The sequence below is a fragment of the Pseudomonas sp. genome, assembly GCF_017744435.1.
Lineage (GTDB): Bacteria > Pseudomonadota > Gammaproteobacteria > Pseudomonadales > Pseudomonadaceae > Aquipseudomonas.
Genome location: NZ_JAGIBG010000023.1, coordinates 1 through 57,671, shown reverse-complemented (window position 1 = coordinate 57,671; position 57,671 = coordinate 1). Strand labels below are relative to the sequence as shown.

The window sequence follows — 57,671 nt, the reverse complement described above, 5'->3', positions numbered from 1 at the left end:
CCGAGGCCTCGTTGCGGCTGCCACCGGCAATCGGGTAACGGTGCGCCATGACCTGCTCCCACGGCTTGGCGATCTGCTGCGCCCAGGCCTTGGCGATCTGCTGCCCGGCCGGGTCGCGCAGGGTCGCCCAGGCGTACTGGATCGGCAGGCTGAACAGCCCCTGCAGCGAGCGCGACAGGCCGTCCTGGCTGGTGTCGACGCTGCTTTCCACGTAGTTGCGCACGGTGGTGACTTCGCTCGGCTGGCCTTCCAGGGTTTCGCTGATCAGCTGCTTGCTGCTCTTGCCCACATCCTGCGAGCGCTGGATGTTGTTCATGCGTACCTTGAGCTTGCGCAGCGCGGCCAGGTAACGGTCCATGATGGTGCTGTCGGCGCCTTCGGCGTTGTTCTCGGCGAACACCCGCGCTACAGGTTCGAAGCGCTTGGCCAGGCTGCCGTCATCGACCGCTGGCAGGGCCGGAGCGACGTCAACGGGGAGGGCGTCTTTGCTGTCGAGCAGGCCGCTGACCTTGCTCCAGAAGCCGTCCTCGCGGGCGGCACCCGAGGCCGGGATGGCATGCTTGACCGGCAGGTCCCACTGGGTGTTGTCGTTGACCGCCGCCAGCAGGTTCTTCACCGGCGAGTTCTGCACGTCGCTGAGCAGGCCCAGTTGCTGGGTGGCGGAGGCCAGGTCGGCGAAGTGACGCACGCCGACGCTGCTGACCATCTTGTACCAGGCCTGGGTGTAGTCGCGCTTGTAGCGGGTCATGAACTCGCGGACGAAGTTGGCCTTCTGTACGATGGCATCGCCGCCTTCGCCGTCCAGTACCCAGTCCGACTCGTTGCGCAGGTTGCCCGACACCAGCTTGATCAGCTCGGGCTTGACGAAGGTCTCCCAGCCCTGGCGGGTGTAGATCGCCGGTACGCCGGCGGAGCCGTACAGCAATGCGCGGCCCGGTTGCGGCACCAGGTCGTTGAGGCTCAGCGCCGGGAACTGGCGGCTCGATTCGAGCTGCAGGCGCAGGTATTCGCGATCGACCAGGGAGCTGGAGATCATGAACGACTTGAGGTTCTCCCGGGTTTCGTTGATCAGTTGCTCGTTGCGTGGCAATGACGGTGCCTGGCCCTGTTCCAGCAGCTGCACGTAGAGCGGGGCGTTCTCGTCGATCACGCCGGCATCGGCCAAGGTGCCTTCACCGGCGGCGCTGGCCCAGGCCTGGGGCAGGTTGGCGGCAACGAAGGCGGCGTCCGGATGGGCCTGGGGTTCGGTCAGCAGCAGGTACAGCTTGAGGGTGTTGTAGGCATCGATGATCGACGCCACTTGTTGCTCGTCGAGGCGCCCGAGCATTTCCTCGGACAACGACAGGCCGCCGGTGGTGGCCGACAGGTCGGCGGCATCGCTGGCGGTGGCCAGGTTGACTTTGGCGGCATAGCCACCCATGCGGGTATTACTCAACGCGGCCTGGGCCTTGGCGGCAACAGCCGGAGCCAATGGCTTGCCATTGCGCTTTTTCTGCGGTGCCGGGGTAAATTCCAGTTCCTGATTGATACCGCTGGCGAAGGTGTTGAACGCGCGCATCTGCACTTGCAGGCTGCGGGCGATCGGCTCCAGCGCCTGGCTACGCAGTTGCGCCAGGTAAGCGGTGCGGGTCACCTGGTGGATCGCCTCACCGTGGTACAGGCCGGCACTCAGTTGCAGGGGTACGCCCTGCAGGCGATGGGCCTCGACGGCGGCCATCTGCTCGCGCAGCACTTCCAGGCCCTTGCCCGCGGCCAGCAGCTGCTCGCGGTCTTCTGCCTGCTCGATCTGCGCCAGTTGCCCGCGCAGGCTTTCCAGCCACTGGCGGTTGTTGGCGAACGACAGCGCTTGCCAGCCAATGAACAGCACGCCAGTGGCAGCCGCCAGGGCCAGCAACAGTGGGCTGAAGCCGGCCTGGCGGCCCATGCGCGACTGGAACAGGGTCAGGTCACGGTCGGGGAAGATCACCCGGCGGAAGGTATCGGTGATGAAGTAGCTGCGGTTGCCCGCGGCCTTGCTGGCGCTTGCAGTACCGTCATCGTAGGCGGCCTTCAGGGCGAACTCGTCGGCGATGGCGTCTTCGTAGACCTGCCCCAGGTGCTGGTCGGTCTGCAGCGCGCTGGTGAAGTACAGACCGCGCAGCAGCAGCGGGGCGCCGCCGCGGTGGCCACGGGTGAAGTGTTCGAGGAACTGTTCGAGTACACCGCTGAGGGCAGCGAAGTACTGCGGGAAGTTCACCAGGGTGCTGTCGGCCTCCGAGCCGAGGGCGATCATCTGCGCATCGACGTGCTGGCGGACATGGCCCTGGAGGCTCTTCAGGCGCGTTTGCAGTACGGCATGCAGGCCATTGCTGCGGATTTCCGAAAGGCCGAAGGTCATGCCCAATGGCTGCTGGCGTTCGTGCAGATCAAGGCCGTCGAAGGCCTGGTTGAAGCCCGGAAGCTGGTCGGTCTTGCTCAGCATCAGATAGATCGGCGGGTTGGCGTCCAGGCAATCCGCGTACTCTTCCACCCGCGCCACCAATTGGGCGGCCAGGGCGTTGCGATCGTCACTGTTGGCGGCCAGCAACTCCGGCAGGCTGACCACCAGCACCAGGCCGTTGATCGCCGCCTTGCCACGCTGCTTGCGCAGCATGCGCAGGAAGGCGGAAAACTCGCTGGCCGACTGGTCGTTGCCCAGGTAGCGGCCGGCGGTGTCGATCATCACCGCTTCAGGGCTGAAGTACCAGTCGCAGTGCTGAGTGCCGCTTTCACTGTCGTTGGCCGTGGCGATGCTGGCCGAAAGGCCCGAATGGGTCAGCAGCGAGGTCTTGCCGGCAGCCGACATGCCAAGCACCAGGTACCACGGCAGGTCGGACAGCGCCGCCTTGCCGCCACCGCCGGCCGAGCGGTCGGTGCGCAGCATGGCGATGGCGTGCTTGAGGCGCTCGCGCAGTACTTGCTGGTCACGGAATTCGCCGGTGGCATTCCACGAGCGGTCGACCTCGATCTGCAGCATGTTCTCGAGGTTGTGTTCGGCGCGAATGCGCTGGTACTGGCGCAGCACGATCACCAGCAGGAAGCAGGCGCTGATGATCGCCAGCGCTTCGGGTACGTGATGACGCAGCCACGGCACCAACGGCGCGGCCAGCCAGCAGATCAACAGGCTCGCCAGCCACAGCAGCGGCAGGAGAATCCAGAAACTTTTCAACAGACGCAGTAATGTTTTCATGTCTTCCTGACTCGGCTACCTGAGGTGTGCTCAGGCACTGAACAGCTGGCGGATTTGTTCGGAAAGGGCGAGGACGTCCTTGTCCAGCAACCAGTCGAGCGTCAGGTACACGGCGACGCAGACCAGCGCGATCAGCGCCAGGTACACCCACAGCGGCACCTCGTGGCGCAGCATCTGCGACACCTGGTCGGGCAGCGCCCAATCCGGCGACAGGGCCTTGGGCGCCTTGCGGTAGCGGGCGATGTCCTGGCCCAGGGTGTTGGCCAGGTAGCGCAGCTGGTCCTTCTGGCCAAGGCCGAACTTGCCTTCGAAGCCCAGGGCCAGGCACAGGTGATACACCTCGAGCACGTCGATGTTCTGCTTGAGGTCGGCACGCAGCGCGTCGACCTTCTCGTAGAAGCCTTCACCGGCCAGGTGCACGCCGAAGTAGCGGAACTGCAGCGGCTGCAGCTCGAAGTGCCGGCGCAGTTCGTTGTCACCCGAGCGCAGCACGCTTTCGTCGAGGAACGCACACAGCGCGTACTGGGTATCCTTGACTTGCTCGACGCTGTAGTTGGCGGCGCGGGCATCGCGTTCCAGGTTGCCGAAGAAGCGCTCGACGCTGGCTTCGAAGGCCTGCACCGAAGTGGGTTGGCGGCCACGGCGCACGATCAGCGCCATGCTGATGAAGTCCTGGACCAGGTCCTTGAGCGTCGGTTTGTCGCTGGCGGCCGCGACGGCGCCCTGTTGCAGTACGGCTTCGGTCATTTGAGCACCGCCATCAGTTCAAGCTTGAGGTTGGTAAAGGCGCTGGGCGCGTAGAAGCAGACGGTCTGGGCGTTCATCATTCGCTCATACACATGGCCGTGCGGCTCGATGGCGAAGTACTGGTTGTCCAGGCGCACCGGGATCGCGTTGGGCAGCCGTGCGGCGTGGTTGAGGGTGACGCCGGGCATGGCGCTGTTGACCACCACTTCGATGTCTTCCGGCGAACCGACCTTGAATGCCCGAGGCACCAGTTCCAGCAGGCTGGCACCGGGCATGTCGGCCTGCACCGAGACATAGAAGTCGGCCTCGGCCAGGCGCGGGTCGCGCAGCTGGCCCTGCCAGTACGATGGCTTGGTCTGGGTGAGGTTGATGACGATGCACTGGTTGGGCACCACGTTGTCGAGCATCACCCGGATCATTTCGTCGAGCTTGACCAGCGAGGCCGCCGGGTCGCGGTGGTCGTACTCCGGGACGTCGCTGAGCTGGCTGTCGAGGGTGAAGGTCAGCAGCCCGCCGGCCAGGTCGGCGAGGAACAGGTACAGGCGCTCTGGGTGCAGGCGCGGGTGGGCCAGCAGGTGGGCCAGCTGCGGGTGAGCGCGGTTGACCGTGTTCAGCAGCCAGAACAGGGTGACGTCGCTGGAACCGAACTCGGCGATCTGGTCGGCACGCTCGCGGCGCCGGCCGGACAGCGCCTTGCTCTTGGCCTGCAGGGCGCCGAGCAAGCGCTTGCCGATGCCGGCCAGGGTCTCGTGGTTGCCCAGGTGCAGGGTCGGGTGGACGAAATGCGGGTCGAGGTTGAAGCCGCCCATGCTGTTGCGTGTCAGCTTGGCCAGCGGGCAGTGGCTGTAGCCGTCGAGGCTGTCGCCGTCGACCAGCAGCACCACGTTCAGGCGCAGGCTGGTGATTTCGTTTTCCAGCTCGCCTTCGTTGAGGTCGGGCAGGGTGTCGAACTGCTTGCGGAAACGCCGGGCGGCCTTGTGCGCCTGGCCGTCCTCGACGTAGTTGAGGCCGAACGGCTCGGGCAGCTTGAGCGCGGCATATACCTTCAGCTCGTTGGCCTTGAGCAGGTCCTTGAGGTCGCGTGCGGCCGGCAGCGGGTCGTGCTGCGGTGCGTCGTACAGGCTGCCGTCGGGGAACACCAGCTTCAGGCGCTTGAGCTGCAGCGAACCGTTGGCCAAGGCATCCTCGTCCACCTGCAGCGTCTGCACACCCCAATGGAACGGGGTGCCGCGCAGGGTCGCTTCGGCCAGCTGGTGCTGGTGGAACTCATCCTGGTACTGGAAGTGCTGGGGCAGCAGGAACATGCCTTCAGACCACATCACCCGGCTCTGCTTGCTCATTTGACGCTATCCACTAAAGAGTTGAGGGTTTTGTCCGCGGCGTTCTGTGCCGACTGGCCGGCCACATCGGTGGCCTTGTCGAGCACGGCGTCCTGCACCGTGTCGGCCAGGGACGGCGTGGCCTGCTCGGCCTTCTGCGCGGCCGCCAGCTGGTCGGCGGTCGGCGGTTTGTTGAGTACGTCGACACCGCGCATGGCGCTGATTTCGGTCTTGTCCACCAGCACCCGCAAGCCGTCGGAGGAGAACCAGATGCCATCCTTGCGCAGCGACTCGGCGTCGAAGGCGACCTTCCAGCGCGCGTCCTTTTCATCGCGGAAGAACGCCGCCACACCCACGTAGCGCGCGCTCTTGGCCAGCGGCCACTGGTCGATCTGGCCGATGCCCGGCAACAGGGTGATCTCGCGGGCTTCCACCAAGGTGTTGCCGAGAGCCTTTTCCGGGGAGTCCCAAAGAGTCTCGGCATCGGTCGCGGCGAAGCGCTCGAGGTCGGTCAGCTGGTACACGCGCATCACCACCGACAGCGGCTTGCCCTCGACATCGGGGTTGAGCTGGTTGCCGCCGTCGGAAGTCAGGATGACCTTCTCGCTGTCGGCCAGCATGTCGGCCGCCCAACTGTCATCCATGCGCTTGCCGATACGGTCGGTGACCCCGCAGCCGGCCAGCGCCAGCAGCAGGGCGGCGGTGGTCAGGCGCTTGAGGGCGGTGTGCTTGTGTTGCATGACGGCTAAACCTCCTTGTACGGGTCAGGCCAGGCGATAGGCGAAATCGCCATCGCTGCCCAGCTCGATCGCCAGGCGCTCGATCGGCGCGTCCTGGGCCATGCGCTCGAGCACGCGCTGGGCGAGTTCGGGCATCAGGGTCTGGGACAGGATGTTGTCGATGTTGCGCGCACCGCTGTCGACCTCGGTGCAGCGCGCGGCGATGGCCTTGATCAGCGCTTCGTCGTAGCTCAGTTCGGCCTGGTGGTTGCGGGCAAAGCGCTTGGCGATGCGTTGCAGCTTGAGGGCGACGATGCGCTCGAGGATCTGGTCCTGCACCGGGTAGAACGGCACGATGCTCAGGCGGCCGAGGAAGGCCGGCTTGAACACCTGGTTGAGCTCGTCGCGCAGGCCTTCGACGATGGCGTCCGGCGTTGGCAGCTCGCTGGCGTTCAGGCAGGTCTGCATGATGCGTTCGGTGCCGGTGTTGGAAGTGAGGATGATCACCGTGTTGCGGAAGTTGATCTCACGGCCTTCGCCGTCGTCCAGCACGCCCTTGTCGAACACCTGGAAGAACAGTTCGAGGACGTCGGGGTGGGCCTTTTCCACCTCGTCGAGCAGCACCACGCTGTATGGTTTGCGACGCACGGCTTCGGTCAGCACACCGCCTTCGCCGTAACCGACGTAGCCGGGAGGCGAGCCCTTGAGGCTCGACACGGTGTGCGCCTCCTGGTACTCGGACATGTTGATGGTGATCAGGTTGCGCTCGCCGCCGTACAGGGTGTCGGCCAGGGCCAGCGCGGTTTCGGTCTTGCCGACACCGCTCGGGCCGAGCAGCAGGAACACGCCGATCGGCTTGTTCGGGTCTTCCATGCGGGCGCGGGAAATCTTGATGCGCTTGCCGATCTCGTGCAGGGCGTGGTCCTGGCCCAGCACGCGCTCGCCGAGCAGGGCTGGCAGGCGCTGCACGGTGTCGATCTCGTCACGCAGCATCTTGCCCAGCGGGATGCCGGTCCAGCCGCTGATGACCTGGGCGATGGCGCCGCTGTCGACCAGCGCGTGCACCAGTGGCTGGTCACCTTGCACGCGGGCCAGCTCGGCGCGCAGGGCGTTGAGCTGGGCGGTATCGGCGTCGTTGGCGGCGTCCAGCGCCTTGAGTTGTTCGACCAGCGCCAGCTCTTGCTGCCACTGCTCGTTCAGTTGCTGTTCCTGTTGTTGCTCGGCCTGCAGGGCCGCCTGCAGCTCGCCGAGGCGGCGGACGTGGTCGTGGCCCTTGCCAGCTTCGTGGCCAAGCACGGCGATTTCGGCCTGCAGGTTGTCGATCTGCCGGCGGCAGTCTTCCAGGGCGCCGGGCTGCGACGATTGCGCCAGGGCGATGCGCGCGCAGGCGGTGTCGAGCACGCTGACGGCCTTGTCAGGCAGCTGGCGGCCGGTGATGTAGCGGTTGGACAGGCGCACCGCCTGCACCAGCGCTTCGTCCATCACCGCCACCTTGTGGTGCTCGCGCATCTTGCCGAGCAGGCCACGGAGCATGTGGATGGCCTTGTCTTCGTCAGGCTCTTCGACCTTGACCACCTGGAAGCGGCGGGCGAGGGCGGCGTCCTTCTCGAAGTACTTCTTGTACTCGGCCCAGGTGGTGGCGGCGATGGTGCGCAGCTCGCCACGGGCCAGGGCTGGCTTGAGCAGGTTGGCGGCATCGTTCTGCCCGGCCTGGCCGCCGGAGCCGATCAGGGTGTGGGCTTCGTCGATGAACAGGATGATCGGGTGCAGGCTGCGCTTGACCTCTTCGATCACGGCCTTGAGGCGGTTCTCGAATTCGCCCTTGACCCCGGCACCGGCCTGCAGCAGGCCCAGGTCGAGGGTGTGCAGGGCGACGTCCTTGAGCACTGCCGGCACATCGCCCTGGGCGATGCGCAGGGCCAGGCCTTCGACCACGGCAGTTTTGCCGACACCGGCTTCACCGGTGAGGATCGGGTTGTTCTGGCGGCGGCGGGTGAGGATGTCGACCATCTGCCGCACCTCGAACTCGCGGCCCAGCACCGGGTCGATGCGGCCTTCGCGGGCGCTCTGGGTGAGGTTGACGGTGTACTGGTCCAGCGCCGGGGTCTTGCCGCCGGCCTTGGCATTGCCGGCGACCGGTGCTGCCGGGCTGGCCAGGGCGCTGGCCTGTTTCGATTCGGCGCTGCCTTCGATCAGGGCGGCGAGGTTCAGGCGCAGGTCGTCGGCGTTGATCTTTTCCAGCTCTGGTGCCGAAGCGATCACCACGCGGCGCAGTTCGGCGTCATCGAGCAGGGCTTGCAGCAGGTGGCCGCTGCGCACCTGGCCAACGCCGTACTCGATCGAGGCCAGCAGCCAGGCCTGTTCGATCATGCGGGTGATGTGCGGCGACAGTGCCGGGGTGCGGGTGTTGCCTTTCTTGAAGGTGCCCAGGGCGGTGACCAGCTGCGCCTGCAGGCGCTCGGCGACTACGTCGTAGTGGCGCAGGATCGGCGCGAGGTCGCTGTCGCTGTTGTCGAGCAACTGCAACAGCAGGTGCTCCACCTCGACGTCATAGTGGTGCTCCGACAGGCACAGGGCCGCCGCGCTTTCAGTGGCCGTGCGGCTGGTTTCGTTGAGCTTGGCGAACAGAGACTTCAGGTTCACAAGGCGACCCCATCGTAAGGAATGTGGAAGACGGCGCAACGCGAAGGCTCCGCGTCGCGACCAGGGCGTTTGAGCCAACCCAGCCAGCCCAGCGCGACATTGCCGCTGCGGCCCAGCTGGGCGCGTGGTACCGCCTCGCGCTTGAGGCGCGGGGCAATTTCGAAATCCAGCTCGGCACCTATATAGAAGCGCACCAGTTCGACCAGCTTGCGGTAGCACGTGGTGCCCGGCTGGAAGCGCTGGTAATCGGCCAGGCTCAGCGGGCCCAGTTCGATGCGGATGCACGACTGGTAGTCCCAGACCCGGTTGCCGGCGACGGCACTGTGGCCCAGTTGCGCGTTCTTGCGCCCCAGCTGGGTACATTGCTCGGGCTCCAGGTTGAGCCAGCGCCCGGCGAACTGCTTGACCTTGATTGGCAGCGAGAAATAGAAGCCGAGCATCACTTCGAGGTTGAGCGCGTTGCGCGGCTTCTGGCTGAGCAGCCCGGCGAAGTAGCTGAACAGCTCGCGGCGCAGCGCCGACGGGTGCTCTTCGAACCTGAGCTTTTGCGCACGCGGGCCCAGGCCGACCAGGTTGAGCAGGTAGCCATCGAAGCCCGAAGTGCCATTGCGCTCGTGCTCGATATGGAATTTGTACTTCTGCCATGCCTCGTAGAACAGCGTGGTCATGCGGTGCGAGAAGATGTCGAGAAACGCATGGGCGGCATCGTCGCGGTATTGCACGTGGCGTTCGAGCAGCAGCTCGGTGTACGGGCGCGGCAGCACGCCCGACGGCCCGACCAGGCCCATGAAGGTGACTTGCACCTCCGACAGCGGCAGGCCGGCCGTGGAGACCTTGCCCTCGCGCTCGAAGTGCAGGTCGCTGACCTCGCTGGCTGGGAACGCCAGCGACAGCTGGGTGCGAAAACGCAGCGGGTCTTCGTGCGGCCGGGTCGCCAGGTCCATGCGCCCGGTACGGCTGTAGTGCAGGCGGAGCAGGCGCACCAATTGAAAGAATTCGAATCGGTGCGGCTCGGCTCGGGCCTGATCGATCAGACCAGGGGCTGATCGCCAGTGCGTGCTGGCCATTGGACGATTCTCTTTTCTCGTTGTTGGGAGCGCAGGCTCAGTCGGGTGAAGCTGTTCATCGAGCAGTACTGGCCGAAGAAGTGGTCCAGCACCATGCCGAACAGGAACACGCCGCTGCCGGTGAACTGGCTTTCGTCGAGGGTCAGGGTGATGCCCACGCCACGGACGAAATTCGGTCGCGGGTGGCCGATACGTGCGACCACCGGCTCGCTGCTGATCGCCTTGATGCCGTTGATCTGTTTGCGAATGGCCGAGACGTTGCGGTAGTTGTACAGCGACAGCAGTTCGAGCAGCACTTCGCGGCCCTGGCTGACCAGTGACAGGTGGTTCAGCGACAGGTGCGCGATCAGCCGCCAGATCAGGCCCTTGCCCAGCGGCACGCGCACGGTGGCGGTGGGCTTGCGCAGGCAGCGGATGTTCTTGATCACCGAGTTGGCCGGGATGTTGAACTCGCCGTGCTCGCCACCGAACGGCAGCATCAGCGGTACATCACGGTTGCTGCAGGTCAGGCCGATGCTCAGGGTGTCGCTGCTGCCGTCGATCAGTTCCAGGTCGCGGTCGACCACGCGGATGCTCATGGCCGTGGCATCGCCTTGGTTACGCCGGCGGGCGATCCAGAAGCTGGTGCGCGGGTCTTGCTCGCCACGTGGCTCGAAGAACGGCTGGCAGGTGGCGACCTGGTCGATGCCACCGAGCTTGCGCACCCGTCGCACACGGTCGATCGACACCACTTCGGCGGCATTGTGCAGACGGGTGTCGGGGGTGACCGGGTATTCGTGCTGGGTGTGGGTCAGCTTGATCGGCTCGGCCTGCTGGCGGAACAGATTGATGATCGGCGTGCAGTTGAGCTTGAAGTTGTTGCGCCCGATGTTCTGGGTCAGCCGCGCCAGGCGCTCGCTGAGGTCGTAGTCGGAAAAATAGAAGTTGATCTCGACCTGCTCGACCGCCTTGCCTTGGAGGATGCGGGCAAAGCCACTGAGGTCGAAGAACATGAATTTGTCTGGGAAGGTGAAGTACTCGTGCAGCAGGCGATAGCCCAGGAACGAGCGCTCGGAGTAGTCCACCAGGCCTTCGTCGCGGGCATAGCCGACCGCCTTCAGGGCATCGGCCGGCAGGGCGACCTCGCGGCTGCGGCCCTCGTCCTGGAAGCTCAGCGTGGCTTTGGCCAGGTTGTTGAACAGCAGCTCGTACAGCTGCAGCATCAGCGTCGCTTCACCGTCGAGGAAGAACCGCAGGCGGTCGACTTCCATCTGGCCGAACAGTGCATCACCGGAGGCTTGCAGGCGGATGCGCAGATGGGCCACCAGGTCGGCGCTGTGGCCGTTGAATGCCGAACGTTCCATCTCTGCGAACGAGGCCTGTTGCACGCTGATCGGCCACAGCTCCACCGGGTAGCAGCTGCGGAACTTGCACACCACGCCGTCCACGGCATTGGCCTGCATCTCGGTGTGGCGCGCCACGCGGTAGGCTTCGGTGACTTTTTCATGCTTGCCCAGGCTCAGCTCGACGATCGACATCGACGGCGTAGGGCGCAGGTAATGCGGGTACAGCACCTCAAGGAAGGATTCGACGATTTCCGGAAACTCGTCATCGAGCTTCTTGTGCACCCGCGCAGACAGGAACGAGAACGCCTCGATCAGGCGCTCGGTGTGCGGGTCTTCGCAGTTGTCGCCCTCGATCAGCAGTCGCGAAGCAATCTTCGGGTACTGCGCGGCAAACTCCTGGCCGAGGAAGCGCAGGTGCGACAGTTCCTTTTCGTAGTAGGGCAGCAGTTCGTCGAGCATCAGTTGAGGTTCTGCACTTTGTATTCCTGGGTGTTGACCTGCAGCACGGCGTCGAACGACACCTGGCGGCTGATGTCCTGCAGACGCAGCACGGCGTCCACGCGGAAGGTCAACATGCGGTGGCCGTTTTCCTGGGCCAGCAGTTGCACCCGCACCCGGCGAAAACGCCGGTCGCCGGTGCTGATCGCCCGCTCCAGCTGTTGCTGGATGAGCCGGCGATCATGGGGGTCGAGCACGCTGCGGCTGATGAAGTCGGGCATGCCGTATTCAAGGATGGAGCCACCGAGCTGGCTGAAACCCCCGAGCTCCTCCGCAACCAGGGACTGGCGAGTGTTCACCAGCACCTCGAGGTCGCGGACGATGCTGGCCTTGTACTCGGCCAGCGAACAGGTGCGCTGGGCGGCCGCTTCGGCCGACTGGTAAGGACGGTCGTCCAGCAGTCGGTCGAGCAGCGAGGGCAGCAGGCGGGCCTGGTTACTCATGTGTCATCCCTGTACACAGCGGCCGGTCAGCCGCGGGCGCCTTGCGGCAGTTCGGCGACCAGGCGCAGCGAGGCGGTCAGTTCGTCGAGCTGGTAGTGCGGACGCAGGTAGGTCACGGCCTTGTACACACCTGGCTTGCCGGGCACTTCGAACACTTCTGCACGAGCTTCGCGCAGCGGGAACTTGGCCTTGGCCTCCTGGCTGGCGGTGTCGTCGAGCAGCACGTAGCTGGCCAGCCACTGGTTGAGGAAACGTTCCACATCCATGCGCGAAGCGAAGCTGCCGATCTTGTCGCGCATGATCGCCTTCATGTAGTGGGCGATACGCGAGGTGGCGAAGATGTACTGCAGCTGCGCCGACAGGCGTGCGTTGGCGTTGGCGATGTCGGTGTTGTACTGCTTCTGCTTCTGCGCCGACTGGGTGCCGAAGAAGGCCGCGTAGTCAGTGCCCTTGCAGTGCACCAGGGGGATGAAGCCGAGGTCCGACAGCTCTTTTTCGCGACGGTCGGTGATGGCGATTTCGGTCGGGCACTTGAGGGCGATTTCGCCGTCGTCGGTCTTGAAGGTGTGGGTCGGCAGGCCTTCGACCAGGCCGCCACCTTCAACGCCGCGGATCGCCACGCACCAGCCGTAGCGGGAGAAGGCATCGGTGACGCGGGTGCCAAGGGCGTAGGCGGCGTTCATCCACAGGTACTTGTTGTGGTCGCGGCCGTCGACGCTTTCGACGAAGTTGAATTCCTCCACCGGCGTGGTATCCGGGCCGTATGGCAGGCGGCCGAGTACGTGGGGCAGGGTGAGGCCGACATAGCGAGAGTCTTCCGAGGCGCGGAACGACTTCCACTTGGCGTATTCGACGGTGTCGAAGATCTTCGCCAGGTCACGCGGGCCGGACATCTCGGTGAACGAGTCCCAGCCGAACAGCTCGGGCGAGGCCGCCGAAATGAACGGTGCGTGGGCCGCGGCGGCGACGTGCGAGATCTCTTCGAGCAGGTACATGTCTTCGGGGCTGCGCTTGAACTCGTAGTCGCCGATCAGCATGCCGAACGGGGCGCCACCGAAGGTGCCGTATTCTTCTTCGTAGACCTTCTTGAACAGCGCGCTCTGGTCGAATTCGCTGGCAGCCTTGAGGTCGCGCACCAGGTCTTTTTTCGAGGCGTTGAGCAGGTGGATCTTCAGCGTGGTGCTGGTCTCGGTCTGGTCGACCTGGTACTTCAGGCCGCGCCAGGAGGCTTCCAGCTGCTGGAATTCACGAGCGTGCATGATCTCGTTCATCTGCTCGGAGAGCATCGAATCGATTTCGGCGATGCGCGAGTCGAGCACGGCGATCAGGTCCTTGCTCGGGGTCATCTCGCCCTCGAGCACCTGGTTCACCAACTCGCCGATCAGGTCGCGGGTGCGGTTGCGCTCGGTGTCGGAGCGGGCCACGCGGCTTTGCGAGATGATGCTGTCGAGCAGCGATGGCTGCGGGGCGAAGTTTTCCACTTCGACCAGGTCGCCGGCCTGTTGCGGTGCGGTTTGCTTGTCAGTCATGTTCGGGCTCCTGCTCAGGCGCGATCGTCGCTGGACGGGTCTTTCACTTCGGCTTCACGGCCGAATTCCTTGCCCAGGGTCTTGAGCTTCTCGGTGTTCTGCAGCACGTCCATCAGCAGCTCTTCGAGCTTGTCGTTGCCGCCCATCTTGTTGCGCAGGTCGGCCAGCTTGTTGCGCACTTCCAGCAGCTTGCGCAGCGGCTCGACCTGCTTGACCACGTTTTGTGGCTCGAAGTCTTCGAGGCTGTTGAAGTTCAGCTCGACGCCGAGCTGGGTGCCGTTCTTGGCCAGGGTGTTGTCGACGCGGTAGGTCAGGCGCGGCTTGATGCCCTTGAGCACACCGTTGAAGTTGTCGCGGTCGATGAACACGAACTTGCGGTCCTTGAGCTTGGGCAGCGGCTCCAGCGGGTTGCCAGAGAAGTCGCCCAGCACGCCAACGACAAAGGGCAGCTCCTTTTTCTCGATGGCATCACCGATGTCCACGTCGTAGGTGATATGGACCCGAGGCGCGCGAACGCGGTCGAGTTTGTGCTGGGTGCTTTCCTTCTTCGCCATCGTGTTCTCCAGTGCGAGCAATTCGCTGCGAATCATTGCGCGGCCCGCCAGCGGGCCCTGCGCGTTACAGTCCTTCGATCGTCAGCAGCAGGCGCTGACGGATGTCGTCGTTCATTTCCAGGATGTTGTCGCGCCCAACCAGCTCTTCGAAGCTGGTGTTGCCGGCAATCTGCGTGCTGCTACGGATGACCGAATCGTCCGGAAGTTCCGAGCGTACCGGCGAGCTGATGACGCAGAACGGCAGGTCGCCAAAGCCCTTCAGGCGCTCGAAGCTCAGCCCGTAGCGCAGGCCTTCGAACAGCCGGCCCAGGCCCGGCGACTTGCTCAGGCAGTAGAACAGCACCAGGTAGTGCACCACGAAGCGGTACAGCTCGGCGCTGCTGCGGTTGGGGTCTTTGATGACGTTGCGAAACTGCGCCAGGTCGAAGGCGTGGAAGCCCACCACCCAGCGTGTCGGGCTGGTGATGCGAATGACCTGGCCGCTCTGCTCGAGGACCTTGTCGTATTCCAGCGGGAACAGTTCGGGGGTGGTGCTGATCAGGTTCAGCGGCACTTCCAGCTCGCTGACCAGCTGGAACGGCGCGGCCGAGCCGATGCGCTCGTAGAGTTCGATCAACGACTGGAAATGGCCCTGGGTTTCGCGCCCGCTGCTGCGCTGGGCGCCTTGCAGGTATTCGCCAAACAGGGTTTGCGGACGGATCAGCGGTGCCACGGTGGCAAGGTAATCCGCCGCCTGCGCCTTCAGCGCATCGGAGATCGCCCGCGTCTGGCTACGCAGCTTGATCAGTGCTTCGACATCGAATGTCTGTGTCATCGGTACATCGTCCATGAGCCTGCTTGATCGTCCTGAAACGCCAATGGCGTGGACCTGAAAATCGCGCCTCTCGGCTGCGGCAATTTGAGTGCTGGCACATGAATATCGTGTTGCCAGCAATGCCGAGTAGGGCACCCCGCTGCGGAAGAAGTTCCGGCGAGGGGCGCGATTTTTTCCCTGTTTTGTGATGTGACGCAATGATGGCGCCATGCCATTGGCGGTCGGTTTCGAGCGCGGGAAATGGGGCTTTGGCCCCTAAAGTCAGGGGGCTGAAGTGCTAAGAGAACGGTAAAAATTGGCGTTAAAAGTTTTTTTTAAAAAGTGAAGCGGGTCTCATTTTTCTTACGTCATGCCGTCGGCATTCGACTTCCATCGCGGCGAGTTTCAATGATGGCAATGCGACGGAATATGGCGTGCACGAAGCGGTTTCGTGCGGGCTCTTACAGCGGCTTTGCGCCCACCATGCGACCCTCGATTGCCCACTCCCACAACCACCCGAGCAAGGCATGCAATTCATCGGTGGCTTCGACTGACAGCGCGCCATCTTCATACAGCACGGCATCGCTGAGTGTGCCCATGCCGCGAGGCATTGCAAAAACGCTCAGGCGCACTTGTTCGGGATCGCTGTGCAGCCGCGAGCAGTAGCCCGTGAGCGTGTCGGCCCAGCTTGAGTGGCCGCCATCGCGCAGCAGCAATGTGGCTACTCGCGTCAGCACTGCGCAGACTTCCGTCAGATCCCAAGTGCACGGGTCAGCTGTGCCACGTTGGGCGCCAGGTTGCATCAGCAGCGCATGGTCCAGTTCGCGGCGGCGGCATCGAACGACCATGGGCAGCGCTGCTGATGATTCCTGCAACCAGGCCTCGTATCGCGCCTTGTCGATGCGGTAATACTCTTCGTAATCGACCATGGCATTGCTGACCGGGATGGACAGGTAGCACTGCTGGCTAGCCAGTTCTATCCCTAGCGAAAAACGGTGCGCTCGGCTGGTGTAGGTGTCATTGAATCTCATGTTGGGAAGCACCTTGGAGGCGGACTGCTAGCGGCCATCCACCTGGATGCAGATGTTCTTGGTGTCCACGTTTTTGCATGGCCAGTTATCGTTGATGTAGCTATCTGGTGTGAAGCACATGCGCTCGTCGTTTACCCAGAACATCTGCCATCCGGAGCCCGAAATACGCAGCTTGGGGCAAGACCAGTAGCCCTTGGCGGAGAGTGTGGCAGCGGTCAGCGCGATCACGACAGGTGCCAGGACCATGAGTGCGACCGTCAGTTGAATCGAGCGCAATTGCCACGTGTAGAGCCAGGACTTCTTCGGTGGGTCGAATTTCTGGCCGGTCCAGGCGGCGATCAAGCACCCCACGGCCATCATCGGCGTGAACGGCAATGCCGAGATCACGAAGAATGACATCAGGGGCGTTTCCACGACCGGTGCATGCCGGTAGATGCGACCGTAAAGCGGGACGATTTCTGTCCAGAGCACGTAGACGCCAAGTGCACCCACAGCCAGCAGGCAGAGGGCCAGGCCAATGCCCGCCAGTTTGAAAAGGACTGGGGATCTTACATGGAGTTCGGCATGATTCTTCACGATAGCCTCAGCGTTCCTTGCTGCATCGGTCTGGTCTTTACTGCCGCCTGCATGGGTCGTTGCCTGTGAGTAGCAGGTTCAGCAGGATGTTCGCATGGATGAGCGCAACCCACAGCAACGAATGAGCATGATCGACCTGAAAATTCAAGATCGGGATTTGCTTCTGAAGCACGAAGATATCTGGGTATTAGTTGTATCGATATATTTTGGGGTTGTTTTTAATCATTGACCATTCTCGGAATGGGCAGCGTAATGATGTCACCCCTACAATCCAGGGTATTCGGGTGGTCATTGATATCAATATGATATTGCTCGGCATCATGTAAGGTTGACAAGCCAGCGCGTTCCGGTGTTTTCTCTCCGGCTCTAGTCAGGCTGATTACGAACTGTGATGCAGTTGGCATTTTTCATTTTTTACCGGGAACTTCGCTGCACTGCTTTGGTCGCACCGCCTATTGCGTGATATCACCGCGCCCGCCTGAGCGGGCTGAGACAGGAATTTAGTGAGCATGGAGCTATGTATGTTGCCAGGTAACCACGCTGCCTTCATTGACCTTGCCCCAAACACACCATTGCCAGTTGTGCGGGGGACAGTGTGAACAGCATTTACCCCTGTACCGCAGCTGATCCAATGGGCGTCGGCCCTCAGGACGGGTTATTAGGTGACGGTGCCTTGCCTTGGCCCAGCGACGTTGCAGCTCGCGCGTTTCCATCCACGGTGGATATCGGCGGTTCGTATGCGATTGACTCTATCAGCGGCATGGAGTTTTTAATTGCCGAGCTCAGTAATCCGGAAAGTGACCTGAGCGAAACGGAGAGCGAAGAATATCTTGCGCTGCTCTGCTCTTTGCTCAGCGAAGCCAAATCTTCCGGTGCGGCGGGTGCGGAACAATTATTGGCCCTGAAACAGAAGGCCGAGTTGATCCCGGTCGTGGGCCCCTTGTTATTCTCCACCACGAACCTGCCTGGCACGCTTGCCAGCGTAGGGGGCATTGTTCACTCGGGCGCCCAGGCCACCAAGGTGGAGAACTTGCTGGACTTGACCGACGCCACTAAAAAACAATTGAAACGATGGGCCTCTTCACGTGGAAAGCCGGGAAGCGTTTCTCCACGCCGTGCATTTCGTGGGCGCATAAAGCTCGTCAGCAAAGGTGGTAATCTTTTTTTTGAAATTCCTGCTACAGCAAAAGCCAATGTTTATCGTGTGGCCGGAAAGGTCGTTGGCGATGTGATTCACCTTCCTGCATATGGGACTTCAAAAGAACTCAGCCGGTTGGCTCATGTCGATAATAATGGTTATGGGCAACGCGGCGTCGGAAAAGTACTGAACAAAGCAGGGCCCGCGCTGGCGTTTGGCCCACAGCTTTTCATGGATGCTCATGATGCAACCAGTGTCGAAGACTTCTTCAAACGATCTGCTTACAGTCAGCCGACGAACGCGGCGGCATTTGCGGCCGGTTGGGTCATTGGTACTTTCGTGGGTGGGCCCGCCATCGTCGTGCTTGCCGTGGGCTGGATTGCCGGTGTCGTGGTGCAGCTGGTCATGAGCGATGAAGAAACAGGGGCGGGCAGGGCCATTGGCAATTTCTTGACTGGAAAAGACTAGCGTATGTTGGCAATTGAGCTTGAGAGGTTTTTTGCAAAAATCCTGGCGGCAGGGTTCTTTTACTCTATGTTTGCGGCTTTTGCCGCTGGCATCATGCCACAGGTGTTTTTCGTGCCGGCGATCATTACCCTGCTGGTCTGTATCTATTGGTCTGTACTCTGTGCCTATCGCACCGAGCGGTTCACCACGTACGCTAGTTTTCGATTGTTCACTAATTTGTTTGTGACGCCGATGTTGGCATTTGTGCTGATACTGGTCGTGAGTTACAAGCGTGCAAAGCTGGACCCGGTTGCTGCTGTTGCGCTGAGTTGTGTGCCATTTGCCATTGTTGCAATCGCCTATGTCGTGCTGCGCCAGCGACCCGTCGAGCGGCAACTCCTCAAGGTGGTAGGAGGGCGCGTTGAGGTACTGGAAGAGGCGCCTTCACACAGCCCATGGATGGCAGGGGTGAGTGCAACTGCAGGCGGCTTGGTTTATTCGGTTTTTCGCCAATACGACTCCCTGTATATGGGGGTAATTGTTTTGGCGGTGTCAATATCAATCTATATGGTGTTTTACTGTCGCCATAGTATTTCCTCGCTTCGGGCGCTCAGGCAGCAGGAAGCAAGCGAAGGGTGCCAATACACCTTCATGGATATTGAGGGTGTACGGGCAAAGCGCGCAGATTCTCTGCTCGGTAGACTCTTCGCGATTAAGCACAGCCAATAAGGCTTGCCACGCATAAGCTTGGAGGACGATCATGCTAATGGAAAATTTCTCAATCTCATCCCTGTTGAATCCACAAAACAGGCGCTTGTTCAAACTTAACATTCACGCCACGTCGGGCGTGGAAAGTTTTGTGCTTGAAAATTTTTCAGGTAATGAAGGGCTGTCGCGGCTGTATCAGTTCGATCTTGCATTGTTGAGCGATACGGCCAATGTCAAGTTGAAGTCGCTAATCGGTCGTCCTGCCACGCTTGAAATCGAGCTTGCCGATGGCACTGTTCGTCATGTAAATGGCTACATCAACCGGTTCAGTTCCCAGGGCAGCGATGGAGGCTATGTCCGCTATGCTGCGATACTGAGCCCTTGGTTGTGGATGTTGACCTGTCGGTACGACTCACGCATCTTTCAGAGTAAAACCGTAGAGGATGTCGTCAGTGAAGTGTTCGCGGGTTTCGGTACATTGCCAAAGTATGAGTTTCGCCTTGGCAAGGCGCTCAAGCAGCACAGTTATATCACGCAGTATCGAGAGAGCGATTTCAACTTCGTCCAGCGGTTACTCGAAAACGAAGGGTTGTTTTATTATTTCGAGCATACGGCGGACTCGCACACACTGATCATCACTGATGATTCCAGCACGTTGCTACCGTTGCCCGAACAACCGCAGATTCGTTTCCACAGCGCTTCGGTGACCGAGACCGCAGATTCGATCATGCAGTGGCGCGCCACGCGTCAGCTTCAGTCCGGCAAAATCGCCGTACGGACCTTTGACTATCGTCAGCCTCGTAACTTTCTTCCGGTGACCATGCAGAGCCTTAACGAGCAAGGTGATGTAGAGCGTTTTGAAATCTATGATTTCCCCGGGCAATACACGCATGGCACCTACGAAGATGGCGAGTCCATGGTGCGCAATCGTGTTGAGGCGCTTGAGCTACTCGGTAAGACGTTTTATGGCGACAGCAATTGCCGCGCCATGAAGCCTGGTTATACCTTTGAGTTGACCCAGCACTACGAGCACGATCTGGGTGACGCTGAGAACCGGCAGTTTTTGTTGATCAGCGTTGAGCACCGCGGCAGCAATAATTACATGACCGGCGACCAAGCCGGTTACTTCAACAAATTTGTATGCGTCCGAAAAAAAATTCCTTACCGGCCTCAGTTGAGCACCCGCAAACCTTCAATCAATGGGCCACAAACCGCCATTGTTGTCGGCCCACCTGGTGAGGAAATTTACACGGATGAGCTGGGTCGGGTGAAATTGCAGTTCCATTGGGATCGGCAAGGCCAGTTCAACGACCAGAGCTCCTGCTGGGTACGCGTTGCCCAATCCGGTGCCAGCGGCGGCTTCGGCAGCATCCAGATCCCGCGTGTGGGCGACGAAGTGGTGGTGGTGTTCCTCGACGGCAACCCGGACCGCCCGCTGATCATGGGCAGCCTGTACAACAGCAGCAACACGCCGCCATGGTCGCTGCCGGCGAACAAGACCCAGAGTGGCTTCCTGACCCGATCGATGAAGGGCGACGGCGGTACCGCCAACTTCTTCCGCTTCGAGGACAAGGCCGGCGCCGAGCAGATCATCATGCATGCCGAGCGCAACATGGACACCGAGATCGAGCTGGATGAGACCCATGATGTGGGCAACAACCGTTCGATCACGGTGGGTGGCACCCACACCGAAACGGTCAAGAAAGACACCGTGGTGCAAGTGACCGACGGCTCCTACACCCTCCAGGTGGACAACCAGTTCATTCAGGTGGCGGCCAAGCAGCACATCATCCTGCAGGTCGGCGACAGCAGCATCACGCTGACCCCGGAAGGCATCGAAATCAAGGGAAAGGTCATCACCACCACCAGTACCGACATCACCAAGATCACGGGCGCCCCGGTGCGGATCAACGACTGAGGCCAGGCCCATGTACAAACCTTCGATCTACGACCGGATCTCCGCGCGGCGCGAAGCGCTGGAGGAGGAGGCACGCCTGGCCAAGCTGGTGGAAGCAGCCAAGGCGGCCGAGCCGGAACCAGAGCCAGAACCGGTCCCTGTGGCGCTGCAGGATGTGGCCAGCGGCTTCACCTTCGGCGGATTCAACCTCCAGTTCCCGGCCGGTTTTCGTTTTCGCGACATCCAGACCACCCTCGAGCATGAAGGCGAGCCAGTCTCCTTGAATATTCGCCGTCGCGACGTGCGTGCCCAGCAGTCCCTGGCGCAATTGTTCGAGGCCGCGATTCAGGCCTTGCGTGAGCAGAACCCGCAACTGCGGGTTATTCGCCAACGCGATTGCCATGTAGCGGGCAGCCCGGCCAAGGCGCTGGATTTCCACTTCAATGCCGGCCATGAGCCGCGCCACGGTCGGCTGGTCGGTACTCTGGTTCCCGTCGAAGGCAGCGACATGCCGCAGTGGCTGGACCTCGCCTGCGTGATCGACCCGACCAACCCTGGCCTGAGCCAGTGGCTGGCCGAGTTCGACCGCATGCTCGATGGTTTCGCGCTGCGCTGACCCCCATTCTTTTTGCTATCAGGAATTTTCATCGCATGGACTACGAGTTGCAGGAAGGCAGCATCGCACTGCCGACAGGTTTCGAGGACCGCACGGTCAACATGTTCGTCCTTGGTGCCAGTGTCCCGGCACCGTTGAGCATCACCATCTCGCGTGACACCTTGCTGCCCGACGAAGCACTGCAGGCCTATGTCGACCGCCAGATCAAGATGCTCACCTCGAAGCTGCGCGGCTACACCCGCATGGGCAACAAAGCCGTCTTGCTCTCGGCGACCGTGCCGGTCGCCGGCATCCAGATTGACGCCTACTACATGAACCAGGGCCGCCCGCTGTACCAGCGCCAGGCCGCCTTCATCATCAGCCCCGGGCGTGCGCTGATCTTCTCCACGACTGCACAAGCTGACTTCAGTGCCCAGCAGAACCAGGACTGGGACAACCTGCTGGCCAGTTTCACCCCGCGCAACCCGGTCGCGGCCAGCGCCGAGCCCGGCGAACAGGAGTAACCCTTCATGTTCGAAGCGGCCAGGTTTGGCGACGACATTTCGCACACCAGCGCGCTGGGCGGCTTCCTGATCGGAGCTGCCCTGGGCATCGCGCTAGTGGCCACGGTGGCCATCGCCACCTTCACCTGCGGGTTCGGCGTGGCCTTGCTGGCCGGCCTCGCGGCCGGTATCGGAGGCAGCTTGCTGACCGCCGCCGGAGAGGCGATAGGCAGTATGTTCTCGTCCCCCTCAGGGACGATAACCACTGCCTCACCCAACGTCTTCATCAACAGCCGCAAGGCCGCCCGCGTCGAAAAAAGCATCGGTGCCTGCGACAAGCACCCCGGGCCGGTGCAGATCGCCGAAGGCTCGACCAACGTCTTCATCAACAGCGTCGCCGCTGCGCGCAAGGGCGACAAACTGACCTGCGGTGCGACCATCTCCGGTGGTTCGGATAACGTCATCGTCGGTGGCGGTACCTATCGCTACCTGCCGGTCGACGACGAAATCCCGCAATGGCTGCGTACCACCGTGGATGTACTGATGGCCATCGCCGGTGCCGCCGGCGGTATCGCCCAGTTGATCAAGGCCGGTACCCAGGCCGGCATGAAAGCCATCATGCCTTGCGCCCTCAAGTTCACCGCAGGCTTCATCGCCGGTGAAGTCGCCAGTCGCTACGTGATCGAGCCCGTGGCACGCAAAGCCATCGGTGGCCTGATCGGCAATCCGGTCGACCTCACTACCGGCCGCAAGCTGATCCCCGATGAAATCGACTTCAGCCTGCCCGGCCTGATGCCGATCGAGTGGTCGCGCTTCTACGCCAGCGACCTTACCGTCGACAGCGTGCTCGGCCGCGGCTGGGTGCTGCCCTGGGAGCAGAGCCTGCGCCGCCAGGGCTCGTTCATCTACCTGACTGACAACCAGGGCCGCGAAGTCCCGTTCGTGACCCTGCAGCCGGGCGAGCGCATCTACAACCCGCACGAACAGGTGTACCTGGTGTGCACCGAGGGCGGCCACTACCTGCTGCAGACCCTCGACAACCTGTTCTTCTACTTCGGCGAGGTGCCAGACAGCAACACCGAAGTCCCGCTGCAACGCATCGAAAACGCCCTCGGCCACTTCCTGCACTTCACCCGCACCCCCGATGGCACCCTGACCGACATCAGCGCCACCGGCGGCACCCGCGTGCACCTGCACTACGACCACCCGCTGGGCCGGCTGACCGACATCAAGCGCGTGGTCGACAACCAGGCCGTCGAAACGCTGACCCAGTACCGCTACGACGAACACGGCCAGCTGACCACGGTCATCAACCGCAACGGCGATACCGTGCGCAGCTTCAGCTACGCCGAAGGCCTGATGGTGACCCACAGCAACGCCCTGGGCCTGGGCTGCCACTACCGCTGGGAAACCCAGGGCGATAAACCACGGGTGGTCGAGCACTGGACCAGCGATGGCGAGCACTACCATTTCCGCTACGACCTCGACGCCCGCACCAGCTGGGCCACCGACGTGCTCGGCCGCGAACTGGAAGTGCAGTACAACGCGGATCATCGCGTAGTCGCCAGCCGCGACTACGGTGGCGAGCGTTACGCCATCGACCTGGACGAGCAGGGCAACATGGTCGGTTTGAGCTTGCCAGAAGGCAATCGCCTGACCTTCAAGTACGACGAGTTCGCCCGCCTGCTCGAAGAAACCGATCCGCTGGGCCGCAAGATCCAGTACGAATACCACCACCTGACCACGCTGGTGACCCAGGTCAGCTACCCGGACGGCAGCACCTGGACGGCGCGTTACGACGACAAGGGCAACCTGCTCGCCGAGTTCGATGCCCTCGGCCAGATGACCGAATACCTCAACAGCGATGACGGCCTGCCGCACACCATCATCGATGCGACCTACAAGTCCAAGTACCTGTGGTGGAACACCCTGGCCCAGGTTGAGCGTTACCAGGACTGCTCCGGCAAGAGCACCTACTACCGCTATGACGAGCGTCAGCACCTGGTGGCGGTGACCGATGCGCTGAACCAGACCACTTCGTTGGAGCGCAAACCGGACGGGGAAGTGCTGCGTATCACCCATCCGGACGGCACCAAGGAAACCTTCACCTACAACGTCTACGGCCAGGTGCTCAGCCACACCGACGGCAAGGGCCAGACCATCCGCCTGATGCGCACCGCCCGTGGGCTGCCGAGCAGCCGCGAGGATGCCAAGGGCCAGCGTGTACGTTACGAGTACGACAAAGCCGTGCGCCTGACTGCATTGGTCAACGAGAACAATGCGACGTACAGCTTTGCCTACGACGCCTCGGATCGGCTGAGCGAAGAGGTGCGGGTGGATAACCTGACCCGACGCTTCAGCTACAACGTCGGTGGTCATCTCACCCGGCTGGATGAGATTGGCTACGGCGATAATGCCGAGCGCCCGGAGCGGCATACGCTGTTCGAGCGCGACAGCATTGGCCGCTTGATCGCCAAGCTCAATCGCGATGCGCAGCAGCAGTTCACCTACGACGACGGTGACCGGTTGCTGAGCATTGAGCGCCACCCGAGTGGTACCGGCAAGCAGCTTGGGGTAACCGAAGAAAAGCTGGAGTACGCCTACGACCTGCTGGGCCGGTTGACGCAGGAAATCACGCCCGATGGGACACTGGGCTACGAGTACGATCCGCTCAGCAACCTGACCACCTTGACCCTGCCAGATGGCCGCAAGGTCAACCACCTGTATTACGGCAGCGGGCACCTGCACCAGCTGAATCTGGACGGTCAGGTAATCAGCGACATGGAGCGCGACGACCTGCACCGTGAGGTCTATCGCACCCAGGGCAAGCTCACCAGTTGCTTTGGCTATGACGCGATGGGGCGCAAGGCCTGGCAGTTTGCCTCGACCTTGCCCGCAGACAAGCTTTCGCAGGTACATAACACTGGCATCAATACCTCGCTGCTGGTGGAGCACGTCTACAACCCGATTCACCGTCGTTACCAGTATGACCCGGCCGGTGAGTTGGTGCGTACCCTCGACAAGCTACGCGGCGAGATCAAGTACGAATATGAAGCCAACGGCCAGTTGCGCAGCCGTGATACCGGCTCGCTGGTGGGCGGCGAAGAGTTCCGCTACGACGCGGCGGCGAACCGCCTGAACTTCAATGCCCGGCAGTTTGACAAGGTCAAGGACAACCGGATCAAGCAGTGGCGGGATCAGGAGTATCGCTACGACCCTTGGGGCAACCTGATCGAGAAGCGCTCGGGGCACAGCAAGCTGCAGACCTTTGCCTATGACTGCGAGAACCGGTTGGTTCGGGCTGAAACCGTGGTCAATGGCAAGCTGGAGAGTACCGGGCAGTATCGCTACGACAGCCTTGGGCGGCGGGTGGCCAAACAGGCTGAGATCAACGGCGTAGTCGAGCACAAGCGCTTCCTCTGGCAAGGCTTGAGGATGCTGCGGGAAGAGACGCCTGGGCAGAGCATCCTGTACCTGTATGAGCCGAGTAGCTATGCGCCGTTGGCGCGGGTCGATCAGATTGAAGGGGAAGAGCAGAAGCTCTACTACTTCCATACTGACCAGATTGGTACGCCACTTGAGCTGACGGATAGCGATGGCAAGATCGTTTGGCAGGCGACGTATCGCTCGTGGGGGGCTGTGGAGCAGCTAGCCGTTAGTGAAGTCGATCAGAATCTACGATTCCAAGGTCAGTACTTCGATGACGAAACGGACCTGCATTACAATACTTTTAGATACTATGCTCCGCAAAGTGGCCGTTTCATTAGTCAGGATCCAGTAGGGTTGTTGGGCGGCGCAAATCTCTATCGTTATGCACCAAATCCATGCACATGGATCGATCCGTGGGGGTGGGCGTATAAAGGTGTTGATTTTACTGGTTCCCCTGATCTGTTCCCGGTGACCGGAAATCAGAAAAATATTGTGACGATAACCATGCAGGGTTCAAGGCCGCGGGACTTTACACAAGCATTTAAAGAGGCTGGAATAAAGGCTTCTAATCCTGCCGTCGATGATTATACATGGCATCATGTGGATGACTTCGATCCCAAGACGGGTAAGACGACTATGCAGCTTGTTAAAACGTCGGCGCATGAAGCGACTTTCCCGCATGGCGGTTCTGTGTCCCAATATGAAAAGCATTTTGGTTTGCGCTCGGGTCGTTATGGCAAGCCAGAGTCGATTGCTATTGCTCAAGATAAAGGCTGGCTTAAAGGTCGTGCTCCAAAAACTAATACCGGAACATGCTGATTTGAGAGGTTTGTCATGTCAATAAAGTTGTCAAGATCTGAGTCGGCTATTGAAGTAAGTGATGTCGAGGTTCTTGAGAGTCAGGTTTCCACTCATTTGCCTGACTCATTCAAACAGTTCTTTTTGAAGCATAATGGCGGCGTGCCTGATAGAGATTGGTGGGATGGTGATGACGAAAACGAAGCAATTCGATTAAAGAGGTTTAAAGCCATCGCCCGGTCTGACGCTCAAGATGCTTCTGATACAAAGTATCTAGGCGGGTGCTATATGGCAATGACAGGGCGAAAAGTTATACCGGCAACCTTGCTCCCGTTTGCTATTGATGATGGTGGTAATTTTTTCTGTCTTGACTTGGTCGATGGAGGTGTCTGTTTTTATGCAACCGACTCTTTTGACTCAGATTTGACTATTACTGAGAATCAATTAAATGCTTATCGCTGGCTTGCTGAGACATTTGATGCTTTTGTCTCTGGCCTAAAGCATGAATCGGACGTTGATTTTTGAAAAAGCTGCAAAAAATCGTTTTGGACTTTGCCCAGTAAGGTGGAGGAATCTATATAGAAAGTGTAATGCTGGAACGGCCTATGCTATTTGTATAATTGCGAGGCCTTCTGGTCGGAGTGATCCCCGTTAGACACATTTCGGTAAGCGGGACGAATCAGCCTTGCATGAGGACGCGCAATGTGCTGCGGTAGATACTGTTGCTGGAGAACCTCGTGGTAGTTTTGGGTATTATGCTTTGCGCCAATATTATGTGGTTAATGAGTTTGGGTAAAGTGCATGGCATGGCGATTATTTGTTCGAGAGTAATCGCTATTAACATGTTTGGCGTGGTCGGGGATAAGTATTATTATCAAATCTTTAGGGCGTTAAATTGTGATGGTGTGGTTGAATCTTGAGTGGTAGCACGTTATGCCAGCAGGTTGGCAAGTCTTTGTGGTTTTAGTATAAGTAATCGGAAAGCTCAGATTTGGATTTTTGAGGAATGATGCTTTCTATATGGATTGTGTGGTCGGAATTTTTAATGGCTTGGCGTTGTTGCCATGTATAGGGTCGGCGGCACAATTGGAGAAGCATTTCGGCTTGCCTTCTGGATCTTACGGGATGCCGTAAGCTGTAGCTATCTCTCAGGGCAAGGGGGCTGAAGAGTCGCCCACAAAAGTCAACGCCTACAACTTGCTGTGGGCTATGTAGTGGATGATTTTAAACTCTTCAATTCTGATGTCGCTATTTCTGGGCTTGATGTTGATGCACTTGAGTCTGAAATCGGTATGAGATTTCCTGCCGAATTTAGGGCGCTATACCTGACCTTCAATGGGGGTGAGCCTAATCGGACATTTTGGGCGGAAGACGAAAATTATGAGCCGATTAGAGTTGAGGATTTTAAGAGTATTGCTAGTGGTGGGGCTGTAGACAATGATGAGACTAAGTGCATAGGTGGTTGTTTCAGGTTTATGGTGAGCAGGAATGTCTTGCCCACACACTTGGTGCCATTTGCCGTAGATGAGGCGGGTAATTTTATTTGCCTTGATAAAAATGAGGGCAAGGTGATTTATTTTGCGGTGGACATTTTTCAGCCAGGTATTGATATGCATCTAAATCACATCAATGCCCAAAGGATTCTTTCGTTGTCATTTCATGAGTTTATTGAGTCCTTGATTTATGAGGATCAAGTTGATCAGTAAGTGTGTGAGGTGGTGCCCTGAAGGCTGAAAGCATTTATTGGCTTTAGCGCTTTGGCGAGATTGTCAGTAAATTCTGGCTTTAATATTTCCTCCGGTGTCATACATTTTAAGTGGATTCAGTGTGGCTGGGATCTTTAATAACTTAACGTTGGAGGGCTGAGGCGCTAGCCTCAGTCATTCCAGTAACGCCGACCACCGCGTGGTCGCCAGCCGTGACTACGGTGGTGAGCGCTACGCCATCGCGCTGGACGAGAACGGCAACATGGTCGGCCTCGACTTGCCGGACGGTAATCGCCTGACCTTCAAGTACGACGAATATGCCCGCCTGCTCGAAGAAACCGATCCGCTGTGCCGCAAGACCGCCTACGAGTATCACCACCTGACGACGCTGGTGACCCAGGTCAGTTACCCGGATGGCAGCACCTGGCGAGCGCGTTACGACGACAAGGGCAACCTGCTCGCCGAATTCGATGTCCTCGGCCAGATGACCGAGTACCTCAACAGCGACGATGGCCTGCCGCACACCATCATCGATGCGACCTACAAGTCCAAGTACCTGTGGTGGAACACCCTGGCCCAGGTCGAGCGTTATCAGGATTGCTCCGGCAAGAGCACCTATTACCGCTATGACGAGCGCCAGCACTTGGTGGCCGTGACCGATGCGCTGAACCAGACCACCAGCCTGGAGCGCAAACCGGACGGGGAAGTGCTGCGCATCACCCATCCGGACGGAACCAAAGAATCCTTCACCTACAACGTCTATGGCCAGGTGCACAGCCACACCGGCGGCAAGGGCCAGGCCATCTGCCAGAACAATTAAATAACGGCAAAAAGTTTGCTGTTAGGAGGTGCTTATGATTCCCGCAAAATTCAAGGTTTTATTCGAAAATTTACAGTCTAAATTTGAAATGGACCCTCCTGAAATTTCGTGTGCGCAGCAGGTCAAAGGTGAGGGTGTAAAATGGTCGAAGGGTCCTAGTTTTTCAATAGTACCTTTTGGACTAGAGTTGGCCGGAGAGACTCCGTCTCCTATTTTAGATGATGAGCCAAATAGCAAAAAAATTGCTTTAAGTTTTATTGTTCTGAGGCCGGAGGATTTTATAGGTCAGATATATACGGTGTGAGTTCGACGGTAATAGAAACTGAAATATATCAGGAAGAGGGTCGGATCAGGTCGTCAGTTCGATTTAATGATGATGGAGAAGCGGTTCGCGTCTCTGGTGTTGTCTTTGAAAATGGAGATCCATATATCTCGTGTCGCCTAGAAGATGATGGCGAGTACTGGTGTTATGAGTATAAGTATGAAGGTCGGCAGGTGTCTTCAATGGTTGTATATGCCACTAACAGCATGCCTGGTACGGAAATATTTGTAGAGCGATATGGCGATGATTTGGTTGGTCTGTGTTTTTTTAATGATGATTCGAAGATTTATGTTTACAGGGGTTAGTTGATGGGGCATGGGGATCGCGGTATCGTGGCGATATGTATTGCATATGAGTAGGACTTCATTCTTGCCCAGGCTACATGCGAGGTTTTGTTGCGATTAATTGCTGGGTTGCTTTGAGGAATAATTTATGAATATATTGGCGCTGTCCTACATTGCCACGAGTATGACGATTTTCTTGACTAAGGATGAGAGGAGCTTAAGCGGTTGAAAGACTTGGCTACGTTCACACATCTGATCCATGGAAAAGGCTTCTTCGAGGCTATTGCAGCAGGTGTCGAAGACTGGGAGGCCTTGCTCGATAAGCGTGAGCGACCTGCTTTTGACAATGCCTGGGGAAGTGCATTTGAAGCACTGCGTGAAATGAGCTATCAAAACCCAATGGCCGAAGCTGATGTTACCTCGTTGAGGGAGTTTGCATTCAAGGCTATGTTTCGCCTCACCGAAGACGCTGACATTGCCGCTTACGTCTGTGATGATATCGGTTTGATTGCTGATGCTCTGGTAAAAGGTCTTGTGTCTTCTCACTGCGATCAGTTACTTGCCAGCTATAAAGCAGGAATCTTTCCTTGCTAAGCCTTGATGTTTGCTATCGCTGGCGGGCAGGTTCATTTCAAGCGGGTGGTGATTGGCAGTGGCATCGATCGATAGATATTCTGGATTTCGTTGAATTAAAATTGAGGCTCAGAGGATGATTGGCGAACAAGGTGAGGTCGTAGATAAATACGATGTTGATCGTTTTAACAGGGTTCACCTCTGGCTAGGCGTGAATTTCACCGACGAAAAAGAATACCTGAAATACTTTGAAATCGACTACTCAAGCGATTATGAAATTGACGACCCCCAATACCCAGTCTGTCAGTTTTGTGCCGATGTTGGCGAACGCTGGTATGACGAGGATTTCATCGGCATCATTCCACGCAAGCCAGTATTGGTGGAGATTGACGCCATGCTGGGCGAGTCCGCAATCGATGCAAGCGAGTGGAGCAGGGTCAAAGCCATGTGCGCCAGGCTCGGCATTGTGAAGATGAATGCAATGTTCTGGTATTCTGACGGCAGCTTGAATATTTCGACGCCATTGAAAGAGCACTACAACGGCTTACGCTATATTGGGCTGTTCGAGGGTAATTAAGGCGTAGACAGGAAGTTGACCATGAGTAACCAGGCATTTGTAGATGCTGTTTTTTCCGAACTGTTCAGTGAGCATTTCCACCACTACAAGGATGCACTCACCAGACCCGTTGATGGAGAGCAGGATGCCTATGCTCGCGCGCGCAATGCGCTTGCGTTGTTAAGTGCCGGGCAAAGGCATGATGTTGTCGAATTCCTTAAGGTGGTGATTGCCGATAGCGCCTCTGTGCTATTGGAGACTCTGGATGGTGTCCACTTCCCGGGTGATTTTGAGGGTGAGTGCGTTGTGCGCCTTGATGGAGAGGAAATTCAGGGCGATTTGCAGGATATGTTCATCCAGAAAGCCTTGGGTCAAGGTATTTACGATTGAATACGGACTGAGCATGTGACGTGACACGATCGGAGTGCATTGCAGCAACGCCGGGTGGCCGGTGAAAAATGTGTTGGATGGCACAGGCTTCGCCCGTGTTCGCGGGGCAAGCCCGCTCCTACAGGGATCGCGCCAGCCCTTGAAATGACCTGAGTTCAAACGGAGTTTCAAATGCCCGCAGGGACGACCAAACGCAAGAAAAAGCCACCGCACCCCGGTGGTGATGTGCACGAGCACCTCGTAGAAATGGATTTCTGGGTAAAGTGCGCCTACCTGTTCACGCCGGCGTTCCTGGCGCTTTTTGCCGGCCTCAATGCCGTATTGATAGCTGTCTATGTCTACCCCGTGATCAGCATGCTCTACTTCATCATCCGCCACCGTTACCTGAAAAGCGTACCGCCAGAGAAGCTGGTCCATGTGGTGCCCTGGAGTCATATCTATGAAGGGCGCAGCCTCTCCATGATCATCCTGAATTTCTGGGTGCTGGCGGGTGGCTACGCGCTCTACAATCACTTTTTCTAAGGTGGTTCCACTGGGTGGAACCACATTCGTTTGTACTCCCTCGCCACTCGCGCTTATCTGTCGCCAAGCACGACCTGCCTTCCCCGTCGTGATCTCAAAGCGAACAACAAGAACGGGACCCACCCGCGCGAGGAGATTCCCCATGCAGCAACACCAGCACATCCTGGCCTGGCTCAACGACGTGGCCAGCGACCTGCACGCCATCCGCCACGATATCCATGCTCACCCTGAACTCGGTTTCGAAGAAAGCCGCACCTCGGCCCTGGTCGCCACGCTGCTGCAACAGTGGGGCTACGAGGTGCACACCGGCATTGGCAAGACCGGTGTGGTCGGGGTGCTGCGCAATGGCAGCAGCCCGCGCAAGCTGGGCCTGCGCGCCGATATGGACGCGTTACCGATCCACGAGGCCACCGGCGCCGCCTACAGCAGCCGCCACCAGGGCTGCATGCACGCATGCGGCCACGACGGCCATACCACCATGCTGCTGGGTGCGGCGCGCTACCTGGCGGCGACGCGGCAGTTCGATGGCACGTTGACGCTGATTTTCCAGCCGGCCGAGGAGGGCCAGGGCGGGGCCGAGGCGATGCTCGCCGATGGGCTGCTGGAGCGCTTCCCCTGTGATGCGCTGTTCGGCATGCACAACATGCCGGGTTTGCCGGCAGGGCACCTGGGCTTCCGTGAGGGGCCGATGATGGCTTCGCAGGACCTGTTGACGGTCACCCTCGAGGGCGTTGGCGGGCATGGTTCGATGCCGCACCTGACAGTCGACCCGCTGGTGGCGGCGGCCAGTGTGGTGATGGCGCTGCAGACTGTGGTAGCGCGCAATATCGATGCCCAGGAGGCGGCGGTGGTCACGGTCGGCGCGCTGCAGGCGGGCGAGGCGGCCAACGTGATTCCGCAGCAGGCGCTGCTGCGCCTGAGCCTGCGGGCGCTGGATGCCCAGGTGCGGGCGCAGACCCTGGAGCGGGTGCGGGCGATCATCGTCAGCCAGGCCGAAAGCTTTGGCTGCAGGGCCAGCATCGAGCATCGGCCGGCGTACCCGGTGCTGGTCAACCATGCGGCGGAAAACGCCTTCGCCCAGCAGGTCGGCGAAGCGCTGCTAGGCGCAGCCAAGGTCGACGGCAACACCCGCAAACTGATGGGCAGCGAGGACTTCGCCTGGATGCTGCAGCGCTGCCCGGGCGCCTACCTGTTCATCGGCAACGGGGTGCAGCGGCCGATGGTGCACAACCCGGCCTACGACTTCAACGACGACATCCTGCTGACCGGCGCCGCCTACTGGGGCGCCATGGCCGAGAGCTGGCTCAAGCCGGCCTGACTTCCCCTGTATTGACGACTGCCGCTGGAACCCGGGCGCGGCTGCGCCTGGGTGATCACTTGAACAGAAGATGGAGTGTTCCGCATGCAGATTTCCAATACAGGCGCGTCGCGTACCCGGCAAGTGGTCGCGGCGGTCATCGGCAATGCGCTGGAGTGGTATGACTTTATCGTGTACGGCTTTCTGGCGAGCATCATCGCTCGCCAGTTCTTCCCCTCGGACGATGAATACAGTTCGCTGCTGATGGCCCTGGCCACCTTTGGCGTGGGCTTTTTCATGCGCCCGGTGGGTGGAGTGCTGCTGGGTGTGTATTCCGACCGCAAGGGGCGCAAGGCAGCGATGCAGCTGATCATCCGCCTGATGACGGTGTCGATCGCCATGATCGCCTTCGCCCCCAACTACCTGGCCATCGGCATGGGCGCGCCACTGCTGATCGTGGTCGCGCGCATGCTGCAGGGTTTTGCCACCGGCGGTGAGTACGCCAGTGCCACGGCGTTCCTGGTGGAGAGCGCGCCGGCCAACCGCAAGGGCCTGTACGGCTCGTGGCAGTTGGTGGGGCAGTGCCTGGCGGTGTTCTCCGGGGCGGCGATGGTCGCGCTGGTCACCCACCTGTGCACGCCTGAGGCGTTGGACAGCTGGGGTTGGCGGATCCCGTTCGTGCTTGGCCTGTTGATCGGCCCGGTGGGGCTGTGGATTCGCAAGCACATGGAAGAGCCCGAGGAGTTTCTGGAAGCACGCAAGCAGGCCAAGGGCCAGGCGCCGAGCCTGGGCCAGGTACTGCGTGAGCACCGCCGCGCGCTGTTGGTGTCGATGGGCCTGGCCTGCGGGGCGACGGTGTCGTTCTACGTGGTGCTGGTGAACATGCCGACCTTCGCCCACAAGAACCTTGGCCTGCCGCTGGACCAGGTGTTGCTGGTGCAGATGCTCGCGGTGGGCCTGATGACCGTGGTCATTCCCCTGGCCGGCGCGTTGTCGGACCGGCTTGGTCGGCGGCCGGTGCTGATGGCCTTCACCCTGGCGTTCTTTGTCATGGTCTACCCGCTGTATGTATGGGTGGCTGCGGCGCCGTCGATCGAGCGCCTGCTGGTGATGCAGCTGCTGCTGTGCAGCGCCATCGGCGGCTTCTTCGGCCCGGCGCCGACCGCCCTCGCCGAGCAGTTCCCGGTCGAGGTGCGTTCCACTGGGGTGTCGGTGGCCTACAACGTGGCGGTGATGGTGTTCGGCGGCTTCGCGCCGCTGATCGTCACCTGGCTGAGCAAGGTGCTCGGCACCCCGGTGGCGCCGTCGTTCTACGTGCTGTTCGCCTGCCTGTTGACCCTGCTCGGCACCTATTGCCTGAAAGAAGCACCGCGCGCCGGTAAGTCCGTCGCCTACAACCTTGGAGTGAAACCGTGAACGCGTTAGCTATCGACCCGATCGTCGCCCTCGACGCCGAAGCCCTGTCCCGGGCCATTCATGCCCGTCAGGTGGCGTGCCGCGAGGTGATGCAGGCTTACCTGGGCCATATCGAGCGCTGCAACCCGCAGGTCAATGCGCTGGTGTCGCTGCGCGGCGCCGATGAATTGCTGGCCGAGGCCGATGCGTGCGACGCCGAACTGGCGCGTGGCCAGTCACGCGGCTGGATGCACGGCATGCCCCAGGCGATCAAGGACCTGGCCGCCACCGCCGGGCTGCGCACCACTCTGGGCTCGCCGCTGTTCGCCGAGCAGGTGCCGGCACACGACGCCATCAGCGTGGCGCGGGTGCGGGCGAGCGGGGCGATCATCGTCGGCAAGAGCAACGTGCCGGAGTTCGGCCTGGGCTCGCAGAGTTACAACACGCTGTTCGGCACCACTACCAATGCCTACGACTTCACCCGCGTCGCCGGTGGCAGCAGCGGTGGCGCGGCGGCGGCGCTGGCCATGCGTCTGCTGCCGGTGGCCGATGGCAGCGACATGATGGGCTCGCTGCGTAACCCGGCGGCGTTCAACAACGTGTTCGGCCTGCGCCCATCGCTGGGGCGGGTGCCTTATGGGCCGACACCGGAGCTGTTCGTCCAGCAACTGGCCACTGAGGGGCCGATGGGGCGCAGCGTCACCGATGTCGCCCGCTTGCTGACGGTGCAGGCCGGGCATGATCCGCGGGTGCCGTTGTCGCTCAATGACGGCGGGCGGGATTTCGCGGCCGGGCTGCAACGTGACTTCAAGGGGGCGCGGATCGGCTGGCTGGGTGACTACGACGGCTACCTGCCGATGGAAGACGGCGTGCTGGGCCTGTGCGAGGCGGCCCTGGCCGATTTCGCCGAGCTCGGCTGTGAAGTCGAGGCCTGCCAGCCTGCGTTCGACCAAGCCCGGTTGTGGCAATGCTGGCTCACCCACCGCCACTTCCTGGTGCACGGCAACCTGGCGGCAGCCTATGCCGACCCGGGCAAGCGGGCGCTGCTCAAGCCCGAGGCGCAGTGGGAAGTGGAGGGCGGCTTGCAGCTCAGCGCCGCCGCTGTCTATCAGGCATCAGTGGACCGCAGCGCGTGGTACCAGGCGTTGAACAGGCTGTTCGAGCGTTACGATTTCCTGCTGTTGCCCTCGGCCCAGGTGTTCCCTTTCGACGCAGCCGAGGCGTGGCCGAATCAGGTTGGGGAACGGACCATGGACACCTATCACCGCTGGATGGAGGTGGTGATCGGGCCGACCCTGGCTGGCCTGCCGAGCATGAGCGTACCGGTCGGTTTCAATGCCGCCGGGTTGCCCACGGGCCTGCAGATCATAGGCCCGGCCCAGGCCGACCATGCCGTGCTGCAGCTGGCCTACGCCCATGAACAGCTGACCCGTTGGGTGGAACGGCGCCCGCCGCCAAGCCTGCTGGCACGCTGAACAGGCTGGCCCGGCCCGTATCTTGCTGGGCATGATGACCATCCACGCACAGACAGGGAGGTCGGATACATGGGCACAGCGACAGACAGCGGTGGCGTGCGCTCGGTGGAGCGCGCGCTGGCCATCGTCGAACTGCTTGGCGAGCATCAGGCCCTGGGCCTGGAAGAGTTGCATTACCTCACCGGCCTGCCCAAGGCCACGGCCTCGCGCATGCTTGCCACCTTGCAGGAACAGGGCTGGGTCTACCGCGGCCTGAGCGACCGGCGTTACCGGCTGTGCGCCCGCCGCCTGTTCGGCGACCGCCAGCAGCGTTTCAAGCGCCAGCTGGTGGAAAGCGCCGCGCCGCTGCTGCTGGAACTGAGCGAGCGCACCGGGCTGGTGGTGGACCTGTCGTGCTTTGACGGCGAGCGGCTGGAGGTGATGGAAAGCGCGATTCCGCAGGTGTTGCGCAAGCGTTACCCGAACAACTGCCAGATCGTCGGCCAGCATGCCAGCCTGTTCCATTCGGCAATGGGCCGGGCGTGTCTGAAGGAGCTGGCGGTGGACGAGGTGCGGCGCCTGGCTGGGCATGAGCGGGTGGGCGGTGAAGAGCTGCTGCGTGACCTGGAGGGGGATGCGCACAAGGGCTTCGGGCAGCGCACCGAGGGGTATTGGGAGTATCCAGTGCGCTTGCCGTTCCTGATCCGGGCGATCGCCTTGCCGGTGCGGGTGCAGGGGCAGTTGGCCGGGAGCATTGCCTTGCACTGGCCGCTGGACCAGGCGCCGGTGGAGCGGGTGTTGAGCCTGCACCTGAACAGCCTGGCGGCGACGGTGGGCGAGGTGCAGCATGCCTTGGTGAACTAGGTCGCTTTTAAGGGCCTCTTCGCGGGTGAACCCGCTCCCACAGGTACTGCACAGACTTCAAGTCCGAGGTGATTCCTGTGGGAGCGGGTTCACCCGCGAAGAGGCCCTCGAATGCAACCCATCCATTTGCCAGCAAGCGTTAAATGCAGCTATGCCTAAGGTCTGACCTTAGAAAAAGGCCAAAGCCCCCATGCTGGTCATCGAGCACCTGCACAAATCCTTCCCCACCGCCCAGGGCCCGCTCCAGGTCCTGCGCGGCGTCGACCTGACCCTCTCCCGCGGCAGCAGCCTGGCCCTGATGGGTGAATCCGGCAGCGGCAAAAGCACCTTGCTGCACCTGGTCGCCGGCCTCGACCGCGCCGACAGCGGGCGCATCCTCATCGACGGCGAACCCTTGCACGGCCACGGCGAAGCCGCTCTGGCCCGCTGGCGTCGGGAGGGCATTGGCCTGGTGTTCCAACAATACAACCTGATCAGCAGTCTCGACGTGGCGGCCAACCTGGCCTTCCAGGCGCGCCTGGCCAAGCGCCACGACCCGCAATGGCTGGCCTACCTGGCCGAGCGCCTGGGCTTGGTAACGTTGCTGGGCCGCTATCCAGAGCAGTTGTCGGGCGGCCAGCAGCAACGGGTCGCCATCGGCCGAGCACTGGCCAGCCGGCCGGCGCTGTTGCTCGCCGACGAACCCACCGGCAGCCTCGACGAAGCCAGCAGCGACGAGGTGCTGGCCTTGCTCCTGCAACTGGTCGGCGAGGCCGGCAGCAGCGTGCTGATGGTGACCCACAGCCCGCGCCTGGCCGCCTGCCTGCAGCACTGCTGCGTGCTGCACCAGGGCCGGGTGCAAGGCTCATGAACCACCTGCTGATCACCCTGCAGGCGCTGGGCAGCCATTGGTGGCGCCATCGCTTGCAGTGCCTCAGCATCTTTACCGGCCTGTGGCTGGCCACGGCCCTGTGGACCGGTGTGCAGGCCCTCAACGCCCAGGCGCGCAGCGACTATGCCCAGGCCAGCGCCGTGCTGAGTGGGGCGGCGCACCGGCAGATCGTTGCCCGTGATGGGCAGCACTTCGACCAGGCGCTGTATGTGCAACTGCGCAGGCAAGGCTGGCAGGTGACGCCAGTGCTGGAGGGGCGTTTGCGCCTGGTCGGCGAGCCAGCCGTCTCCGTCAGGCTGATCGGCATCGAGCCGCTGAGCCTGCTGCCGGGCATGGCCGTCGCCGGTGCCGACCCGGCGAGCTTCGACTTGCAAGCCTTCATCGGCACACCCGGACAAGCCTGGGTCGGGCCGGATACCTTGCGCCAACTGGCGGGCAAGTTGCGCACGGTCGATGGCCAGGCGTTGCCGCCACTGATCCTCAACGAACAGTTGGCGCCCGGCGTGATGCTGGTCGATATCGGCGTGGCCCAGGCCTTGCTGGAGGCGCCGGGTCAGCTTTCACGGCTGATCAGCGACACCGACCAGCCGCTGCCGCCGGCCTTCGCCGAACATTTGCAGGTACAGCCAGCGGACGATGACACCGACCTGCAACACCTGACCGCGAGCTTTCATCTCAACCTGACGGCCCTCGGCCTGCTGGCTTTCGTGGTCGGGCTGTTCATCGCCCATGCGGCCATCGGCCTGGCGCTGGAGCAACGACGGGGCTTGATGCGCACGTTGCGCGCGTGTGGTGTCAGCCTGAAGGTGCTGCTGGCGGCACTGGCCCTGGAGCTTGGGTTGTTCGCCGTGGTGGGTGGCCTGGCAGGTGTGGCAGCGGGCTATCTGCTGGCAGCACTGTTGCTGCCTGATTTTGCTTCCAGCCTGCGTGGCCTGTATGGCGCTCAGGTCTCCGGGCATCTGCACCTGCCGCTGTACTGGTGGCTGGTGGGCATTGCCGTGAGCCTGCTTGGCGCCTTGCTGGCGGGCATCGACAGCCTGTTGCGCGCAGCCCGGTTGCCCTTGCTGGCATTGGCTCAACCGCAGGCCTGGCGCCTGGCCCAGGTGCCCTGGCTGAAGCGCCAGGCACTGGCCGCGGCAGGGTTGGCGCTGATTGCCCTGGGCTGCGGCGCCTTCGGCAACAGCCTGTCCAGTGCCTTCACCCTGCTTGCCGCGCTGTTGCTTGCAGCCGCATTGTTGTTGCCGGGCGCGCTGGCCCTGTTGCTCGCCGGCCTGGCGCGGCATACCCGGCGGCCACTGGCGCAGTGGTTCGTTGCCGACAGCCGCCAGCAATTGCCGGCGCTCAGCCTGGCGCTGATGGCATTGCTACTGGCATTGGCCGCCAGCGTCGGCGTGGGTGGCATGACCGAAGGTTTCCGCCGCACCTTCGTCGGCTGGCTCGATCAGCGCTTGGCTGCGGAGCTGTATGTCACACCCCGCGATAGCACTCAGGCGCTGCAGATCTTTCAGCAGCTGCAGCATGACCCTGACGTCAACGCCGTGTTGCCAAGCTGGCGAGTGGAATGGCGCCTGCTGCAGTGGCCGGTGCAAGTGCAAGGGGTGATCGATCATCCGTTCTACCGCAGCCACTGGCCGCTGCTGGAGCAGGCTCCGGACGCCTGGGAACAGTTGGCCAAAGGGCAGGGCGCCATGCTCAGCGAGCAATTGGCGCGGCGCCTTGCTGTAGGGATCGGGGATGCGGTGCAGCTGCCGGACGACCCGCCACAAAGCATGCGGGTGGTGGGCATTCACGCCGACTATGGCAACCCGAAAGGGCATGTACTGGTCAATGCCGACTGGCTGCGCCAGCATGCGCCGGCGGCCAGCCTGAGTGGCCTGAGCCTGCTGATCCGGCCCGGGCAGATGGCCTCGGTCAAGGACACCTTGCAGCGTTTCGGCCTGGACGAATCGCAAGTGGTCGAGCAGGCCAGCCTGAAAGCCTGGTCGACGCAGATATTCAGCCGTACCTTCGCCGTCACCGCAGCCCTGAACAGCCTCACCCTCGGCGTCGCCGGCGTGGCGCTGTTCATCAGTCAGCTTACTCTGGGCCAGCAGCGCCTGGGGCAGCTGGCACCGTTGTGGGTGCTGGGTGTGCCACGCCGCTGGCTGGCCTGGCTGAGCCTGGGGCAGACGCTGATGCTCAGCGGTTTCACCGTGCTGCTGGCGATCCCCCTCGGGCTGCTGCTGGCCTGGTGCCTGGTGGCGGTGGTGAACGTGCAGGCATTCGGCTGGCGGTTGCCCTGGCATGTGTTTGCCAGCCAGTTTGCGCAACTGGCCGCGCTCGGCGTGCTGACCAGCCTGCTGGCCAGCGCCTGGCCCTTGTGGCAACTGGCGCGGCGCCAGCCGGGCGAGCTGTTGCGGCGGTTCGCCGATGAGGGTTGAAACCTGGCTGTTGCTGGCTTGCCTGCTGCTGGCCGGGTGTGACGCGCCTGCGCCGCCGGCCAGGAGCTATGCCGGCCTCGGTGCCGAGGCGGCAGCGTTCAAGCAGGTTACCCGCGACACCGCGCTGGTGTTCCCCCGCGACCACGGTGCCCACGACGGCTATCGCATCGAGTGGTGGTACGTCACCGCCAACCTGCGCGATGCCCAGGGCCGTGACTGGGGCGTGCAATGGACGCTGTTCCGCTCGGCCCTGCGCCCCGGTCCCGACACCAAAGGGTGGAACAGCCCCAACCTGTGGATGGGCCACGCCGCCCTGACCGACCCGAGCGGTCACCAGGTCAGCGAAACGCTGGCACGCGGCGGCATCGGCCAGGCCGGCGTCGAAACCGGGCCGTTCCGTGCGTGGATCAACGACTGGTCGCTGCAAGGCGACGACAGCATCCGCCGCCTGCAGATGGGTGCCAGCGGCCAGGGATTTCGCTATGACCTGACCCTGGCCAGCGACCAGCCGCTGGTGCTGCACGGCGATCATGGTTACAGCGAGAAGTCCGGCAAGGGCCAGGCTTCGTACTATTACAGCCAGCCGTTCTACCAGGTCAGCGGCGAGGTCGTACGGGACGGGCAGCGCATCGCGGTGACCGGGCAGGCCTGGCTTGATCGGGAGTGGAGCAGCCAGCCGTTGGCGGCCGGGCAAAGTGGCTGGGACTGGTTCTCGCTGCACCTGGGCAGTGGCGCCAAGCTGATGCTGTTTCAGGTCAGGGAAGACCAGGGGCAGCCGTACCGCGCCGGCACCTGGGTTGGCCCTGACCGGCAGGTGCGCGCGTTGCAAGGGGCTGAGGTCGAGCTGACGCCGCTGGCCTGGACCGACCAGGCCAACGGCAAGCGTGTGCCGACCCGCTGGCGGGTGCGGGTGCCCTCGGTAGAGCTGGATGTGCAAGTCGAGGCGGTGCAGGCCAAGGCCTGGATGGGCACACGGTTCCCCTATTGGGAAGGGCCTGTGCGGGTGAGTGGCAGCGCACAAGGGCGGGGGTATCTGGAGATGACGGGGTACTAGCGCAGTGATGTACTGATGCTGAGGGCTCTTCGCGGCTAAAGCCGCTCCCACAGAGGGAAAGTGTCAAGGCTCAAGATGTCGCATGCTCTGAAACCGGTTTCAAAAGATTTCCAAACCAGCTAGATTACGCGGCTTTGCCGGCCCCGACCGGACACCAGATGGCGCAACCCAAGGCCGCCCCATAGCTGATGAGGACCCGAAATGCCTGAGCATGCCCCCGACAACCCGCGTCGGGACTTCCTGCGCAAGACCTTGACCCTGATCCCGGTGGTCACCGTGGCAAGCACCGGCCTTGGCGCCAGTCAGCTACTCGCTGAACCGGTGCACGAACCCAAGGTGCCGGCCACCCCACCTGCGGGCAACTATCAGCCAACCTTCTTCACCGCCGAAGAATGGGCCTTCGTGCAAGCGGCCGTGTCGCGCATCATCCCCGCCGACGAACTCGGCCCTGGTGCGCTGGAAGCGGGCGCCGCCGAGTTCATCGACCGCCAGATGAACACCCCTTACGCCACTGGCGCCCAGTGGTACATGCAAGGCCCGTTCAAGGCCGACGCCGCTCCGGAGCTCGGCTACCAGCTGCAACTCAGCCCGCAACAGATCTACCGCCTGGGCATCGCTGCCACGGAGGCGTGGATCAAGAACGCCAGCGGTAAAACCTTTGCCGAGCAAGATAGCGCTACCCGAGACAAGATTCTCGGCAAGATCGAAGCCGGTGAGATCGTTTTCGAGCAGTTGCCGGCCAAGCTGTTCTTCAGCCTGCTGGTGCAGAACACCCGCGAGGGCTTCTTCTGCGACCCGATTCACGGCGGCAACAAGGGCATGGTCGGCTGGACGCAGATCGGCTTCCCGGGTGCCCGGGCAGATTTCATGGACTGGGTCGAGCGCAACGAGCCGTATCCGTTCCCGGCAGTTTCGATTCGCGGCGAGAGGGCGTAAGGCATGGCCAATGCAATGAAGAAGGCTGACGTGGTGATCGTCGGTTTCGGCTGGGCCGGCGCGATCATGGCCAAGGAGCTCACCGAAGCCGGACTGCAGGTGGTGGCGCTGGAGCGCGGGCCGATGCAGGACACCTACCCGGATGGCAGCTACCCGCAGGTGATCGACGAACTGACCTACAGCGTGCGCAAGAAGCTGTTCGTCGATGTGTCGAAAGAGACCGTCACCATCCGCCACAGCGTCAACGATGTCGCGCTGCCCAACCGCCAGCTCGGCGCCTTCCTGCCGGGCAAGGGCGTCGGCGGTGCGGGCCTGCACTGGTCGGGCGTGCACTTTCGGGTCGACCCGATGGAGCTGCGCATGCGCAGCCACTACGAGGAACGCTACGGCAAGCGCTTCATCCCCGAAGACATGACCATCCAGGACTTCGGCGTCAGCTACGAGGAACTCGAACCGCATTTCGACTTTGCCGAAAAGGTCTTCGGCACCTCCGGCCAGGCCTGGACGGTCAACGGCAAGCGGGTTGGCGAAGGGAAGGGCGGCAACCCCTACGCGCCTGACCGCTCCAACCCGTTCCCGCTCGAAGCGCAGAAGAACGTGGTCTCGGCCAAGCTGTTCGAAAAGGCCGCGGCCGGCCTCGGCTACAAGCCCTACAACCTGCCGTCGGCCAACACCTCCGGGCCGTACACCAACCCGTACGGTGCGCAGATGGGGCCGTGCAACTTCTGCGGGTTCTGCAGCGGCTACGTCTGCTACATGTACTCCAAGGCCTCGCCGAACGTGAACATCCTGCCGGCGTTGCGCCAGGTGCCGAACTTCGAGCTGCGCGCCAACGCCCATGTGCTGCGGGTGAACCTCGACGACAGCAAGCGCAAGGCCACCGGCGTGACCTACATCGACGCCCAGGGCCGCGAAGTGGAGCAGCCGGCGGACATCGTCATCCTCGCCGCATTCCAGTTCAACAACGTGCGCCTGATGCTGCTGTCTGGCATCGGCAAGCCGTATGACCCGGTCAAGAACGAAGGCGTGGTCGGGCGCAACTTCGCCTACCAGAACATGGGCACGGTCAAGGCGTTCTTCGACAAGGACACCTACATCAACAACTTCATCGGTGCCGGCGGCAACGGCGTGGCCATCGACGACTTCAACGCCGACAACTTCGACCATGGCCCGCACGGCTTCGTCGGCGGCTCGCCGATGTGGGTCAACCAGGCCGGCAGCCGGCCGATCGCCGGCGTCGCCAACCCGCCCGGCACGCCGGCCTGGGGCAGCGCCTGGAAAAAGGCCACCGCCGACTACTACACCCACCAGGTGTCGATGGACGCCCACGGCGCGCACCAGTCGTACCGCGGCAACTACCTCGACCTCGACCCGACCTACCGCGATGCCTATGGCCAGCCACTGCTGCGCATGACCTTCGACTGGCAGGAAAACGACATCAGGATGAACCAGTTCATGGTCGACAAGCTGAGCAAGATCGCCCAGGCGATGAACCCCAAGTCCATCGCCATTCTCGGCAAGAAGGTCAAGGAACACTTCAACACCGCCAGCTACCAGACCACCCACCTCAACGGTGGCGCAATCATGGGCAGCGACCCGAACACCAGCGCGCTGAACCGCTACCTGCAGAGCTGGGACGTGCACAACGTGTTCGTCCCCGGTGCTTCGGCATTCCCCCAGGGCCTGGGCTACAACCCCACCGGCCTGGTGGCGGCGCTCACCTACTGGTCGGCCCGGGCGATCCGCGAGCAGTACCTGAAGAACCCCGGCCCGCTGGTCCAGGCTTGAGGAGCGATGAACATGAAGAACCTGTTGATCGCAACCTTGCTGCTGGGCGCCACGGCGGCGGCCCAGGCCGATGATGCCCTGGTGAAGAAGGGCGAATACCTGGCCCGCGCAGGTGACTGCGTGGCCTGCCATACCGCCAAGGGCGGCAAGCCCTTTGCCGGCGGGCTGCCGATGGAAACCCCGATCGGCACGGTGTATTCCACCAACATCACCCCGGACGCCAGCGGCATCGGCCAGTACAGCTTCGCCGACTTCGACCAGGCGGTGCGCAAAGGCATCGCCAAGAACGGCAGCACCTTGTACCCGGCCATGCCGTACCCGTCCTACGCGCGGGTCAGCGACGACGACATGCAGGCGCTGTATGCGTACTTCATGCAAGGCGTCGAGCCGGTTGCCCAGCCCAACAAGCCGACCGATATCCCGTGGCCCCTGAGCATGCGCTGGCCGCTGTCGATCTGGCGCGGGCTGTTCGCCCCCGAGGTGCAGGCCTGGCAGGCGCCAGCCGGCGCAGACCCGGTGGTCAGCCGTGGCGCCTACCTGGTCGAAGGCCTAGGCCACTGTGGCGCCTGCCATACCCCGCGCGCCCTGACCATGCAGGAAAAGGCCTTGAGCCCGGCGGATGGCGAGCAATTCCTGGCCGGCAGTGCGCCGCTCGAAGGCTGGATCGCCAAGAACCTGCGCAGCGACCACAAGGACGGCCTGGGCAGCTGGAGCGAAGAGCAGCTGGTGCAGTTCCTCAAGACCGGGCGCAGTGACCGCAGTGCGGTGTTTGGTGGCATGAGCGATGTGGTCGAGCACAGCATGCAGCACCTGAGCGATGCCGACCTGACTGCCATCGCCCGCTACCTGAAGACCTTGCCGCCGAGCGATCCGAACGACCAGCCGCACGTGTATGACCAGCAGGTGGCCGATGCCTTGTGGCAGGGCGACGACAGCAAGCCGGGGGCGTCGGTGTACATCGACAACTGCGCGGCCTGCCACCGCACCGATGGCCATGGCTATACCCGGGTGTTCCCGGCGCTGGCCGGCAACCCGGTGGTGCAGACGGCGGATGCCACCTCGCTGATCCATGTGGTGCTGGCGGGCGGCACGGTGCCGGCGACGCACACGGCGCCGTCGAACTTCACCATGCCGGCGTTCGGCTGGCGCCTGAGTGACCAGGAAGTGGCGGATGTGGTCAATTTCATTCGCACCAGCTGGGGTAACCAGGGCAGCCCAGTCAGCGCTGCCGAGGTGAAACACCTCCGCTAAGGCTGACACTTCCTTCTGTGGGAGCGGGCTTGCCCCGCGAACACCGGCGAAGCCGGTGCCAGACACCGCGTCGCCTGCTTCGCGGGACAAGCCCGCTCCCACAGGTTTCTAAACAAATTCTTCTATAGATCATAAAGTTAGGGTGCATACTTACTGCCTTACCTCATACTCCCTGTAATTCCCCGGCAAAAGGGAGGTTGACGAACGCGCAAGGTTTTGCTGTATTGAAACCGGTTTCATTCGCCGTCACCGACAACAATCACAAGGGACCCGCAATGACCGATTCACCCTCCAACCCCCGCGAGCGGGTGACCATCAGCGAAGTGGCACGCGTGGCCGGCGTGTCCAAGGCTACGGTGTCGCGCTACATCGGCGGCGATCGCCAGCTGCTGGCCGACGCCACCGCCAAGCGCCTGGAAGAAGTCATCGAGCGCCTGGGCTACCGGCCCAACCAGATGGCCCGCGGCCTCAAGCGTGGCCAGACACGCCTGATCGGCATGCTCGTGGCCGACATTCTCAACCCCTATTCAGTGGCCGTGATGCATGGCGTGGAAACCGCCTGCCGCCAGCATGGCTACAGCCTGGTGGTGTGCAACACCAACCGCGACGACGAGCAGGAGCGCCACCACTTGACGGCCCTGCAGTCCTACAACGTCGAAGGGCTGATCGTGAACACCCTCGGCCGCCACCCTGGCGAACTGCTCAACCTGCAGCGCGACATCCCCATGGTATTGGTCGACCGGCAGTTGCCAGAGCTCAAGGTCGACCTGGTCGGCCTGGACAACGCCGATGCCATCGAGCAGGCCCTGGACCACCTGCAGGCGCAAGGCTACCGCGACATTCTCGCGGTCACCGAACCGCTGGATGGCACCAGCTCGCGCCTGGAGCGAGTGCAGGCCTTTACCGCGTCGATCAGCAACCGCAATGGCATGCGCCAGCAGCTGCTGGAAGTCGATGCGGGGTTGCCGGCCAAGCTCGGCGCCTTCCTGGCCAGCAAGGGCCATGGCCCGCAGGCAATCTTCACCTTCAACGGCGTGGCGACCTTGGCAGTCACCCGCGTGTTGCACGATTCGGGCTGCAAACTGTTCAGCGAAGTGGGCCTGATCGCTCTCGACGAACTGGACTGGTACCCCCTGGTCGGCAGCGGCATCACCGCACTGGCCCAGCCCACCGAGCGCATCGGCGTGGCCGCGTTCGAGTGCCTGCTCGAACGCCTGCGCGGCAGCCATGACGCGCCGCGACGCATCGATTTCAAGGCACAGCTGATTACCCGAGGGTCCACTCAAGCACACGAATAATCCGCAGGCAGCAGGGCTGCCTGCATGGCTGCAATCAAAAATGAAACCGGTTTCATAAGGATAAGAACAATGCACGCGAACCCCGTTTCCATCAGCCTCTCCAGCTACGGCGCCAGCCTTGTGCGGCAACGTGGCCAGATGAGCTTTATTGATCTGCTGGCGGCTGCTGGCGTCAGTCGCATCGAACTGCGCGAAGAGTTGTTCGACGAAGCGCCCGACACTGTCGCGCTCTCGGCAGCGATCGCAGCCTCAGGCCTGGAATGCCTCTATTCCTCGCCGCTGGAACTGTGGACGGCGCAAGGCCAGCCAGCCCCGCAACTGCCGGCGAAGCTGGCGCTGGCCAAGGCCCTGGGCGCCGTGGCGCTGAAGGTTTCACTCGGGCATTACCATGAGCAATGCGATGTCGGTGCCTTGCAGGCACTGCTGCGCGAAGATGACCCTGTGTTGCTGGTGGAGAATGACCAGACCCCACAAGGCGGGCGTATCGAGCCGCTGCTGCGGTTCTTCCGGCATGCCCAGGGCTGGGCGCTGCCGCTGGGCATGACCTTCGACATCGGCAACTGGCAATGGCAGGGCGAGTCCGCGTTGCAGGCCGCTCGCCAACTCGGCCACTGGGTGCGCTACGTGCACTGCAAGGCCGTGCAGCAAGGCGCAGATGGCCGTTTGCACGCCGTTCCGCCGAAAGCGGCCGACCTGCTGGCCTGGGAAGCGCTGTTCGACGAATTCAGCCCTGGGCTGGTGCGTGCGGTCGAATACCCGTTGGTAAGCGATGACCTGTTGGCGCTGACCCGTGCGCAGGTGCATAACCTGGCGCGCCTGGGGCTGGGTGAGGAGGTGAGCCATGCGTGAGCATGATGTGCTGTGTTTCGGCGAAACCATGGCCATGTTCGTCGCCGAGCACAGCGGTGACCTGGCCAACGTCGGCAACTTCGGCAAACGCATCGCCGGCGCCGACAGCAACGTGGCCATCGGCCTGGCCCGGCTGGGCTTTCGCGTGCGCTGGCTGAGCCGGGTCGGCGATGACTCGCTGGGGCGTTTCGTACTCGCCGCCCTGCGCCAGGAAGGCCTGGATTGCAGCCGGGTCGAAGTCGATGGCAGCCGCCCGACCGGCTTTCAGCTGAAAAGCCGCTGCGATGATGGCAGCGACCCGGTGGTGGAGTACTTTCGTAGCGACTCCGCCGCCAGCCGCCTTTCTACCGCGCTGCTCGACCCGGCGCTGCTGCAGGCCCGCCACCTGCATGCCACGGGCATTCCACCGGCGCTTTCGGCCAGCTGCCGGGCATTGTCCCATGCCCTGATCGACGGTATGCGCGAGGCCGGGCGGAGTATTTCCTTCGACCCGAACCTGCGCCCGTCACTGTGGCCCGACCGGGCGACCATGGTCCGTGAAATCAACGCCCTGGCCGTGAAGGCCCACTGGGTCCTGCCCGGCCTGGAAGAAGGCCGTTTGCTCACCGGCCAGCACACCCCCGCTGACATCGCGGCCTTTTACCTCGACCAGGGGGTGGAGCACGTGGTGATCAAGCTGGGCGATGCGGGGGCCTACTACCGCAATTGCCATGGCGCGGGGCAGGTCGCCCCGGTGCCGGTGGCCCAGGTGGTGGACACCGTAGGCGCCGGCGATGCCTTTGCCGTCGGCGTGGTCAGCGCGCTGCTCGAAGGTCGCCCGCTGGCCGATGCGGTGGCGCGCGGCAACTGGTGCGGCAGCCGCGCCGTGCAATCCCGCGGTGACATGGAAGGCCTGCCACACCGTCACCAACTCCACGCGCACGAACTGCGCAGAAGTGCCTGAACCGCTGAACGCCGGCTTGCCGGCCCTGTTGCGACAAGAACAACAAGCTCAGGAGAACGTTTCATGCAATCGACTCGCCTCGCACCACGCCGCTGGTGGTACATCATCCCGATCGTCTTCATCACTTACAGCCTGGCCTACCTGGACCGCGCCAACTACGGCTTTGCCGCGGCCTCGGGCATGGCCGACGACCTCAAGATCACGCCTGTACTGTCCTCGCTGCTGGGGGCGCTGTTCTTCCTCGGCTACTTTTTCTTCCAGGTGCCTGGCGCGATCTACGCCGAAAAACGCAGCGTGAAGAAGCTGATCTTCGTCAGCCTGATCCTCTGGGGTGGCCTGGCGACCCTGACCGGGATGATCAGCAACGTCTACCTGCTGATCGCCATCCGCTTCCTGCTCGGCGTGGTGGAAGCCGCGGTGATGCCGGCCATGCTGGTGTACCTGTGCCACTGGTTCACCCGCGCCGAACGCTCGCGGGCCAACACCTTCCTGATGCTCGGCAACCCGGTGACCATCCTGTGGATGTCGGTGGTGTCGGGTTACCTGATCAAGCACTTTGACTGGCGCTGGATGTTCATCATCGAAGGCCTGCCGGCGGTGCTCTGGGCTTTTATCTGGTGGCGCCTGGTGGATGACCGGCCAGCCCAGGTGAAATGGCTCAGCGAGCAGGAAAAGGCCAGCCTGCAGCAGGCCCTGGCGGCGGAGCAGCAAGGCATCAAGCCGGTGAAGAACTACCGCGAGGCGTTCCGCTCGCCACAGGTGATCGTACTGTCGCTGCAGTACTTCTGCTGGAGCATCGGTGTATACGGCTTCGTGCTGTGGCTGCCGTCGATCCTCAAGCAGGCGGCCAATGTCGACATTGTCGAGGCCGGCTGGCTGGCGTCGGTGCCGTACATGGCGGCGGTGCTGGGCATGATCGGGGTGTCCTGGGCGTCGGACCGGCTGCAGAAGCGCAAGCGCTTCGTCTGGCCGCCACTGCTGATCGCTGCCGTGGCGTTCTATGGCTCCTACGCACTCGGTACCGAGCATTTCTGGCTGTCCTACACGCTGCTGGTGATTGCCGGGGCGTGCATGTACGCACCTTATGGCCCGTTCTTCGCCATCGTCCCGGAGATCCTGCCGAGCAACGTGGCCGGTGGCGCCATGGCGCTGATCAACAGCATGGGCGCGCTGGGTTCGTTCGGGGGTTCGTGGCTGGTGGGCTACCTGAACGGCGCCACCGGTGGCCCGGGTGCCTCATACCTGTTCATGTCGGGCGCGCTGCTGGCTGCAGTGGCGCTGACCGCCGTACTGAAAACCTCACAGACCTCAGGCCGCGCCAAGCGCGGCGGCCCACTCCTGGCCATGAGCCAATAGGAATCTGCCATGAAGAAACGCATCGTCTTGTACAAACGCCTGTCCGACGCCTTGCTGGCCAGGCTGGAGGAACAGGTGGAGGTGACCTGGGTGGACACCGCCGCCGCAGATGGCCTGGCGCGTCTGCGCGACGCTTTGCCAGGCGCCCATGGCCTGCTGGGCGCCAGCCTGCGCCTGGACAGCGAGCTGCTCGACCTGGCACCGCAGCTGGAGGTGATTTCCAGCGTGTCTGTGGGGGTCGACAACTACGACATCGCCGACCTGACACGGCGCGGGGTGATGCTGACCAACACCCCTGACGTACTCACCGAAACCACTGCCGATACCGGCTTCGCCCTGATCCTGGCCACCGCGCGGCGGGTGGTGGAACTGGCCGGCTGGGTGCGTGAAGGGCATTGGCAGGCGAGCCTGGGGCCGGCACATTTCGGTACCGATGTGCATGGCAAGACCCTCGGCATCGTCGGCATGGGGCGCATTGGTGAAGCGTTGGCGCGGCGCGGCGCGGCCGGCTTCGGCATGCGCGTGCTGTACCACAGTTCGCGCGCCAAGCCTGAGGTGGAGGCGCGTTATGCGGCGCGCTATTGCAGCCTGGAGGCGTTGCTGACCGAGGCGGATTATGTGTGCCTGACGGTACCGCTCAGTGCCAGCACCGAGGGGCTGATCGGCGCCCGCGAGCTGGCGCTGATGAAGCCCGAGGCGATACTGGTGAACATTGCCCGTGGGCGGGTGGTGGATGAGGCCGCGTTGATTGAAGCGCTACAGCAGAAACGGATTCGCGGGGCAGGGCTGGATGTGTTCGTGCAGGAGCCATTGGCAGCTGATTCGCCGCTATTGCAGCTCGATAACGTGGTGGCGACGCCGCATATCGGCTCGGCGACCCATGAAACGCGGGAGGCCATGGCGCGTTGTGCGGTGGACAATCTGCTTAGCGCCCTGGCAGGCCAACGTCCACCGAATCTGGTCAATCACAACAGCCCAGCATGAACACAAATCCCCTGTGGGAGCGGGCGTGCCCGCGAACACCGGCGCAGCCGGTGCCATGCACCGAGTCGCCTTTTTCGCGGGCATGCCCGCTCCCACAGGGGCCGGGTAAGGGCTTAGTAGAGTGGGTTACTTGAAGTCCCACTGCATCTGGGTCGCGATGCTCACCCCGCTGGACGACTTCACACACACATCCAGGTAATCGGTAAAACGCGGCGGCACAGCGATGCCTTCTTCGAGCAGGCGGCTGTTGTCGAACAGGTAGTTGAGGTCGGCAAAGCCGCTGTACAGGCGCAGGGCACGCAATACCAGGCGCGGGTTGGCCGGGCCGATGCGCGCTTCGAAGTCCTGCGCCAGGCTTTTCAGGTCATCGACATCGACCTTGCGGTAGCGCTCGCCTACCGGCTGCGCGCCGTTGGCATGGGCGAAGGCCTGGTCGATCTCACCGAAGGTGCAGGCGGCCTGGTGGCCAGCCGAGATGTGGTACAGGTTGTGCTCCAGGCGTGGCTTGAGGGTGAGGCCGATCAGCGCTTCGGCGCAGTAGTCGACCGGGATCACGTCGATCTGCTCGTCCAGCTCGCAGGTGAAGCTCTCCAGCGCGAAGCCCATGCGGAACACCCAGAAGATGCTCGCCGACGCCTGACAACCGAGGGTGCGGTGGCCCACCACGATGGACGGGCGCGCCACCACCAGCGGCAGTTGCGGCAGCTGCTCGCTCATGCGCCGTTCGATTTCTGCTTTCGATGCGGTGTAGTCGACCAGCTGCTGTTCGGCGGCCGGGAACTCCCACGACTCGCTGATCGGCGACTCGCGCTGCGGGCCGCAGCTCATCGCCGTGCCCACGTGCAGGAAGCGCTTGAGGCGCGTCGAGCGGCTCATCACCTCGGCGAAGGCGTAGGTGCCTTCGACATTGACCGGCCAGATGTTCGGGTTCTTCGAGAAGGAGGCCACCGCCGCACAGTTGATCACCCGGTCGATTTGCATCAGCCGCGGCGTGGCCTCGGCCAACCAACCGGTATCGAGGAAGTCGCCGCACAGGATCTGGTCGGCGCGCAAGGCCAGGCAGTCCTGCTCTTCAACGCCGTGTTGGCGCAGGTTGTCGCGCAGGCGCTCGAGGCCTTGCTCCTGGCTGTCGGCGCGCACCAGAAAACACAGGTTGGCGCTGCGGCCATTGGCAATCAGTTGGGCCGTTACCGAACCACCGAGAAAACCGGTGGCGCCAGTCAGCAGCATATGTTCGTGTAGGTCGAAGTTGATATGTGGGGCAGGCGCGTTCATAAACTTCCTCTGAAAAGTTTATTGGCGTGGATCGAGGTTTGAGCTCATGCCTGGAGCGCGCAGGGACTGGCGTTCAGCTCGGAGCGAGGCGATTGTCAGGGCGTTGGGAGGGAAGTTGCAATTAACGAAATGCGGGTTTCATATGAAACAAAAGTTAATGAAAGTTTTAGCCTTCATTAATTAAGAGATGCGCATTGCAAGGTTGCCAGAGGCTTTGTTATCAGTAAGTGAGACGAATGTGAAAAATACCTTCGGCCTTGCTCAATTGCGATCCCTGTGGGAGCCGCGCTTGCCGGCGATGGGCCGCAACGGGGCCCCACGATTTCAAGGTTGTTTCATAAATTGCCGGGGCCGCTTCGCGGCCCATCGCCGGCAAGCGCGGCTCCCACATAGATGCGGCTCGCTTAAGTGGTCAGTTCGCTGGCCAAGGGCTCAGGCGCGATGGCTGGCGCAAACACCTGCTCATTGCTGCGCAAGCTGCGCATCAGGCTGTACCCGGTCAGCAGCATGTAGATAGCAATCGGCAGGCCGACCACGATGCTGGCCATCTGGATTGCCAGCAAGCCCCCGGCAATCACCAGGCTGCCCGCAATCGCACCTTCCAGCACGCACCACAGCACGCGTATCCAGTTGGGCGGGTCGATGCTGCCCAGCGAGTTGAGCATGCACAGCACCTGGGTACCGGCATCGGCTGCGGTCACGAAGTGCACCGCCAGCAACAGGCAGATGATCACGCTCAGCACCGCGCCCAGAGTCGGGCCGTCGAGGCGGTCGAGCAGGGTGAACATCGCCGTGGTAGTTTCCTTGCGCGTGGCTTCGAGAATCGGCCCGCCCTGGAAGGCACCGGCAGCGGTCTGTTCGGCGACCGGCAGTTTTTCGTAGGCGTGGCGCACCTGTTGTTCATCTTTCAACGCAGTGCCGCCGAACACCGCCATCCACAGGATGGTCACCACGGTGGGTACCAGTAGCGCGCCGAACACCAGTTCGCGAATGGTCCGGCCACGGGAAATACGGGCGATGAACAGGCCCACGAACGGCCCCCAGGTCATCCACCACGGCCAGTAGAAGGCGGTCCAGCTCTTCTGCCAGGCGCTGTCGGCCTGGGCATCGGTCCAGAAGCTCATGCCGATGATGTTCTGCGCGTAGTCGCCGGCCGATTCGAACAGCAGGTTCATGATGTAGTTGGTCGGGCCCAGGCCCAGCACCACCAGCATCAGGCCCAGGGAAATCCACATGTTCAGGGTCGACAGGCGCTTCATGCCCTTGGACACCCCGGCCACCAGCGAGATCGAGGCAATCACCGTGACCACGGCGATGATGCTCAGCTTGAACGACAGGCTGACCGGGGTGCCGAACACCTGGTGCATGCCCATGTTGATCTGCTCGACGCCCAGCCCCAGCGACTGCGAAACCCCGAACGCCGTCACCGCGCCGCCGATGATATCGACGGCATGGCCGATCGGCCCGTAGATGCGGTTGCCGATGATCGGGTAGAGGATCGAGCGCAGCGCCAGCGGCAGGCCTTCGCGGTAGGCGAAGTAGGCCAGGCCCAGGCCGATCACGGTAAAGATCGCCCATGGGTGCAGGCCCCAGTGCAACAGGGTGATGCGCATCGCCATCGATGCGGCCTGGTCGGTCAGGCCCGGGGTGAACGGGTTGCTGGCGTAGTGCAGGACGGGTTCGGCAACCGACCAGAAGATCAGCCCCACGCCCATGCCGGCACTGAACAGCATGGCAATCCAGGCGGCAAAGCTGAATTCCGGTTTTTCGTCGGGGCGGCCGAGCTTCAAGGTGCCGTGGCGGCTGAAGGCGATGTACACCAGCACCCCGAGGATGCCGCTGACCAGCGCCAGGTAGAACCATTTGAGGTGGTCGAGGATGGCGTCGGAGGCGCTTTTGAACACACCCGCGGCCTGGTCGCCGTGGGCGGCGCAGAGCACCACGAAGGCCACGACAATGGAGAGGGACCCTACCGTCACGGTAGGGTTGAGGCCTTTGAAGAGGCCTTGTTTTGCACGCATCGGCTCTATCCTTTTTATTGTTGCAGGCGGGCGCTGGAGCGGCCCGCCTGGCTGCGTCGCGGGTGTTGCAAGGGACTATGGATTCAGAGGTCGATCACCAGGTCTGAAGTGGGGCGGCTGCAGCACAGCAGGCGCAGGCCTTTGTCGATCTCGCGCTGGCGGATGCCGCCGTTGTGGTTCATTTCGACGCTGCCTTCGAGCACGGCGGTCTTGCAGGTGCCGCATACACCCTGGCTGCAGGAGGAAGGGACCACCGCACCGGCCTTCTTGGCGGCGGCCAGGACGGTCTGGTCGGCGCCCATGGTGAAGGTCTTGCCGGAACGGGCCAGGCGCACGCTGAAGGTATCCAGGGCCTGGCCAGGGGCTGCGGGTTCGGGCTCCGGCTGCAGCTCGGCGCTGATGTCGAAGCTTTCCTGGTGATAGCGCGCCAGGTCGAAGCCTGCGCCGGCCAGCAGGCCCTTGGCCGCATCCATGTAGCCCTTGGGCCCGCAGGTGAACACCGCGCGTTCCATGAAGTCGGGGATCTGCTGCTGCAGCACCTCCAGCGACAGGCGCCCGAGCGGCCCGGCCCAGTCCGGCTCGTCACCCAGGCTTTCGCAGAAGAACAGCGTGCGCAGGCGCGGCATGCTGCGCTCAAGGCGTGCCAGCTCGTCGCGGAAGATGATGTCCTTCGGCGTGCGCGCACTGTGCACGAAGACAATGTCCAGGTCCGCGTGCAGGTCGGCGGCAGCGCGGGTCATGGCCATCAGCGGGGTGATGCCGGAGCCGGCCGACAAGTACAGCAGCTTGCGCGCCGGGCCGACCACCGGGGTGAAGATGCCCGCCGGGCCGGAGGCCGCGAGGGCGCTGCCCGGCTGCAGGTTGTCGTGCAGCCAGTTCGACACCACGCCACCCGGCACCCGCTTGACCGTGATAGAGAAGGTGAACGGCCGGGTCGGCGTCGACGACAAGGTGTAGCAGCGCGACACGCTGCTGCCGTCGATCACCGGCGACACGGTGAGGAACTGCCCGGGCTCGTAGGCCAGGGCATGGTGGTTCGGGCTGTGGAAGGTGAAGGTCTTGACGTCGTGGGTCTCGTTGACGACGTTCAGGCACTCGATGCGCTGGCTGTCGCCGCTGGCCCACTGGGCGCCGTGGGCGGCCCAGTGGTCGGTGTCGGCGAAGCGCTGGTCGGCGCGCAGGCTGGCGATGTTCGCGGTAATGGTCTGCAGCATGCTCATGGCCTCACACTCCGTGCGCGGCGAGGCGCGAGGTGTACCAGCGGGCGAACTGGTCGACGTAGGGCTCGGTGAAGGTGGAGTAGGGGCCGGGAACGAAGGCTGGGTCCTGGGTGCCGCTGTGGGTGATGGCGACCAGTGCGGCGTCCTGCTGGGTGGTGGCAACCCAGACTTCGGTCAGGCGCTGCAGGTCGTAGTCCACCCCTTCCACGGCGTCGCGATGCACCAGCCACTTGGTGCGCACCAGGGTGCGGTCCGGCGACAGCGGGATGATCCAGCTGATCATGGCGTGGTCGCTCATCACGTGGGCCCAGGCGTTGTTGCCCCACAGGTGGGTATCGCCAAGGTCGCGACGGGTCAGGTTGCCCAGCAGCTTGCTGCAGGCGACCTTGGTGTCGAGGGTCTGCGATTCGCCGCTGCCGGCGATGATCATGCGCTGGGTGCGGAACTGGGTGGGCGAACTGTCCTGCAGGTGCTCGACGGTTTCATACAGCAGGCCGTCGCTGGCCCAGTCGGCCTCGATGCCGGCCTTGCGGATCTGGTAGGCATCGTAGGAGGCGCGGGCTTCCTCGCTCATTTCTTCGAGGCTGACGCCGAGGTCTTCGGACTGGTACGAGACGATCAGCTCCGGGTGGGTACCGGCGCAGTGGTAGCACTCACGGTTGTTTTCCATCACCAGCTTCCAGTTGCCGTTCTCGATGTAGTCGAGCTCAAAGGCAATGCGGGTGTTGGTCAGGTCGAAGGGGGCGAAGCGCGGGCCCATGACCTCTTCGAGGTCGCTGATGTCGTCTGGCGGGTTGTCGGCCAGGCAGATCAGCACGTGGCTGCCGATCACCTTGCAGTGCACCGGGATCAGGCTGCGGCACTTGGGGTCGAAGGCCTTGCCCATGTGGCTGGCGTGCCTGAGGCTGCCGTCCAGGTCGTAGGTCCACTGGTGGTAGGGGCAGACCAGCATGCCGACAGTGGACTTGCCCGGTTCCTTCAGGCGAGCACCGCGATGGCGGCAGACGTTGCGGTAGGCGCGGATCTGCTCGTCATCGTCGCGCAGGATCAGCACCGAGGCCTTGCCGATGTCCACGGTGAAGACATCGCCCGGCTCATCGACATCTGCAGTAACGGCAACCTGGATCCAGTGCTTGTTGAAGAAGATATCCATATCCGTTTCGAAGATATCCTGGCGGCTGTACAACTCGCCATTCATGCCAAAACCGGGTTGGCGTGATTCAACAAGTTCGCGATGGGATTTGATTATCGGGCGGCTCATAGTTGACCTCGGGCACTCTTATTCTTTAATGACCAAACTGCTGGTGGCGATTATCGAAGTGCCCCACTAGAGCGTCAATGCGCTTAATTTTCCGCTTTGCATTACTTCAGGTTATTCAAAAACTGCCACTTTGCAGCCATTGCACCAGTGCCGCCATGTGCGGGTTTTTCGGCCGTCCATGGGGCGCTACCAGGTAGTAGGACTGTTCCGTGCGCACCGAGAAGGGTTGCAGGCGAACCAGCGCGCCGCTGGCCAGCAGGTGCTCGACCAGCCGGCCCCAGCCCAGAGCGATGCCATATCCCTGCAGTGCCGCATTGATGGCATCGGTGTACAGGCTGCAGCGCAGGTTGTAGTGCAGTGCGCCAGGGGCGCCGCCTTTCTCGCGGAACCAGCTCGGCCAGGCGACCCAGCCCTCGGAGGTGGAGTCCGCATCCAGCAGCCCGGCGCCCGCCAGTGCTTCCAGGCTGGTGGGCATCGGGTTGCGCGCCAGCCAGGCGGGCGAGCACACCGGGAAGACTTCTTCGTCGAACAGCAAGGTGGCCTCGCCATCGTCCCAATGGCCATCGCCAAAACGCACGTCGAGGTCGCAGTTGCGGGTGCGCAGGTCGCCGGTGAACATCTGCGTGGCCAGGCGCAGCTGCACCTGCGGCAGGGTGCTGGCCAGCTGGTTCAGGCGCGGCATGATGCGCAGCTGCGAAAATGGCGCGGTCGAGCCCAGCACGATTTCCTGGCGGTTGCAGCCCTGGTTGATCTGGTCGAAGGCACTGGCCACCCGTTGCAGCGACTCGGAAATGCTGGCGAACAGGATGTCGCCGGCATCGGTCAGGCTGATGTTGCGGTGTGCGCGGTGGAACAGCAGCGCGCCGAGGTTTTCTTCGAGCACCTTGACTTGCTTGCTGACCGCCGCCTGGGTCACGCCCAGCTCGGTGGCGGCCAGGGTGAAGCTGTTGAGCCGGGCCACGGCCTCGAACTGCAGCAAGGCGGTCATCGACGGGATGATCCGGCGGTAGCCCTTGTGTTTCTGGGCGCCTGATGGGTTGTTCATGGTCGTCCGAATCTTGTTGTTGTATGCAGTGCACGGGCAGGGCGCCCCTGAGCCAGATGATGAGCAGGGCCAAGGGCGGCGGATATTACGGTTATGACAATAAATAGAATGCCGTGGCACAGCGGGCTGCCAGGGGCGGGGCTTTATAATACAAATTGACACGGATATACAATGCGCCTGCCGAGGGCCGCGTTACATTGCCAAAAAAGAAGTTTGCCTCGCTCGCCATTGCGGGCCGCCTGCCAATTATTGGTCATAAATATAATAATGAGGGTCGTATGTACCAAGGCGATGAAATACTTTCGGTAAACCATATCTTCAAAGTGTTCGGCAATAATCCGGACATGGCCATGGAGATGCTGCGCAACGGTGCCGACAAGCACGAAATCTTCAGCAAGACCGGCCACGTCGTCGGCGTGTTCGATGCCAGCTTTTCCGTCAAGCGAGGCGAGATCTTCGTCATCATGGGCTTGTCCGGTTCGGGCAAGTCGACCATGGTGCGGTTGTTCAACCGCCTGATCGAGCCCACCTCCGGCAGCATCCACCTCAACGGCAAGGAAATCACCGGGCTGTCGGACAAGGCCCTGCTCGACGTGCGCCGCAAGGAAATGGGTATGGTGTTCCAGTCCTTCGCCCTGATGCCGCACATGAGCGTGCTGGAAAACACCGCGTTTGGCCTTGAAATCGCAGGTGTGCCCGAAGCCGAGCGCCACAGCCGTGCCCGTGAAGCGCTGAGCCAGGTGGGCCTGGCCGGCCACGAGCACAGCTACCCGCACCAGCTTTCCGGCGGCATGCAGCAGCGCGTGGGCCTGGCCCGGGCGCTGGCCAACGACCCGACGATCCTGCTGATGGACGAGGCGTTTTCCGCCCTCGACCCGCTGATCCGCAGCGAGATGCAGGGCGAGCTGATGCGCCTGCAGGCCGAGCAGCAGCGCACCATCATCTTCAT

The 57,671-nt window shown here is 62.2% G+C and carries 48 protein-coding genes and 1 pseudogene (1 of these 49 running past the window's edge); 31 read left to right on the top strand and 18 right to left on the bottom strand.

What is annotated here, in order from left to right:
• The 13 genes from J7573_RS16570 to J7573_RS16510 all read right to left on the bottom strand — a co-directional run.
• Positions 1–3,208, bottom strand: partial view of a type VI secretion protein IcmF/TssM N-terminal domain-containing protein gene (locus J7573_RS16570; RefSeq protein WP_294337394.1) — the 5' portion only. The gene continues 593 nt to the left of window position 1, outside the view; 3,208 of the gene's 3,801 nt are visible here — the first part of the coding sequence; it begins with the start codon at positions 3,206–3,208; its stop codon lies off the left edge, out of view.
• Positions 3,209–3,238: 30 nt separating this feature from the next.
• Positions 3,239–3,955, bottom strand: a complete 717-nt coding sequence (gene icmH, locus J7573_RS16565) for a type IVB secretion system protein IcmH/DotU (RefSeq protein WP_294337391.1) — start codon at positions 3,953–3,955, stop codon at positions 3,239–3,241.
• Positions 3,952–5,295 (bottom strand): type VI secretion system baseplate subunit TssK, encoded by a 1,344-nt coding sequence (gene tssK, locus J7573_RS16560; protein ID WP_294337389.1) that lies wholly within the window; start codon positions 5,293–5,295, stop codon positions 3,952–3,954. Before tssK ends, icmH begins: the two co-directional genes overlap by 4 nt.
• Positions 5,292–6,014: a type VI secretion system lipoprotein TssJ gene (gene tssJ / locus J7573_RS16555; RefSeq protein WP_294337386.1), complete on the bottom strand. Its 723-nt coding sequence runs from the start codon at positions 6,012–6,014 to the stop codon at positions 5,292–5,294. Before tssJ ends, tssK begins: the two co-directional genes overlap by 4 nt.
• Before the next feature lie 24 nt (positions 6,015–6,038).
• The gene (tssH, locus tag J7573_RS16550) at positions 6,039–8,636 is read right to left on the bottom strand and encodes a type VI secretion system ATPase TssH (RefSeq protein WP_294337384.1); all 2,598 of its coding nucleotides are present in this window, start codon (positions 8,634–8,636) and stop codon (positions 6,039–6,041) included.
• Complete coding sequence (gene tssG, locus J7573_RS16545) at positions 8,633–9,703, bottom strand: type VI secretion system baseplate subunit TssG (protein WP_294337382.1); 1,071 nt, start codon at positions 9,701–9,703, stop codon at positions 8,633–8,635. The genes tssH and tssG overlap by 4 nt, the downstream gene beginning before the upstream one ends.
• Positions 9,667–11,487: a type VI secretion system baseplate subunit TssF gene (gene tssF / locus J7573_RS16540; RefSeq protein ID WP_294337380.1), complete on the bottom strand. Its 1,821-nt coding sequence runs from the start codon at positions 11,485–11,487 to the stop codon at positions 9,667–9,669. Before tssF ends, tssG begins: the two co-directional genes overlap by 37 nt.
• Positions 11,487–11,969 (bottom strand): type VI secretion system baseplate subunit TssE, encoded by a 483-nt coding sequence (tssE, locus tag J7573_RS16535; protein WP_294337378.1) that lies wholly within the window; start codon positions 11,967–11,969, stop codon positions 11,487–11,489. Before tssE ends, tssF begins: the two co-directional genes overlap by 1 nt.
• A 26-nt stretch (positions 11,970–11,995) precedes the next feature.
• Positions 11,996–13,498, bottom strand: a complete 1,503-nt coding sequence (gene tssC, locus J7573_RS16530; protein ID WP_294337376.1) for a type VI secretion system contractile sheath large subunit — start codon at positions 13,496–13,498, stop codon at positions 11,996–11,998.
• A gap of 14 nt (positions 13,499–13,512) precedes the next feature.
• Positions 13,513–14,052: a type VI secretion system contractile sheath small subunit gene (gene tssB / locus J7573_RS16525; protein WP_028697264.1), complete on the bottom strand. Its 540-nt coding sequence runs from the start codon at positions 14,050–14,052 to the stop codon at positions 13,513–13,515.
• A 64-nt stretch (positions 14,053–14,116) separates the two neighbouring features.
• Positions 14,117–14,866, bottom strand: coding sequence for a hypothetical protein (locus tag J7573_RS16520; RefSeq protein ID WP_027917412.1), 750 nt, complete (start codon positions 14,864–14,866; stop codon positions 14,117–14,119).
• A 440-nt stretch (positions 14,867–15,306) separates the two neighbouring features.
• Positions 15,307–15,876 (bottom strand): hypothetical protein, encoded by a 570-nt coding sequence (locus J7573_RS16515; protein ID WP_294337363.1) that lies wholly within the window; start codon positions 15,874–15,876, stop codon positions 15,307–15,309.
• A gap of 27 nt (positions 15,877–15,903) precedes the next feature.
• Positions 15,904–16,452 carry a hypothetical protein gene (locus tag J7573_RS16510; RefSeq protein ID WP_294337360.1) on the bottom strand — a complete coding sequence of 183 codons (549 nt, stop codon included), beginning with the start codon at positions 16,450–16,452 and terminating at the stop codon, positions 15,904–15,906.
• Between the two features lie 94 nt (positions 16,453–16,546).
• On the opposite strand from J7573_RS16510, the gene J7573_RS16505 reads away from it, so the two are divergent.
• The 30 genes and pseudogenes from J7573_RS16505 (at position 16,547) to J7573_RS16360 (ending at position 49,900) form a co-directional block, all read left to right on the top strand.
• Entirely contained in the window at positions 16,547–16,681 is a 135-nt protein-coding gene (locus tag J7573_RS16505) for a hypothetical protein (protein ID WP_294337357.1), read from the top strand.
• A gap of 366 nt (positions 16,682–17,047) precedes the next feature.
• Positions 17,048–18,058 carry a hypothetical protein gene (locus J7573_RS16500; protein ID WP_294337356.1) on the top strand — a complete coding sequence of 337 codons (1,011 nt, stop codon included), beginning with the start codon at positions 17,048–17,050 and terminating at the stop codon, positions 18,056–18,058.
• Between the two features lie 3 nt (positions 18,059–18,061).
• A complete protein-coding gene (locus tag J7573_RS16495) occupies positions 18,062–18,766 on the top strand; it encodes a hypothetical protein (RefSeq protein ID WP_294337353.1) in 705 nt (234 codons plus the stop codon).
• A gap of 31 nt (positions 18,767–18,797) precedes the next feature.
• Positions 18,798–20,663: a type VI secretion system tip protein TssI/VgrG gene (gene tssI, locus J7573_RS16490; RefSeq protein WP_294337350.1), complete on the top strand. Its 1,866-nt coding sequence runs from the start codon at positions 18,798–18,800 to the stop codon at positions 20,661–20,663.
• A gap of 10 nt (positions 20,664–20,673) precedes the next feature.
• Complete coding sequence (locus J7573_RS16485) at positions 20,674–21,258, top strand: DcrB-related protein (protein WP_294337348.1); 585 nt, start codon at positions 20,674–20,676, stop codon at positions 21,256–21,258.
• Positions 21,259–21,293: 35 nt separating this feature from the next.
• Positions 21,294–21,761: a DUF1795 domain-containing protein gene (locus tag J7573_RS16480; RefSeq protein WP_294337346.1), complete on the top strand. Its 468-nt coding sequence runs from the start codon at positions 21,294–21,296 to the stop codon at positions 21,759–21,761.
• A 6-nt stretch (positions 21,762–21,767) separates the two neighbouring features.
• Positions 21,768–25,988 (top strand): RHS repeat-associated core domain-containing protein, encoded by a 4,221-nt coding sequence (locus J7573_RS16475; protein ID WP_294337344.1) that lies wholly within the window; start codon positions 21,768–21,770, stop codon positions 25,986–25,988.
• Positions 25,989–26,003: 15 nt separating this feature from the next.
• Positions 26,004–26,492, top strand: coding sequence for an SMI1/KNR4 family protein (locus J7573_RS16470; RefSeq protein WP_294337341.1), 489 nt, complete (start codon positions 26,004–26,006; stop codon positions 26,490–26,492).
• 689 nt (positions 26,493–27,181) lie between these two features.
• Positions 27,182–27,673 (top strand): SMI1/KNR4 family protein, encoded by a 492-nt coding sequence (locus J7573_RS16465; RefSeq protein WP_294337340.1) that lies wholly within the window; start codon positions 27,182–27,184, stop codon positions 27,671–27,673.
• 184 nt (positions 27,674–27,857) lie between these two features.
• Positions 27,858–28,472: pseudogene (locus tag J7573_RS16460) on the top strand (RHS repeat domain-containing protein); the annotation flags it as partial.
• 55 nt (positions 28,473–28,527) lie between these two features.
• On the top strand, positions 28,528–28,797 hold the full coding sequence (locus tag J7573_RS16455) for a hypothetical protein (protein WP_294337338.1): 270 nt from the start codon (positions 28,528–28,530) through the stop codon (positions 28,795–28,797).
• Between the two features lie 527 nt (positions 28,798–29,324).
• Positions 29,325–29,693, top strand: coding sequence for a hypothetical protein (locus tag J7573_RS16450; RefSeq protein WP_294337336.1), 369 nt, complete (start codon positions 29,325–29,327; stop codon positions 29,691–29,693).
• A 115-nt stretch (positions 29,694–29,808) separates the two neighbouring features.
• Positions 29,809–30,249, top strand: coding sequence for an immunity 22 family protein (locus J7573_RS16445; protein WP_294337332.1), 441 nt, complete (start codon positions 29,809–29,811; stop codon positions 30,247–30,249).
• A gap of 21 nt (positions 30,250–30,270) precedes the next feature.
• Positions 30,271–30,618, top strand: coding sequence for a hypothetical protein (locus tag J7573_RS16440; protein ID WP_294337331.1), 348 nt, complete (start codon positions 30,271–30,273; stop codon positions 30,616–30,618).
• Between the two features lie 171 nt (positions 30,619–30,789).
• Positions 30,790–31,140 carry a hypothetical protein gene (locus J7573_RS16435; protein ID WP_294337329.1) on the top strand — a complete coding sequence of 117 codons (351 nt, stop codon included), beginning with the start codon at positions 30,790–30,792 and terminating at the stop codon, positions 31,138–31,140.
• Positions 31,141–31,282: 142 nt separating this feature from the next.
• Complete coding sequence (locus tag J7573_RS16430; protein ID WP_294337327.1) at positions 31,283–32,458, top strand: M20 aminoacylase family protein; 1,176 nt, start codon at positions 31,283–31,285, stop codon at positions 32,456–32,458.
• Positions 32,459–32,542: 84 nt separating this feature from the next.
• Positions 32,543–33,853: a citrate-proton symporter gene (locus J7573_RS16425; RefSeq protein WP_294337324.1), complete on the top strand. Its 1,311-nt coding sequence runs from the start codon at positions 32,543–32,545 to the stop codon at positions 33,851–33,853.
• Positions 33,850–35,307, top strand: coding sequence for an amidase (locus J7573_RS16420; RefSeq protein WP_294337323.1), 1,458 nt, complete (start codon positions 33,850–33,852; stop codon positions 35,305–35,307). Before J7573_RS16425 ends, J7573_RS16420 begins: the two co-directional genes overlap by 4 nt.
• A 69-nt stretch (positions 35,308–35,376) precedes the next feature.
• Positions 35,377–36,150 carry an IclR family transcriptional regulator gene (locus tag J7573_RS16415; RefSeq protein ID WP_294337322.1) on the top strand — a complete coding sequence of 258 codons (774 nt, stop codon included), beginning with the start codon at positions 35,377–35,379 and terminating at the stop codon, positions 36,148–36,150.
• Positions 36,151–36,340: 190 nt separating this feature from the next.
• Positions 36,341–37,000, top strand: coding sequence for an ABC transporter ATP-binding protein (locus J7573_RS16410; protein WP_294337320.1), 660 nt, complete (start codon positions 36,341–36,343; stop codon positions 36,998–37,000).
• A complete protein-coding gene (locus J7573_RS16405) occupies positions 36,997–39,441 on the top strand; it encodes an FtsX-like permease family protein (RefSeq protein ID WP_294337318.1) in 2,445 nt (814 codons plus the stop codon). The genes J7573_RS16410 and J7573_RS16405 overlap by 4 nt, the downstream gene beginning before the upstream one ends.
• Positions 39,431–40,495 (top strand): lipocalin-like domain-containing protein, encoded by a 1,065-nt coding sequence (locus J7573_RS16400; RefSeq protein WP_294337314.1) that lies wholly within the window; start codon positions 39,431–39,433, stop codon positions 40,493–40,495. The genes J7573_RS16405 and J7573_RS16400 overlap by 11 nt, the downstream gene beginning before the upstream one ends.
• A 201-nt stretch (positions 40,496–40,696) precedes the next feature.
• Entirely contained in the window at positions 40,697–41,431 is a 735-nt protein-coding gene (locus tag J7573_RS16395; RefSeq protein ID WP_294337313.1) for a gluconate 2-dehydrogenase subunit 3 family protein, read from the top strand.
• Between the two features lie 3 nt (positions 41,432–41,434).
• Complete coding sequence (locus J7573_RS16390) at positions 41,435–43,219, top strand: GMC family oxidoreductase (RefSeq protein WP_294337311.1); 1,785 nt, start codon at positions 41,435–41,437, stop codon at positions 43,217–43,219.
• A gap of 12 nt (positions 43,220–43,231) precedes the next feature.
• Entirely contained in the window at positions 43,232–44,470 is a 1,239-nt protein-coding gene (locus J7573_RS16385; RefSeq protein ID WP_294337310.1) for a cytochrome c, read from the top strand.
• 275 nt (positions 44,471–44,745) lie between these two features.
• Positions 44,746–45,768 (top strand): LacI family DNA-binding transcriptional regulator, encoded by a 1,023-nt coding sequence (locus tag J7573_RS16380; protein WP_294337307.1) that lies wholly within the window; start codon positions 44,746–44,748, stop codon positions 45,766–45,768.
• Between the two features lie 69 nt (positions 45,769–45,837).
• Positions 45,838–46,617, top strand: a complete 780-nt coding sequence (locus J7573_RS16375; RefSeq protein ID WP_294337305.1) for an AP endonuclease — start codon at positions 45,838–45,840, stop codon at positions 46,615–46,617.
• Positions 46,610–47,560, top strand: a complete 951-nt coding sequence (locus J7573_RS16370; RefSeq protein WP_294337303.1) for a sugar kinase — start codon at positions 46,610–46,612, stop codon at positions 47,558–47,560. Before J7573_RS16375 ends, J7573_RS16370 begins: the two co-directional genes overlap by 8 nt.
• A 63-nt stretch (positions 47,561–47,623) precedes the next feature.
• The gene (locus J7573_RS16365; protein WP_294337300.1) at positions 47,624–48,916 is read left to right on the top strand and encodes an MFS transporter; all 1,293 of its coding nucleotides are present in this window, start codon (positions 47,624–47,626) and stop codon (positions 48,914–48,916) included.
• A gap of 9 nt (positions 48,917–48,925) precedes the next feature.
• Complete coding sequence (locus tag J7573_RS16360) at positions 48,926–49,900, top strand: D-glycerate dehydrogenase (protein WP_294337298.1); 975 nt, start codon at positions 48,926–48,928, stop codon at positions 49,898–49,900.
• A 126-nt stretch (positions 49,901–50,026) separates the two neighbouring features.
• Here J7573_RS16360 and cprA read toward each other — a convergent pair whose 3' ends face one another.
• From cprA to J7573_RS16335, 5 genes are all read right to left on the bottom strand, one after another.
• Complete coding sequence (gene cprA / locus J7573_RS16355) at positions 50,027–51,175, bottom strand: cationic peptide resistance protein CprA (RefSeq protein WP_294337295.1); 1,149 nt, start codon at positions 51,173–51,175, stop codon at positions 50,027–50,029.
• A gap of 404 nt (positions 51,176–51,579) precedes the next feature.
• Positions 51,580–53,196, bottom strand: coding sequence for a BCCT family transporter (locus tag J7573_RS16350; RefSeq protein ID WP_294337292.1), 1,617 nt, complete (start codon positions 53,194–53,196; stop codon positions 51,580–51,582).
• Positions 53,197–53,279: 83 nt separating this feature from the next.
• A complete protein-coding gene (locus J7573_RS16345; protein ID WP_294337289.1) occupies positions 53,280–54,416 on the bottom strand; it encodes a hybrid-cluster NAD(P)-dependent oxidoreductase in 1,137 nt (378 codons plus the stop codon).
• 4 nt (positions 54,417–54,420) lie between these two features.
• On the bottom strand, positions 54,421–55,677 hold the full coding sequence (locus J7573_RS16340) for an aromatic ring-hydroxylating dioxygenase subunit alpha (protein ID WP_294337288.1): 1,257 nt from the start codon (positions 55,675–55,677) through the stop codon (positions 54,421–54,423).
• Positions 55,678–55,792: 115 nt separating this feature from the next.
• Positions 55,793–56,722: a LysR substrate-binding domain-containing protein gene (locus J7573_RS16335; RefSeq protein ID WP_294337285.1), complete on the bottom strand. Its 930-nt coding sequence runs from the start codon at positions 56,720–56,722 to the stop codon at positions 55,793–55,795.
• A 278-nt stretch (positions 56,723–57,000) separates the two neighbouring features.
• On the opposite strand from J7573_RS16335, the gene J7573_RS16330 reads away from it, so the two are divergent.
• On the top strand, positions 57,001–57,671 hold a 671-nt coding region (locus J7573_RS16330), incomplete at its 3' end, for an ATP-binding cassette domain-containing protein (RefSeq protein ID WP_294337283.1).

Bases quoted from the DNA above. Each gene is read 5' to 3' on its own strand.
- icmH (WP_294337391.1), bottom strand. From the start codon at position 3,955: ATGACCGAAGCCGTACTGCAACAGGGCGCCGTCGCGGCCGCCAGCGAC.
- tssK (WP_294337389.1), bottom strand. From the start codon at position 5,295: ATGAGCAAGCAGAGCCGGGTGATGTGGTCTGAAGGCATGTTCCTGCTG.
- tssJ (WP_294337386.1), bottom strand. From the start codon at position 6,014: ATGCAACACAAGCACACCGCCCTCAAGCGCCTGACCACCGCCGCCCTG.
- tssG (WP_294337382.1), bottom strand. From the start codon at position 9,703: ATGGCCAGCACGCACTGGCGATCAGCCCCTGGTCTGATCGATCAGGCC.
- tssF (WP_294337380.1), bottom strand. From the start codon at position 11,487: ATGCTCGACGAACTGCTGCCCTACTACGAAAAGGAACTGTCGCACCTG.
- tssE (WP_294337378.1), bottom strand. From the start codon at position 11,969: ATGAGTAACCAGGCCCGCCTGCTGCCCTCGCTGCTCGACCGACTGCTG.
- tssC (WP_294337376.1), bottom strand. From the start codon at position 13,498: ATGACTGACAAGCAAACCGCACCGCAACAGGCCGGCGACCTGGTCGAA.
- tssB (WP_028697264.1), bottom strand. From the start codon at position 14,052: ATGGCGAAGAAGGAAAGCACCCAGCACAAACTCGACCGCGTTCGCGCG.
- J7573_RS16520 (WP_027917412.1), bottom strand. From the start codon at position 14,866: ATGACACAGACATTCGATGTCGAAGCACTGATCAAGCTGCGTAGCCAG.
- J7573_RS16515 (WP_294337363.1), bottom strand. From the start codon at position 15,876: ATGAGATTCAATGACACCTACACCAGCCGAGCGCACCGTTTTTCGCTA.
- J7573_RS16505 (WP_294337357.1), top strand. From the start codon at position 16,547: ATGGATGAGCGCAACCCACAGCAACGAATGAGCATGATCGACCTGAAA.
- J7573_RS16495 (WP_294337353.1), top strand. From the start codon at position 18,062: ATGTTGGCAATTGAGCTTGAGAGGTTTTTTGCAAAAATCCTGGCGGCA.
- tssI (WP_294337350.1), top strand. From the start codon at position 18,798: ATGCTAATGGAAAATTTCTCAATCTCATCCCTGTTGAATCCACAAAAC.
- J7573_RS16485 (WP_294337348.1), top strand. From the start codon at position 20,674: ATGTACAAACCTTCGATCTACGACCGGATCTCCGCGCGGCGCGAAGCG.
- J7573_RS16480 (WP_294337346.1), top strand. From the start codon at position 21,294: ATGGACTACGAGTTGCAGGAAGGCAGCATCGCACTGCCGACAGGTTTC.
- J7573_RS16475 (WP_294337344.1), top strand. From the start codon at position 21,768: ATGTTCGAAGCGGCCAGGTTTGGCGACGACATTTCGCACACCAGCGCG.
- J7573_RS16470 (WP_294337341.1), top strand. From the start codon at position 26,004: ATGTCAATAAAGTTGTCAAGATCTGAGTCGGCTATTGAAGTAAGTGAT.
- J7573_RS16455 (WP_294337338.1), top strand. From the start codon at position 28,528: ATGATTCCCGCAAAATTCAAGGTTTTATTCGAAAATTTACAGTCTAAA.
- J7573_RS16445 (WP_294337332.1), top strand. From the start codon at position 29,809: ATGATTGGCGAACAAGGTGAGGTCGTAGATAAATACGATGTTGATCGT.
- J7573_RS16440 (WP_294337331.1), top strand. From the start codon at position 30,271: ATGAGTAACCAGGCATTTGTAGATGCTGTTTTTTCCGAACTGTTCAGT.
- J7573_RS16435 (WP_294337329.1), top strand. From the start codon at position 30,790: ATGCCCGCAGGGACGACCAAACGCAAGAAAAAGCCACCGCACCCCGGT.
- J7573_RS16430 (WP_294337327.1), top strand. From the start codon at position 31,283: ATGCAGCAACACCAGCACATCCTGGCCTGGCTCAACGACGTGGCCAGC.
- J7573_RS16425 (WP_294337324.1), top strand. From the start codon at position 32,543: ATGCAGATTTCCAATACAGGCGCGTCGCGTACCCGGCAAGTGGTCGCG.
- J7573_RS16415 (WP_294337322.1), top strand. From the start codon at position 35,377: ATGGGCACAGCGACAGACAGCGGTGGCGTGCGCTCGGTGGAGCGCGCG.
- J7573_RS16410 (WP_294337320.1), top strand. From the start codon at position 36,341: ATGCTGGTCATCGAGCACCTGCACAAATCCTTCCCCACCGCCCAGGGC.
- J7573_RS16405 (WP_294337318.1), top strand. From the start codon at position 36,997: ATGAACCACCTGCTGATCACCCTGCAGGCGCTGGGCAGCCATTGGTGG.
- J7573_RS16400 (WP_294337314.1), top strand. From the start codon at position 39,431: ATGAGGGTTGAAACCTGGCTGTTGCTGGCTTGCCTGCTGCTGGCCGGG.
- J7573_RS16395 (WP_294337313.1), top strand. From the start codon at position 40,697: ATGCCTGAGCATGCCCCCGACAACCCGCGTCGGGACTTCCTGCGCAAG.
- J7573_RS16390 (WP_294337311.1), top strand. From the start codon at position 41,435: ATGGCCAATGCAATGAAGAAGGCTGACGTGGTGATCGTCGGTTTCGGC.
- J7573_RS16385 (WP_294337310.1), top strand. From the start codon at position 43,232: ATGAAGAACCTGTTGATCGCAACCTTGCTGCTGGGCGCCACGGCGGCG.
- J7573_RS16380 (WP_294337307.1), top strand. From the start codon at position 44,746: ATGACCGATTCACCCTCCAACCCCCGCGAGCGGGTGACCATCAGCGAA.
- J7573_RS16375 (WP_294337305.1), top strand. From the start codon at position 45,838: ATGCACGCGAACCCCGTTTCCATCAGCCTCTCCAGCTACGGCGCCAGC.
- J7573_RS16370 (WP_294337303.1), top strand. From the start codon at position 46,610: ATGCGTGAGCATGATGTGCTGTGTTTCGGCGAAACCATGGCCATGTTC.
- J7573_RS16365 (WP_294337300.1), top strand. From the start codon at position 47,624: ATGCAATCGACTCGCCTCGCACCACGCCGCTGGTGGTACATCATCCCG.
- J7573_RS16360 (WP_294337298.1), top strand. From the start codon at position 48,926: ATGAAGAAACGCATCGTCTTGTACAAACGCCTGTCCGACGCCTTGCTG.
- cprA (WP_294337295.1), bottom strand. From the start codon at position 51,175: ATGAACGCGCCTGCCCCACATATCAACTTCGACCTACACGAACATATG.
- J7573_RS16350 (WP_294337292.1), bottom strand. From the start codon at position 53,196: ATGCGTGCAAAACAAGGCCTCTTCAAAGGCCTCAACCCTACCGTGACG.
- J7573_RS16345 (WP_294337289.1), bottom strand. From the start codon at position 54,416: ATGAGCATGCTGCAGACCATTACCGCGAACATCGCCAGCCTGCGCGCC.
- J7573_RS16340 (WP_294337288.1), bottom strand. From the start codon at position 55,677: ATGAGCCGCCCGATAATCAAATCCCATCGCGAACTTGTTGAATCACGC.
- J7573_RS16335 (WP_294337285.1), bottom strand. From the start codon at position 56,722: ATGAACAACCCATCAGGCGCCCAGAAACACAAGGGCTACCGCCGGATC.